Source organism: Janthinobacterium darwini, assembly GCF_051380905.1.
In the GTDB taxonomy this organism is placed as follows: Bacteria; Pseudomonadota; Gammaproteobacteria; order Burkholderiales; family Burkholderiaceae_D; genus Janthinobacterium.
Map to the genome: position 1 here is coordinate 166,258 of NZ_JBNYXX010000005.1, position 57,248 is coordinate 223,505.

The 57,248-nt window shown below is 63.4% G+C and carries 46 protein-coding genes (2 of these 46 only partly in view); 23 read left to right on the plus strand and 23 right to left on the minus strand.

Annotated features, from left to right (window positions below; genetic code table 11):
* The 3 genes in view from ACQ4WZ_RS24005 to ACQ4WZ_RS24015 are tightly spaced (at most 56 nt apart) and all read left to right on the plus strand, a layout consistent with a single transcriptional unit that may run on beyond the window.
* On the plus strand, positions 1-50 hold the final stretch of the coding sequence (locus ACQ4WZ_RS24005) for an alpha/beta hydrolase family protein (RefSeq protein WP_166674651.1). It extends 2,458 nt beyond the left edge of the window; 50 of the gene's 2,508 nt are visible here — the last part of the coding sequence; its start codon lies off the left edge, out of view; the stop codon is at positions 48-50.
* A gap of 56 nt (positions 51-106) precedes the next feature.
* Positions 107-259 carry a hypothetical protein gene (locus tag ACQ4WZ_RS24010; protein ID WP_166674650.1) on the plus strand — a complete coding sequence of 51 codons (153 nt, stop codon included), beginning with the start codon at positions 107-109 and terminating at the stop codon, positions 257-259.
* Between the two features lie 24 nt (positions 260-283).
* Entirely contained in the window at positions 284-523 is a 240-nt protein-coding gene (locus ACQ4WZ_RS24015) for a hypothetical protein (protein ID WP_034753464.1), read from the plus strand.
* Positions 524-693: 170 nt separating this feature from the next.
* Here ACQ4WZ_RS24015 and ACQ4WZ_RS24020 read toward each other — a convergent pair whose 3' ends face one another.
* Together ACQ4WZ_RS24020 and ACQ4WZ_RS24025 are read right to left on the minus strand one after the other, a co-directional pair.
* Positions 694-5,118: a translocation/assembly module TamB domain-containing protein gene (locus ACQ4WZ_RS24020; RefSeq protein WP_133988756.1), complete on the minus strand. Its 4,425-nt coding sequence runs from the start codon at positions 5,116-5,118 to the stop codon at positions 694-696.
* Positions 5,118-7,040 (minus strand): autotransporter assembly complex protein TamA, encoded by a 1,923-nt coding sequence (locus ACQ4WZ_RS24025; protein WP_133988755.1) that lies wholly within the window; start codon positions 7,038-7,040, stop codon positions 5,118-5,120. The genes ACQ4WZ_RS24020 and ACQ4WZ_RS24025 overlap by 1 nt, the downstream gene beginning before the upstream one ends.
* A gap of 223 nt (positions 7,041-7,263) precedes the next feature.
* Here ACQ4WZ_RS24025 and queC point away from each other — a divergent pair, with 223 nt between their 5' ends.
* Together queC and ACQ4WZ_RS24035 are read left to right on the plus strand one after the other, a co-directional pair.
* The gene (gene queC / locus ACQ4WZ_RS24030; protein WP_101483693.1) at positions 7,264-7,977 is read left to right on the plus strand and encodes a 7-cyano-7-deazaguanine synthase QueC; all 714 of its coding nucleotides are present in this window, start codon (positions 7,264-7,266) and stop codon (positions 7,975-7,977) included.
* An 89-nt stretch (positions 7,978-8,066) separates the two neighbouring features.
* Positions 8,067-8,972 carry a sterol desaturase family protein gene (locus ACQ4WZ_RS24035; protein ID WP_436574675.1) on the plus strand — a complete coding sequence of 302 codons (906 nt, stop codon included), beginning with the start codon at positions 8,067-8,069 and terminating at the stop codon, positions 8,970-8,972.
* Here ACQ4WZ_RS24035 and ACQ4WZ_RS24040 read toward each other — a convergent pair.
* Positions 8,969-9,742 (minus strand): AraC family transcriptional regulator, encoded by a 774-nt coding sequence (locus ACQ4WZ_RS24040; protein ID WP_436574676.1) that lies wholly within the window; start codon positions 9,740-9,742, stop codon positions 8,969-8,971. The genes ACQ4WZ_RS24035 and ACQ4WZ_RS24040 overlap by 4 nt on opposite strands.
* Before the next feature lie 169 nt (positions 9,743-9,911).
* Here ACQ4WZ_RS24040 and ACQ4WZ_RS24045 point away from each other — a divergent pair, with 169 nt between their 5' ends.
* Positions 9,912-12,956, plus strand: coding sequence for a sensor domain-containing diguanylate cyclase (locus ACQ4WZ_RS24045; RefSeq protein WP_436574677.1), 3,045 nt, complete (start codon positions 9,912-9,914; stop codon positions 12,954-12,956).
* Here ACQ4WZ_RS24045 and ACQ4WZ_RS24050 read toward each other — a convergent pair whose 3' ends face one another.
* Positions 12,957-13,331, minus strand: a complete 375-nt coding sequence (locus tag ACQ4WZ_RS24050; protein ID WP_436574678.1) for a hypothetical protein — start codon at positions 13,329-13,331, stop codon at positions 12,957-12,959.
* Positions 13,332-13,542: 211 nt separating this feature from the next.
* Here ACQ4WZ_RS24050 and ACQ4WZ_RS24055 point away from each other — a divergent pair, with 211 nt between their 5' ends.
* Both ACQ4WZ_RS24055 and ACQ4WZ_RS24060 read left to right on the plus strand, forming a co-directional pair.
* Complete coding sequence (locus ACQ4WZ_RS24055; protein ID WP_101483697.1) at positions 13,543-13,779, plus strand: hypothetical protein; 237 nt, start codon at positions 13,543-13,545, stop codon at positions 13,777-13,779.
* A 122-nt stretch (positions 13,780-13,901) separates the two neighbouring features.
* Entirely contained in the window at positions 13,902-14,411 is a 510-nt protein-coding gene (locus ACQ4WZ_RS24060; protein ID WP_071079648.1) for a hypothetical protein, read from the plus strand.
* Between the two features lie 35 nt (positions 14,412-14,446).
* Here the strand turns inward: ACQ4WZ_RS24060 and ACQ4WZ_RS24065 are convergent, their stop codons facing one another.
* From ACQ4WZ_RS24065 to ACQ4WZ_RS24085, 5 genes are all read right to left on the minus strand, one after another.
* A complete protein-coding gene (locus ACQ4WZ_RS24065) occupies positions 14,447-17,629 on the minus strand; it encodes an efflux RND transporter permease subunit (protein ID WP_436574679.1) in 3,183 nt (1,060 codons plus the stop codon).
* Positions 17,630-17,654: 25 nt separating this feature from the next.
* Positions 17,655-18,857, minus strand: coding sequence for an efflux RND transporter periplasmic adaptor subunit (locus tag ACQ4WZ_RS24070; RefSeq protein WP_436574680.1), 1,203 nt, complete (start codon positions 18,855-18,857; stop codon positions 17,655-17,657).
* Between the two features lie 12 nt (positions 18,858-18,869).
* Positions 18,870-20,108 (minus strand): TolC family protein, encoded by a 1,239-nt coding sequence (locus tag ACQ4WZ_RS24075; RefSeq protein ID WP_436574681.1) that lies wholly within the window; start codon positions 20,106-20,108, stop codon positions 18,870-18,872.
* Positions 20,109-20,214: 106 nt separating this feature from the next.
* Positions 20,215-20,577 carry a cation efflux protein, CzcI family gene (gene czcI / locus ACQ4WZ_RS24080; RefSeq protein ID WP_101483701.1) on the minus strand — a complete coding sequence of 121 codons (363 nt, stop codon included), beginning with the start codon at positions 20,575-20,577 and terminating at the stop codon, positions 20,215-20,217.
* Between the two features lie 42 nt (positions 20,578-20,619).
* Positions 20,620-22,167, minus strand: coding sequence for a C13 family peptidase (locus ACQ4WZ_RS24085; RefSeq protein WP_436574682.1), 1,548 nt, complete (start codon positions 22,165-22,167; stop codon positions 20,620-20,622).
* 186 nt (positions 22,168-22,353) lie between these two features.
* On the opposite strand from ACQ4WZ_RS24085, the gene ACQ4WZ_RS24090 reads away from it, so the two are divergent.
* Entirely contained in the window at positions 22,354-24,300 is a 1,947-nt protein-coding gene (locus tag ACQ4WZ_RS24090; protein WP_436574683.1) for a GAF domain-containing sensor histidine kinase, read from the plus strand.
* Positions 24,301-24,584: 284 nt separating this feature from the next.
* Here the strand turns inward: ACQ4WZ_RS24090 and ACQ4WZ_RS24095 are convergent, their stop codons facing one another.
* Positions 24,585-26,096, minus strand: a complete 1,512-nt coding sequence (locus ACQ4WZ_RS24095) for a response regulator (RefSeq protein ID WP_101483704.1) — start codon at positions 26,094-26,096, stop codon at positions 24,585-24,587.
* Positions 26,097-26,530: 434 nt separating this feature from the next.
* Between ACQ4WZ_RS24095 and ACQ4WZ_RS24100 the strand changes: the two genes are divergently transcribed.
* Positions 26,531-27,034 (plus strand): DUF3016 domain-containing protein, encoded by a 504-nt coding sequence (locus ACQ4WZ_RS24100; RefSeq protein ID WP_101483705.1) that lies wholly within the window; start codon positions 26,531-26,533, stop codon positions 27,032-27,034.
* A 19-nt stretch (positions 27,035-27,053) separates the two neighbouring features.
* Here ACQ4WZ_RS24100 and ACQ4WZ_RS24105 read toward each other — a convergent pair whose 3' ends face one another.
* The 3 genes from ACQ4WZ_RS24105 to ACQ4WZ_RS24115 form a co-directional block, all read right to left on the minus strand.
* Positions 27,054-27,842: a substrate-binding periplasmic protein gene (locus tag ACQ4WZ_RS24105; RefSeq protein ID WP_133988746.1), complete on the minus strand. Its 789-nt coding sequence runs from the start codon at positions 27,840-27,842 to the stop codon at positions 27,054-27,056.
* 71 nt (positions 27,843-27,913) lie between these two features.
* Complete coding sequence (locus tag ACQ4WZ_RS24110; protein ID WP_071079638.1) at positions 27,914-28,357, minus strand: thioesterase family protein; 444 nt, start codon at positions 28,355-28,357, stop codon at positions 27,914-27,916.
* A 130-nt stretch (positions 28,358-28,487) separates the two neighbouring features.
* Positions 28,488-29,939, minus strand: coding sequence for a PQQ-dependent sugar dehydrogenase (locus tag ACQ4WZ_RS24115; protein WP_436574684.1), 1,452 nt, complete (start codon positions 29,937-29,939; stop codon positions 28,488-28,490).
* A 268-nt stretch (positions 29,940-30,207) separates the two neighbouring features.
* Between ACQ4WZ_RS24115 and ACQ4WZ_RS24120 the strand changes: the two genes are divergently transcribed.
* Complete coding sequence (locus ACQ4WZ_RS24120) at positions 30,208-31,314, plus strand: S-(hydroxymethyl)glutathione dehydrogenase/class III alcohol dehydrogenase (protein WP_035824324.1); 1,107 nt, start codon at positions 30,208-30,210, stop codon at positions 31,312-31,314.
* A gap of 144 nt (positions 31,315-31,458) precedes the next feature.
* Complete coding sequence (locus tag ACQ4WZ_RS24125; RefSeq protein ID WP_101483709.1) at positions 31,459-31,692, plus strand: hypothetical protein; 234 nt, start codon at positions 31,459-31,461, stop codon at positions 31,690-31,692.
* A 12-nt stretch (positions 31,693-31,704) separates the two neighbouring features.
* Here ACQ4WZ_RS24125 and ACQ4WZ_RS24130 read toward each other — a convergent pair whose 3' ends face one another.
* On the minus strand, positions 31,705-32,709 hold the full coding sequence (locus ACQ4WZ_RS24130; RefSeq protein WP_133988742.1) for a GlxA family transcriptional regulator: 1,005 nt from the start codon (positions 32,707-32,709) through the stop codon (positions 31,705-31,707).
* A gap of 354 nt (positions 32,710-33,063) precedes the next feature.
* Here ACQ4WZ_RS24130 and ACQ4WZ_RS24135 point away from each other — a divergent pair, with 354 nt between their 5' ends.
* The 3 genes from ACQ4WZ_RS24135 (at position 33,064) to ACQ4WZ_RS24145 (ending at position 37,207) form a co-directional block, all read left to right on the plus strand.
* Complete coding sequence (locus ACQ4WZ_RS24135) at positions 33,064-35,850, plus strand: DUF6701 domain-containing protein (protein ID WP_436574685.1); 2,787 nt, start codon at positions 33,064-33,066, stop codon at positions 35,848-35,850.
* Between the two features lie 88 nt (positions 35,851-35,938).
* Positions 35,939-36,637 carry a dienelactone hydrolase family protein gene (locus ACQ4WZ_RS24140; RefSeq protein ID WP_101483712.1) on the plus strand — a complete coding sequence of 233 codons (699 nt, stop codon included), beginning with the start codon at positions 35,939-35,941 and terminating at the stop codon, positions 36,635-36,637.
* 153 nt (positions 36,638-36,790) lie between these two features.
* A complete protein-coding gene (locus tag ACQ4WZ_RS24145) occupies positions 36,791-37,207 on the plus strand; it encodes an SRPBCC family protein (RefSeq protein WP_101483713.1) in 417 nt (138 codons plus the stop codon).
* A gap of 132 nt (positions 37,208-37,339) precedes the next feature.
* Here the strand turns inward: ACQ4WZ_RS24145 and ACQ4WZ_RS24150 are convergent, their stop codons facing one another.
* Positions 37,340-38,956: a M28 family peptidase gene (locus ACQ4WZ_RS24150; protein WP_436574686.1), complete on the minus strand. Its 1,617-nt coding sequence runs from the start codon at positions 38,954-38,956 to the stop codon at positions 37,340-37,342.
* Between the two features lie 133 nt (positions 38,957-39,089).
* Between ACQ4WZ_RS24150 and ACQ4WZ_RS24155 the strand changes: the two genes are divergently transcribed.
* The 3 genes from ACQ4WZ_RS24155 (at position 39,090) to ACQ4WZ_RS24165 (ending at position 44,473) form a co-directional block, all read left to right on the plus strand.
* Complete coding sequence (locus ACQ4WZ_RS24155) at positions 39,090-39,935, plus strand: alpha/beta fold hydrolase (RefSeq protein WP_101483714.1); 846 nt, start codon at positions 39,090-39,092, stop codon at positions 39,933-39,935.
* A 281-nt stretch (positions 39,936-40,216) separates the two neighbouring features.
* A complete protein-coding gene (locus ACQ4WZ_RS24160) occupies positions 40,217-42,379 on the plus strand; it encodes a DEAD/DEAH box helicase (protein WP_101484840.1) in 2,163 nt (720 codons plus the stop codon).
* A gap of 438 nt (positions 42,380-42,817) precedes the next feature.
* Positions 42,818-44,473, plus strand: coding sequence for a methyl-accepting chemotaxis protein (locus tag ACQ4WZ_RS24165; RefSeq protein ID WP_133988739.1), 1,656 nt, complete (start codon positions 42,818-42,820; stop codon positions 44,471-44,473).
* Between the two features lie 109 nt (positions 44,474-44,582).
* Here the strand turns inward: ACQ4WZ_RS24165 and ACQ4WZ_RS24170 are convergent, their stop codons facing one another.
* The 5 genes from ACQ4WZ_RS24170 to ACQ4WZ_RS24190 are packed head-to-tail and all read right to left on the minus strand — an operon-like array spanning position 44,583 to position 48,031.
* Positions 44,583-44,891, minus strand: a complete 309-nt coding sequence (locus ACQ4WZ_RS24170) for a hypothetical protein (RefSeq protein WP_436574687.1) — start codon at positions 44,889-44,891, stop codon at positions 44,583-44,585.
* Positions 44,888-45,688, minus strand: a complete 801-nt coding sequence (locus ACQ4WZ_RS24175; protein WP_436574688.1) for a hypothetical protein — start codon at positions 45,686-45,688, stop codon at positions 44,888-44,890. The genes ACQ4WZ_RS24170 and ACQ4WZ_RS24175 overlap by 4 nt, the downstream gene beginning before the upstream one ends.
* Positions 45,689-45,735: 47 nt before the next feature.
* Positions 45,736-46,095 carry a nucleotide pyrophosphohydrolase gene (locus tag ACQ4WZ_RS24180; protein WP_436574689.1) on the minus strand — a complete coding sequence of 120 codons (360 nt, stop codon included), beginning with the start codon at positions 46,093-46,095 and terminating at the stop codon, positions 45,736-45,738.
* Positions 46,092-46,553, minus strand: a complete 462-nt coding sequence (locus ACQ4WZ_RS24185; protein ID WP_436574690.1) for a GNAT family N-acetyltransferase — start codon at positions 46,551-46,553, stop codon at positions 46,092-46,094. The genes ACQ4WZ_RS24180 and ACQ4WZ_RS24185 overlap by 4 nt, the downstream gene beginning before the upstream one ends.
* 35 nt (positions 46,554-46,588) lie before the next feature.
* Positions 46,589-48,031 (minus strand): cytochrome P450, encoded by a 1,443-nt coding sequence (locus ACQ4WZ_RS24190; RefSeq protein ID WP_436574691.1) that lies wholly within the window; start codon positions 48,029-48,031, stop codon positions 46,589-46,591.
* A 114-nt stretch (positions 48,032-48,145) separates the two neighbouring features.
* Here ACQ4WZ_RS24190 and ACQ4WZ_RS24195 point away from each other — a divergent pair, with 114 nt between their 5' ends.
* A complete protein-coding gene (locus ACQ4WZ_RS24195) occupies positions 48,146-49,012 on the plus strand; it encodes a helix-turn-helix domain-containing protein (RefSeq protein ID WP_243857867.1) in 867 nt (288 codons plus the stop codon).
* 91 nt (positions 49,013-49,103) lie between these two features.
* Here the strand turns inward: ACQ4WZ_RS24195 and ilvB are convergent, their stop codons facing one another.
* On the minus strand, positions 49,104-50,852 hold the full coding sequence (gene ilvB, locus ACQ4WZ_RS24200; protein WP_436574692.1) for a biosynthetic-type acetolactate synthase large subunit: 1,749 nt from the start codon (positions 50,850-50,852) through the stop codon (positions 49,104-49,106).
* A gap of 99 nt (positions 50,853-50,951) precedes the next feature.
* On the opposite strand from ilvB, the gene ACQ4WZ_RS24205 reads away from it, so the two are divergent.
* Together ACQ4WZ_RS24205 and ACQ4WZ_RS24210 are read left to right on the plus strand one after the other, a co-directional pair.
* Positions 50,952-51,413 (plus strand): Lrp/AsnC family transcriptional regulator, encoded by a 462-nt coding sequence (locus ACQ4WZ_RS24205; protein ID WP_101483722.1) that lies wholly within the window; start codon positions 50,952-50,954, stop codon positions 51,411-51,413.
* 92 nt (positions 51,414-51,505) lie between these two features.
* Positions 51,506-53,998 (plus strand): TonB-dependent receptor, encoded by a 2,493-nt coding sequence (locus ACQ4WZ_RS24210; protein WP_436574693.1) that lies wholly within the window; start codon positions 51,506-51,508, stop codon positions 53,996-53,998.
* Between the two features lie 128 nt (positions 53,999-54,126).
* Here ACQ4WZ_RS24210 and ACQ4WZ_RS24215 read toward each other — a convergent pair whose 3' ends face one another.
* Positions 54,127-54,801: a response regulator gene (locus ACQ4WZ_RS24215; protein ID WP_436574694.1), complete on the minus strand. Its 675-nt coding sequence runs from the start codon at positions 54,799-54,801 to the stop codon at positions 54,127-54,129.
* Positions 54,798-55,706: a histidine kinase gene (locus ACQ4WZ_RS24220; RefSeq protein ID WP_436574695.1), complete on the minus strand. Its 909-nt coding sequence runs from the start codon at positions 55,704-55,706 to the stop codon at positions 54,798-54,800. The genes ACQ4WZ_RS24215 and ACQ4WZ_RS24220 overlap by 4 nt, the downstream gene beginning before the upstream one ends.
* A 285-nt stretch (positions 55,707-55,991) precedes the next feature.
* On the opposite strand from ACQ4WZ_RS24220, the gene ACQ4WZ_RS24225 reads away from it, so the two are divergent.
* Positions 55,992-56,645 (plus strand): AIM24 family protein, encoded by a 654-nt coding sequence (locus tag ACQ4WZ_RS24225; protein WP_101483725.1) that lies wholly within the window; start codon positions 55,992-55,994, stop codon positions 56,643-56,645.
* Positions 56,646-56,653: 8 nt separating this feature from the next.
* Positions 56,654-57,248 carry the 5' portion of an AIM24 family protein gene (locus ACQ4WZ_RS24230; protein WP_436574696.1) on the plus strand. 47 nt of this gene lie beyond the right edge of the window, so 595 of the gene's 642 nt are visible here — the first part of the coding sequence; it begins with the start codon at positions 56,654-56,656; its stop codon lies off the right edge, out of view.

A 57,248-nucleotide genomic window follows, 5' to 3' on the forward strand; every position in this document is an offset into this window, starting at 1 on the left:
TGAAGAACGCGGCGCCGCCGGCCGCCGACGTCAAGCCGGCAGGCAAATAAGGGCAGCGGCACGCATCTCGTGGTATGGTCTTCCTTTGTCTGCAGGGAGGCCAGCCATGTCAGTCATCAACGCCCACCGCGCGCCTGACCCGGCGCCAGTCGATGAACCCATGCCGGCGCCGGAGCCGCAAGAAGCACCCGGGCGCCAGCCGGGGCCCGTGCATCCGGTGCCGCAGGACGATCCTGTGCCGCACCCGCATCCCAGTTAATCTCGTCAAGAAAGGCTGTTTTAGATGGCAATTGTCAAGGAAGTCTACACACGCAAAGTCAGCGGAGAATCGTTCGACTATGAACTCGATTACACCCAGGGCGCGGACGTGGCCTGGATTGCGCGCGTGTACCACGACGGCGTGCTGAAAGGCTCGCCGCACGGCGCGCTGACGGCCAACGTGCTGTCCGGCCCCGCGCTGGAACAATATCTGCGCGCCTACGTCGAAGGCATGATCGAGCGGGGGCTTGACGTGGCCGAATAAACTGTTTGTGGTAGAGCAAAGAAAAGGGCGCCGAGGCGCCCTTTGTTGTTTCTGGTGGTGTCGGATTACGCGGCTGCGCCGCTAATCCGACCTACGCACTTTGTTGTTTCGTGGCGTCGGATTAGCGCGGCAACGCCACGCGTAATCCGACAACATTGTTGGCCGCCACTCTAGTCAAACGCCCACGTGTACAACACGTCCAGTGCATTGTTCGTGCCCGTCTGGAATTGCAGGGTAATGCGGCGGTTCAGCTTGTAGCGCAGCTTGACCAGGCTCGTCGCCGTGCTCGTGCCTTGTTCGAACGTCAGGTAGGCGCGCGACGACAGGCGCTTGCCGACGGTGACGACCGTGCTTTCCAGCCCTTGCGCCTGCGACAGGCCCACTTCGTCGAGGCCCAGCGAATTGGCCAGCTTGCCCTGCAAGCCGCCGCCGGAGCCGCCGAAGAGGGCGCCTGCGGCCGTCGTCAGCAGGGCCATTTCATCGCCGGCCGCCGTTTCCGCGCCGTGGCCGAGGATCAGCCAGGCCAGCTTGTCGCTGTCCGACACGCTCGGCGTGGAGACCAGCTTGGCCGTCGGCGACTGCGCCGTGCCGCGTACTTCCACGCCCGCTTCCACATTCGTTTCCGACAGCGCTTCGCCCTCGGGCCGCTTGCGCACGGCCAGGATGTTCAGGGACGGGTTGTCGTAGGCGCCCGTGAAGGCGATCAAGCCCCGTTCGATCGACAACTTTTGCCCATAGGCCGCGTACTGGCCGTTGCTGACTTTGATGCTGCCCGTCACGCGCGGCGCGGCGCGGTTGATGACGCGGGCGCGTATATTGCCCGCCAGGTCGGCGTCGAGGCCCATGCCGCGCAAGTGGAAGGCATTGCCCAGGTCGAACTCGAGGTCGATATTCAGGGGCAGCGAAGGCGCTTCCTTGCTGCCCTTGACTTCCTTGCCCAGCACCACCACGTCGCTGCTTTGCGTGGGGGTATCTTGCGGCGCCAGTTCGATCAGCGCACGGTTGGCCTTGAACTTGCCCTCGAAGCTGAAGCGCTTGTCGTTGCGCACCAGGGTGCTGTTGCCCGACAGGATCAAGGTGCGGTCGGGACGCGACAGTGCCTGCAGGCGGTCGGCCATCAGTTTCAATTCCAGGCTCGCTTCGCCATTCGCAAAGCGCACCCAGCCATCAGCCTGCACCTTGCCATCGCCGCCGTCAAAGCTCAGGCGCTGCAATTGCAACTGATCGCCGGCCAGCTTGGCTTGCAGCACGCCATTGCGCAACTTCAAGCCCTGGTCGGCCCAGTTCACCAGCAGCTTGCTGCCATTGATGTCGCCATTCAATTGCGGCGCGCCGATGCTGCCGCTGCCGGCCAGCGCGATTTTCAGGGCGCCGCCCAGCTCCAGGCCTGGCTGGCCCGTCAGCGGCGCCAGCCAGGCCAGTGTATCGACGTTGGTGGTGGCCGTCAGCGAGAGGGCACTGTCGTTGCTGATGCGTCCACCCAGCATTTGCACGGTGGCATTGATATCGCTCTGGCCCGCGCGCGCGCCATCGAGTTTCACGGCCAGGCGCAGTTGCTGGTTCGCTACATCCACGCGGGCATCGAAGGTGCGCAAGCCCAGCGCCAGCGGCTGTTCCACGCCCACCGTCACGTCGCCTTTTTCGCGATAGATGTGCAGCATGCCGGCCAAAGACGGATCTTTCTGCTTGGCCGTCGGTACTTGCATGTCGAGCGACCATTGCGCGCCCAGGGTCAGGTCGCTGCGCGCATTGGCTTGCAGCGAAGGAATCACTTGCGCCAGATAGGTCAGCGCCACGCCGGCCGCCTGGCCGGAACTGGTCCAGCGGGGGCCGTTCTTGACCAGGCTTTGCATGGTGATGCTGCCTGCCGGTAATTTGATGACGGTGTTGCCCACGCTGATCTGTTCAGGCTGGCCCAGGCCCGCCACGCCGCTGCCGGCGGGACCGGCCACTTTCACGGGCACGGGCGCTTGCAGCACCAGCGCATAACGGCCCTTGTTTTGCAGGCTGTCGATCGTGCCTGTCCAGTTGGCACCGCTCTGGCTGCCCCGGATTTGCACGGTGGCATCGAAATCGTCATTGCGCGCCGTCAAACTGACCGTATGGCTGCCGCGCGTGCCCGTCGTGCCCAGGCGGGCGCTGGCCAGCTTGAAGGTGGGCGTGCTGTAGCCCGTGATGTCCAGGCTGCTGACCATGGGGTCGAGCGCGCCCTGGCCGGCGCCCACGCTGGCGCTGCCTTTGATGGCTTTCAATTGCTGGTCGCCAAAGAAGGTCAGGTCACGGCCATCGAGCGTCAGTTGCGCGGCCGGCGCATCCATCTTGCCGCTCACGGAACCGGCTGCCTGCAGCACGCCGGCAAAGCGGGGACCCAGGGTCGACAGTTGCGGCGCGTCGAGTTTCCACGCCAGCTTGTCCGTGGCGCCGCCCAGCGCGCCCTTGGCCTGCAGGCTGTTCGGCCCCAGGCGCAGTTCCGCATCCACGCTGTCGACGCGTTTCGCGTTGGCCGACAGCCTGGCATAGCCGGCCAGCGGCGCGTTTTGCAGCGTCGATTCGCGCAAACCGAGGTTCAGGGCCACTTGCCAGTCGCCGCTCAGGCGGCCGCTGCCGTTGAAATCCGCATTGACGTTGCCGTTGGGCAGTGATGCGCCAAACGCGGCCGGGTTGATCTTTTGCAAGGAACCCGTCATCTTCAATTCCGCTTCCTTCTTCGGTCCCGTCAAGCCCACGTCGCCGCTGGCGTGGATGGCGCTGTCTGGCGCGGGGCGCTTGCCGCTGGTGAGGCCCAGTCCTTTTGCATCGGCAACAAAGCTCGTGCGCGGTTGCTGCAGGGTGCCCTGCACCACGCCGCTGGCCAGCACGCTGCCCAGCAAGTCGCCCTGCAGGGCGGAAAGTTGCCGTGCATCGACGTTCCAGTTGAGCTTTTCGCCGGCGCCGCCAAAGTTGCCCTTGGCCGTGAGATTATTCTTGCCCAGTGCCAATTGCACGTCGATGCCGCTGAAATGAGCCGCATCGGCCGTCAGCTTGCCCTTGCCGGACAGGGGTTGGTCGAGCAGCTTGCTGGGGCGCACGGTGAAGTCCGCATTGGCCAGCCATTGTGGCGCCACGTGGCCGCTGGCGCGCACGTCGAGGTTCAGGTCGGCCACGGGGAAGGCGCCGAAGTCTGCGGGATTGAGGCGGCTGGTATTGGCCACGGCCTTGAATGGCTGTTCATCCTTCAGGCTGATCTGGCCCGTCGCGTTGACGCTGCTTTTGCCTGCTTGCAAGGTTGCCTTGCGTAGTTGCACCAGGGAATCTGCCAGGGTGGCTTCCACGTCCAGGCGCAACTTGGCTTCACCGAGCCTGGCGCGCAGGGTTTGCGTCTTGCCGTCGCTGTCGAGCACGATATCGCCGACGATCTTCGTGCTATTGATGCTGCTGTAAATATGCTGCAAGTCGATCTTGTCCGTGTGCAAGGTCAGCTGCGCAGTGCCGATGGGAGCATCGGCCGCATCGCGGTTGAGTTTGCCACTGCCCGTGAATTTGCCCGCGTTGCCGAAATCGATGATGGCCGACTCCAGGGTGGTGGCTGTCAGGGTGCCGCCCAGGCGCGCTTCGAACTGGCGCAGCGGCAGCTTTTGCTGGTCGATGGGGCCGGGCGGGGCGTGGTTGAGGATGGCCAGCTTGCCCGACACGGTTTGCGCATTGGGCCGCGTGTCGATGGCGGCATCGAGCTCCAGGCTCAGGTCCGCCTGCGGCAGGGTCGCGTCGAACTTGCCCGGATTGATGTTGCGGCCTTTGATGCTGGCCGAGCGCAGGATGATGACGGGGTCGAACGGTACCAGCGCCAACTGGGCGTCGGCCGTAGCAGCACCCGCGCTGCCCTTGGCTGTCACGTTCAGCACGTTCAAGTCGCCGCCCAGCTGCAGGGTCAGGGCGGCTGGTTTTTCACCGGCAGCGGCATTGAGCTGCGTCAAGCCCGCCTTGCCGCTGAGCTTGAACGGCTGCGTGGCGGCAATCGTCGCGCTGGCCGTGGCCTGGCCGAACGGCGTCAAGGCCGAGGCGTCTTCCAGCTGCCATTGGGTCTTGTCGCCCGACAAGGTGAAATGAATTTTTTCAAATACCGTGTTGCCGCCCGCGCTGATGAGGGTGACCTTGTCCAGGCGCGCGTCGGAAATGCCGATCTTGAACGGCGACGCCAGGCTGGCGGGCATGGTCGACGGTTCATCGGAGGGCGCCGTACTCTCCACGGACAGGCTGGCCACATGCAGTTCGCTGATGGCGATGCCTTCCGAAAAGAATTGGAAGGGTGACCAGTTGATATCGATATTGTCGGCCGTGATGTGCTGCGTCTTGCTGCGGTAGCTGACGTGGCCCAGGTGCATGCGATTGTAGAGCGAGCCGGACACGCCCGACACTTCGATTTCGCCGCCGCTGGCACTGGCCACTTTTTGCACCAGCATCTGCAAGGTCGATTCGCGGCCCAGGAACCAGAAGGCACCACCCAGCAGCACGGCCAGGCTGGCAACGGCGATCAGGAGGTAGCGCAGCGCCCGGCGCGGTTTTTTCGCCGGCGGTGGCGGCGCGGTGTCGTGGGACTCGGTAGTAATATCAGACATCAGAAAGTGAATCCCAGAGAGAAGTGCAAACGGTATTTTTGGACGGCATGGCCATATGCCACGTCGACATTGATGGGGCCGACGGGGCTCTTGTAGCGCCCGCCCAGGCCGTAGCCCGATTTCGGCGTCATGGCCGCTTTCACGGTATCGGCCGCGTTACCGGCGTCATAGAAGGCGGCAATCGCCCATTTCGGCTTGAACCAGTATTGGTATTCGGCGCTGCCGGTCAGCATGTAGCGTCCGCCGACGGTGGCGTCGCCTTCCTTGACGCCCAGTTCCTGGTAGCCATAGCCGCGCACCGACTGGTCGCCGCCCGCGCGGAACAGGTAGACGGCCGGCACGCCGCGCTTTTCCTTCGAACCCAGCGCGCCCATTTCGCCACGCACGATCAGCTCGCCTTTTTCGCCCAGCGGACGGTAATACACGGCCTTGCCGGCCACACGCACGAAGCGCTCGTCCGTCAGCACGGGCAGCAGGGCGCCGCCCACCTGGGCATTGATGACATAGCCCTTGGTGGGGAACAGCAGGCTGTCGAGGCTGCGCTTGGTGATGGCATAGGTCAGGGGCAAGCTCTTGCTGCGCGTCTGTTCCAGGCCCACGACGGTCTTGTCTTCGCTGAGGAACTCGAACGTCAGGCTGCGTTCGAGGTTGGTGCCGCCCCAGTTACGCTTGGCCGAGATGGTGGTGACGGCCGTGATTTCATTGGAAATGTCGCTGCGTTCGAACGAAGCGCCCGCGCTGTCGTTGTAGCCGCGTTCGGTCGTCGGAAAGTAAAAATTGGCGTGCGCCGCCTGTTTCTTCGTTTCCATGGTGAGGGCGCTCTTGAAGCGCGTGCCCCACACGTTCAGGTTGTCATAGTTGAGCTGGGCGCGATTGCCCGTATTCGTACTGAAACCAAGGCCGGCGCTGACGTTCTGCTGCTTGTTTTCCGTCACGCGCACCACCAGCGGCAGCTGCGGCGCGGGGCCGCGGTTGACGGGCCTGGCTTCGGGGACGGCGCCGGAGGCCTCGGCTTGCTGGCTTTCCTGGCCCGCCTCAATCTGCTCGCCCAGGATGCTGCTCATGTCGGCGCTCACCTCCACGCTGGCAAAGTAGCCCGTGTCCTGCAGGCGAGCCTGCAACGATTGCAACGCCGATTCGCTGTAATAGTCACCCGGGCGTATCTTGTCGAGGTTGCGGATGATGGCTTCCGGGTAGCGTTTCAGGCCTTCGATGCGCAGTTCGCCAAAGCGTAGTTCAGGGCCGCTGTCGAGCACCACCAGCAAGGATACCTTGTGCGTTTCCGGGTCGACCACGGCTTGCGTATCGACCAGTTGGGCGCGCGGATAACGCGTCTGCACCACTTCGCGCAGCAGCGCGCGCTTGGCCGATTCCCAGTCGGCCTGGCGAAACACGCTGCCTGCCTTCAGCGGCCAGCTGCGCTTGAGCGCTTCCGTATCATATGGTTCGGATGCGGCCAGCGGCGGCGTGGGATCGAAGCCGCGCAATTCCAGCTCGACCTTGTCAATGGTCACCGGTGCACCCGGCTCGACGTCGACGATGACGACAGGTTTGGCGCCCGTCGTATCGACGCGCACCGTGACGACGGGCGTATAGTAGCCAGCCGTGGCGACGAGGTTCCTGGCTTGCTCAGGCGTATCACGCACGAGGCGCTGCAATTGCACACGGTCCATGCGCGGGTTGCCGCGGAAGCGTTCCAGGTCCAGGTTTTTTTCCAGCAAGTCATCGAGGTCACCGGGCGCGTTGACCTTGACCTCGTACTGCAGCGGGGCGGGAGCCGCTTCCGTGCTGACGGGGCCGTCTGCAACGGCGTCTTGCGGACGCTCTTGCGTGCGCTCCTGTGTTCCGTCCTGCGCGCGGGCCTGGGCGATCGGGCATATCAAGATGACACTACCAGCGGCCGCCAGTGTCAGTTGACCCATTACTTTTGTCACTACTTGTGCCAAAATTCGTGGTCGTATCGCCTTGCCGGCAGCCGTATGCCGTATGGGTCGTGCAGAAAACATGGTGCTCCAGATGAGTAAATGCTGACTGCATGTTACCGGAATCGGTAAACTGATGGCGGACGAATAAGTATTTTTTGCGCAGGGAATCATGTTTCCCCGCGCACGATTGCAACAGAGTAAAACTGAAAAGAAAGAAATTATGCTAGCAACTGATTCCGCACTGGTGCTCTTTAGCGGTGGGCAAGATTCCACCACCTGCCTGGCCTGGGCCCTCAAGCACTATAGCCGCGTGGAAACCATCGGCTTTGACTATGGACAGCGCCATGCGATCGAGCTGACCGTGCGTCCGGGCGTGCTCGAGCAGATGCGCCAGCAATCGCCCGAGTGGGACAGCCGCCTGGGCCAGGATCACATGATAGACCTGTCCCTGATTTCCGCCATTTCCGATACGGCCATGACGCAGAACGTCGAGATCGTCATGCAGGAAAACGGCTTGCCGAACACCTTCGTTCCTGGGCGCAACTTGCTGTTCATGACGGTGGCCGCCACCGTGGCGTACCGCCGCGGCTTGACGGTCCTGGTAGGCGGCATGTGCGAGACGGATTTTTCCGGCTATCCGGATTGCCGCGACGACACGATGAAGGCCCTGCAAGTGGCGCTGAACCTGGGCATGAACACGCGTTTGAAACTGGAAACGCCGCTGATGTGGCTGGACAAGGCGCAAAGCTGGGACCTAGCGGAAGACCTGGGCGGCCAGCCGCTGGTCGACCTGATCCGCAGCGGCACCCACACCTGCTATCTGGGTGAGCGGGGCGAGCTGCACGACTGGGGCTATGGTTGCGGCACTTGCCCCGCCTGCGCCCTGCGCGCCAACGGCTACCAGCAGTACGCTGCGCGCAAAGCCCTGAAGTAAGCAAGTTGTAACTAAGTTGCGTCGTTTCTTCAAGCGGCGCGGCAGGGTTGACGGTCATGCTGTGGTTTTTGCCACAGGAGCGTCTTGCCATGAAATCTCTCTTCGCCGCGCTGTACGGCCCCGTCTTCTGGGCCGGCTTCATCGGCGCCGCCGCCTGCCTGGTGGCGGCTTGCCATTTTTCGCTCTGGGTCTTGCCGCCCTTGTTGCTGCTGGCCCTGCTCACTTCCTTGTTTGCCGAACGCTATCTGCCGTATGACGGCGCGTGGAACCGCGATCATGGCGACGGCTGGCGCGACAGCCTGCATGCGCTCGTCAACGAAGCGCTGTACCTGCTGGGCCTGGCGGCTTTCCCCTTGCTGGCTGGCCATCTGGCGCTGGGTCCACTCTGGCCCGGCCAGTTGCCATTCTGGCTGCAACTGCTGCTGGCCATCCTGATCGCCGATTGCGGCATTACCTTGGTGCATTACCTGAGCCACCGTTATTACTTTCTGTGGAAATTGCATGCAGTACACCACAGCGTGCAGCGCCTGTATGGTTTTAATGGCTGGATGAAACACCCGCTGCATTTGCTGCTGGAAGCGGCGGGCGGCATGCTGCCGCTGTTGCTGTTGGGCATACCGGAAGCTGTCATGGCCGTGCTGGCGTTTGCCGTGGCGGTGCAATTGTTGTTGCAGCACGCGAATGTCGACATGCGCATGGGGCCGCTGCGCCACGTGTTTGCCTGGGCGCCATTACACCGTTTCCACCACATGAAATACGGCACGGCGGGCGACGTGAATTTCGGCCTGTTCTTTACCTGCTGGGATCGCCTGCTGGGCACAGCCTTCGACGCGCCCGGCTACCGCATGCGGGGCGAGGACCTGGGCATCGGCAGCCGTCCCGACTATCCCGTGGCCTACCTGCGGCAATTGATCGAACCGTTCCGCGCGGAAGAGGGCGTGCGCGCACCCGAGCTGCCGGCCGGCTTGCGCCACGGGCCTCAATCGACAAGTTAATCAAGCAGCTTGACGTTGAGCTGGCGCAAGCTGCGGTCGGCGCGCACGCCGAACAGGGTGCGCATGGTGCGCGAAAAATGCGCTGCATCGGCAAAGCCGGCGCCGTGGGCTGCCTCCGTCAGGGTGCTGCCGAGCAAGATGAAACGGATGGCCAGGCGCAAGCGGCGCCACAGCACGAGACGCCGCACGGGCAAGCCCAGCTGGGCGCTGAACAGGCGTTCCAGCTGGCTCAGCGACAAATGCGCCGCCTCGGCCACGGCCGCCGCGCTGACCTTGCCGGACAACAAGACATCGACCTGGTCCAGCGCGCGCTGAACGCGTGCGTCGGCCAGGATTTCGCGCGGCTGTGCCTGCAGCGCGGCTGCCAGGCTGTCCAGGCTGGGCGCGCCTGCGCTGCCGGCGGCCGCCAGCAAGGCCGCGCCGCCCAGGCGCTGCGGTTCCGCATAGATGGTCAGCACGGGTGACGGTGCAGCAACGATGGCGTGCGGGTGCAGGCTCTCGACCAGTAAGTGCTGCGCCGTATGGACGATGCCGTCGAGCTCGGCCGTGAAGGGCGCCCCGGTGCTCAGCATCAGCTGGTGCGCGTAATGGGCGTGGCTATCCGTGGCGCCCGCTGCGCCATGCAAGATGGCAAAGTCCGGCGCCAGCCATAATGTTCCCTGCCAGCTATCGTGCTGCAAACGCGGCTCCTTGGTGATGATTGCGGGGCGATCATACCAGCCGCTGGGGATGGTTTTCACGGCATCGAATTTTCCTGGAGTACGCATCATTGCATTGACGAAATATGTGATCTTTTTAATACAATATTCAGTATTGCAAGGGCGCCCGCTGTAACGTACTATCATTCTCATCGACTACCGATGGTAATCGTGCAGCCCGCTGCCAGCCATGCTGCTGAGCGTGTAGCGGTTTGAGGTCCGTTCTGCTTGTCCGCCTGTCATGCCTACACGCGCGCCTACGTCGTGGTTTGCTCGCTCAGTGTCGCACTGGGTGGGGCCGCGCGTGCTGGCTGCGCTGGTACTGGCACTGTGCCTGGGACTGACGTACGGCGCCTGGCGCAATGCCCGCGACGCCAGCGAACAGCAGGTACTGGCCGATTTTGACTTCCGCGTGCGCGAACTGGTGGGCAACATCGTTGTCCGCATGCAGACCTATATCCAGGTGCTGCACGGGGTGCAGGGACTGTATGCCAGTTCGCAGGACGTCGCGCGCCGCGAATTCCAGGCCTATCTGGCGGTGCAGCAGGTGGACCGCCACTTTCCCGGCATTCACGGCATCGGCTACCTGCCCCTGTTGCCGGTTGCCGGGCTGGCGCGGCACGAAGCCGGCGTGCGCGCGGAAGGCTATCCCGGCTATGCCGTGCGTCCGCCCGGCCAGCGCGCCTGGTACGCGCCCATTACCTATCTGGAACCTTCAAGCGAGAGCAACCTGCTGGCCATCGGCTACGACATCGGGTCCGAAGCCGTGCGCCGCGCCGCGCTCGAGCAGGCACGCGACACGGGCCAGGCCGCCATGACGGGCAAGATCCACCTGGTGCAGGATGGCGGCAGCACGCAGGCGCATGGCTTCCTGGTCGTGTTGCCCGTCTATGACAATGGCTTGCCGCATGCCAGCCTGGCGCAGCGGCGTGCCGCCTTGCGCGCCTGGGTGTTTGCGCCGTTCCGCATGGGCGACCTGATGGCGGGCGTGGGTGGCGAGGGGGCGCGCCAGCTGGACCTGGAAATCTATGATGGCGCGCAACTGACCGAGGCGGCCCTGATGTATGACAGCTTGCCGGGCGCGCAGTCGTCTGCCGCGTCGGACAGCCTGGTGTCGCAGCAGGCGATCAGCATCGCCGGCCATGCCTGGACCTTGCGCATGCGCGCCATGCCGGGCTTCGATGGCGAGCTGCTTGCGCGGCCCCGCCTGGTGGCCTGGGCCGGCTTGCTGGCCAGCGTCGTGCTGGCGCTGGCGGCCTGGCTGCTGGCGGCGGGCCGTGCCCGCGCCCAGGCGGCGCTGGCGCGCTCGAGCGAGCTGACTGGCCAGCTGGAGCAGGGGCAGGCGAGCGTGCTGGCGATGGCCGAGGCAGCGCAGCGTAGCCAGGCCATGCTGCGCAGCATCCTCGATTCGACCATCGACGGCATCCTGGTCGATAACGTCGATGGTCGCATCTTCACCTCGAACCGGCGCTTTCGCGACCTGTGGCAAGTGCCCGATGCACTCGACTGGCAGGCCGATGGCGCGGCGCTGGTGCGCCATGTGGAATGCCAGCTGGAGCAGGCGGCGCCTTTCCTGGGAGCACGCGCCCACGCGCCGCATGGCCACCGCGAGCGGCGCGACGTGCTGCATCTGCGCGATGGCCGGGTGGTCGAGCAGTACGTGCGCAGCATGCAGCTGGGCAATGAACAGGCGCGCTTGTGGACCTTCCGCGATATCAGCGAGCGCAGCCAGATGGAGCGGCGCGAGCACACGCGGCGGCAGGTGCTGGAAATGCTGGCCACGGGCGCACCGCTGGAACGGGTGCTGGAAAGCGTGGTGCTGAGCGTGCAAGCCGACCATCCTGCCATGCTGTGCAGCATCTTGCTGCTCGATGAAAGTCGCCACCGCCTGGTGCTGGGCGCGGCGCCGAGCTTGCCCGCGTTTTTCAACCTGGCCAGCCATGGCCATGACCTCGACACCCTGCAGGGCGTGCATGGCATCGCGGTGCAGGCCTTGCGCGACGGCCAGCGCGTGATCGTGGGCGACCTGCATGCCGCTGCCGATGCGCAAGAGACGATGGAACTTGCGTGGCGAGCCCAACTGCAATCGTGCTGGGCCGAGCCCGTACGGGGCGGCTCGGGCAAGCTGCTGGGCGTGATGATGGCGTATCACCGCCAGCCCACGCTACCGGGCGCGGCACATCTGGCGCGGCTCAGCGAGGCCGCGCATCTGGCCGGCATGGCCATCGAACAGGCGCAGGTGGCGCTGGCCCTGCGCGCCGGCGAAGCGCGTTTCCGCAGCCTGTACGACCATGCACCCGTGGCCCTGTGGGAACAGGACTGGTCGGCCGTGCGCGCTGCGCTCGATGCGCTCGAGCAAGCGGGCGTGCGCGACCTGGGTGCCTACTTCCACGCCAATCCGGACGCGCTGCAGCGGCTGGCGGGGCTGGTGCGCATTATCGATGCGAATGGCGCCGCGCTGGCGCAGGTGCGCGCCAACGAGGATGACCAGCGGCGCGGCGCACTGGGCCTGGCGCAGAATTTCGATGATAGTGCCTTGCCCTGTTTTGGCGATGCGCTGCTGGCGCTGGCTGGCGGCGCCCACCTGTACGAGTGCGAGAGCAGTTTTGTGCGTCTCGATGGTGCGGCGCGGCAAAATGAATTGAGCTTGCTGGTGATGCCCGGCCATGCGGACAGCCTGGACTTTGTCATGGTGTCTACACTCGATATCACCGAGCGCAAGCGCATGAACGCGGAATTGCTGCAACTGGCCACCACCGATTTCCTGACTGGATTGCCGAACCGACGCCACTTCATGGCGGCGTTGGAAAACGAGCATGCACGGCTGCAGCGCGAACTGGCCAGGTGCGCCAGCGTGCTGATGCTTGACATCGATCATTTCAAGCGTGTCAACGACGAGTATGGCCATGCGGTGGGCGATGCCGTGCTGCGCCACTTGGGCGCGCTGATGTGCCAGGCGCTGCGCAAGGTCGATGTGCCGGGCCGCGTGGGCGGCGAAGAATTCGCCATCTTGCTGCCGGGCACGGACCTGGCGGCGGCAGCCGTGTTTGCCGAACGGCTGCGCCGGCGGGTGGCGGAAAGTTCGCTGACCACCGATGGCGGCATCCTGATCACCATTACGGTGAGCATCGGCATGGCCGCCATGGCCGGCACCGATGCCGATTGCGACGCCGTGCTGGCGCGCGCCGACGAGGCGCTGTACCGGGCCAAGCGGGGCGGGCGCAACCGCATCGAACAGAATGATGGCGGCAGCGACGGCGTGCTCAGCAAGTTCATGGCGCAGTGATTACAGGCTGTGCTGACGCGCTTGCGCTTGCTTGTGCTTGCGGCTGAGGATCAGCCAGATGATGGCGACGGGTATCAGCAGCGGCAGCAGCACGGGCGTGCTCAGCGCCAGTACCAGCACCACGCACAAGGCCACCACGGCGATCAGCACCACGCCCACGCCAGCCAGGACGACCCCTGTCACGACGGCGGCACACACCAGCGCAATGGCGGCGATCAGCAAGCCGCCACCGGCAAACACCAGGCCGAACAGCCATTCCAGAGGACCGTCGACATCGTCGCCGTTGAACTGCATGTGCATGTCGCTGCCGCTTATCTTGTCGAGGAACAGGCAGGCGAGCATGACGATGAGGACGAAGGTGAGCAATTTTTTCATGGTAAGCCTCAGTGGGTGGGTGATGGGGTGTTGCATGGTCACACTGTAGGGGGGCGCCGGGCTGGCCGCCAGCAGTGTGCGACAGGCGGTTGTTTTCACGGTATGGGAGGTCTGTACGGGCAGAAAACGCTGATCTGGAACAAGATTTCTTTTCTTGTAAAACGCGCAAGCCGTCCTATACTGAACACCTCAGTCTCGCAAGGAGGGCAACATGCTTTTGTTTGCAGATACCGGGGATCAATCGCTATCCCTTTCCCACCATCGAACCACGCGCCAGCCTGGCGCCACGCAGTCCTGCGCCGAGCCCGTCGGCGCGCCATCGGCGATACCGCCGATCATCATCAACCCCTTTAATTACCACGCGCCGCTGCCAGCCATCGACCCGCGCTGGGTGCCGCCCGGTCCGCCGCTGACCTGGCCCAACCGGCCTGCCATGTCCATGTGTTGATCGCCGCCGTGGCGGCAGGCTGGGCCGTGCTGTGTGACGTTCCGTCGCCATTGCGGCAAGGCGGCACGGGAGGGCGTTTTCGACTATCATGCTAGCCCCGACCCTCCATCACGAGCACCGCCATGAGTACCGATTTTCCCGACTTTTCCGACGAAGCAGCCGAGCAAGACAATGACGCCCCGATCCAGGAGCCGCGCCTGTGGGTAGGCAATGGCTGGACGGCGCGTGTGATCAAGAACGAGGAAGATGAAGGTTGGGCCGTGGCCATGATCAAGGATGGCGAACCGGAGCCGGCGCTGGTGGGCCCGTGGACCATGGGCCGCGACAAGAAAAACCCGAAGCCGCTCGACGTCAACGCGTTTAATACGCTGGTCAAGACAGCTTCGGAAGTGCTGCGCCGTCACGAGCAGCAGCTGCATGCACAATTGCACAAGAACCTGTTTGTCGCCACCGACGAGGGTCAAATCAAGGTGATGTTCGACATCGTGCCTGATGAAGACCACCCGTACGCGGAACTGAGCGCCTACGACGCGGACGGCGAACAGATCGCCAAGGTACGCACCTCGGCGGCCTTCAAGTTCAATGCCACTGCAGCAGCGAACTGGATCGAAGGCGGCTACCGCCGCCCATAATCGGACGCCACCACCGGCGCCAACAATGTGTCGGATTACGCATGCCCTTCGGCCACGCTAATCCGACCTACTTCTTCCTCCTCCACCTCCTCTTCCTTGCGGTACGCCAGCCGGTACAACAGCGGCAGCACCAGCAGGGTCAAGGCTGTCGAAGACAGGATGCCACCGATCACCACGGTGGCCAGCGGGCGCTGCACTTCGGCGCCCGTGCCCGTGGCAATGGCCATCGGCACGAAGCCCAGCGATGCCACCAGCGCCGTCATCAGCACGGGCCGCAGGCGGGTAATGGCGCCTGCACGTATCGCTTCCTGCAGCGGCATGCCCTGTTCGCGCAGCTGGCGGATGTAGGCGATCATCACCAGACCATTGAGTACGGCTACGCCGGACAGGGCGATGAAGCCCACTGCTGCCGAGATCGACATGGGAATGTCGCGCAGCCACAGGGCGACGATGCCGCCCGTCAAGGCGAACGGGATGCCGCTGAACACCAGTAGCCCATCCTTCACGTTGCCGAACATGGCGAACAGCAGCACGAAGACGAGCGCCAGCGCCACGGGCACCACCAGTTCCAGGCGTTTCGTGGCCGACTGCAATTGCTCGAACTGGCCGCCCCAGCTGGTCCAGTAGCCGGGAGGGATGGCCACCTGCGATTGCAGCTGCTGCGTGGCGTCGGCCACGAAGGAACCGATATCGCGTCCGCGCACGTTGGCGCTGACGACGATGCGGCGCTTGCCGTCTTCGCGGCTGATCTGGTTCGGCCCCGGCGCCACTTGCAGGCTGGCGACTTCACCGAGCGGGATGAAGCGCGCGCGGCCTTCCGCCGCCGCCCCCACAGGCAGGGCGATGGGCAGGCGCTTCAATTGCTCCAGGTCGCTGCGCAGACTGTCGGGCAGGCGCACGACGATGTCGAAGCGGCGGTCGCCCTGGAACAGAGTGCCTGCCTCTTGCCCTCCGATGGCCGTGGCTATTGCCGATTGCACGTCAGCAATGTTGAGGCCGTAGCGGGCCGTCTGCTCGCGGTCTATCTGCACCGTCAGCATGGGCAAGCCCGTCGTTTGTTCCACTTTCACTTCGGTGGCACCCGGAATCTTGCCCAGTACGCCCGCGATCTTCGCCGCCGTGCTGTCGAGCACGGCCATATCGTCGCCGAACAGTTTCACGGCCACGTCGCTGCGCACGCCGGAAATGAGTTCATTGAAGCGCAGCTGGATCGGTTGCGAAAACTCATAGTTATTGCCCGGCAAGCTCGTGGCCGTCGCTTCGATTTCCGCCAGCAGTTGCTCGCGCGATTTTGTCGGCTGCGGCCATGCGTCGCGGGGCTTGAGCATGATGTAGCCGTCGGAAATGTTCGGCGGCATGGGGTCCGACGCGATCTCGGCCGTTCCCGTGCGGGCGAACACGCGCGCGATTTCCTTGTGGTTTGCCATCAGCTTGCTTTCCAGTTGCTGCTGCATGGCCAGCGATTGCGTCAAGCTGGTGCCGGGGATGCGCAAGGCCTGGATGGCGATGTCGCCCTCGTTCAGGCTGGGCACGAATTCGCTGCCCATGCGCGTGGCCAGCAAGCCTGACAGCAGTACGGCCACCGCCGCGCCCGTCAGCACCACGGGCGTATTGCGCATCACCTTGCCCAGCAGCGGCGCATACCAGCGCTTGGCGGCGCGCATGATGGCGTTTTCCTTCTCCGCCACCTTGTCGCCAATAAACAGCGCCACGGCGGCAGGGATGAAGGTGATCGACAGCAGCATGGCGCCCAGCAGGGCGATCACCACCGTCAGGGCCATCGGCGTAAACATGCGGCCTTCCACGCCCGTCAGCGCGAAGATGGGCAGGTACACGACCATGATGATCAGCTGGCCATACAGCAAGGGCCGGCGCGCTTCTTGCGATGCCGCAAACACTTCATGAAAACGCTCCTGCAAGGTCAGCGGCCGTCCCAGTTTTTGCTGCGCATGGGCCAGGCGGCGCACGCAGTTTTCCACGATCACCACGGCGCCATCGATGATGATGCCGAAGTCCAGCGCCCCCAAACTCATCAGGTTGGCGCTCACATGGTATTGCACCATGCCCGTAAACGTGAACAGCATGGCCAGCGGAATCACCATGGCCGTGATGAGGGCCGCGCGGATATTGCCGAGGAACAGGAACAGGATGGCGATCACCAGCACGGCGCCTTCCAGCAGGTTTTTCTTTACCGTATTGATGGCCTTGTCGACGAGGACCGTGCGGTCATACACGGTGACGGCGTGCACGCCTTTCGGCAGGCTGCGGTTGATTTCCACCATCTTCTTGTCGACGGCTTGCGAGACGGCGCGGCTGTTTTGCCCGATCAGCATGAACACCGTGCCCAGCACCACTTCGCGGCCGTTTTCCGTGGCCGCGCCCGTGCGCAGCTCGCGCCCCAGCACCACATCGGCCACGTCGCGGATGCGGATGGCCACGCCCTGCACATTGGCGACGACGATGTTGCCGATGTCGCTTTTTGAGGCCACCTGACCCGGCGCGCGTATCAGCAGCTGCTCGCCCTGTCTTTCGATATAGCCGGCGCCCACGTTGCTGTTGTTGCGCTCGAGCGCAGTCACCACGTCTTGCAGGCTGATGCCGTAGGCGGCCAGTTTTTCCGGGTAGGGCGCTACCTGGTATTGCTTGGCGTAGCCGCCGATGGCATTGATCTCCGTGACGCCCGTGACGTTGCGCAATTGCGGTTTGATGATCCAGTCCTGGATTTCGCGCAAGTCCGTGGGCGTGTACGGCGTGCCATCGGGCTTCTTCGCGCCGTCTTGCGTCTCCACCGTCCACAGGTAGATTTCGCCGAGGCCCGTGGAGACGGGCCCCATCTTTGGCGTGATGCCAGCGGGCAAACTTTCCTTGGCTTCCTGCAAGCGCTCGTTGATCATCTGGCGCGCAAAATAGATGTCCGTGCCATCCTTGAAGATCACGGTCACCTGCGACAGGCCATAGCGCGACAGCGAGCGCGTCTGCTCCAGGTTCGGCAAGCCGGCCATGGCCGTCTCGATGGGGAAGGTGACCCTCTGCTCGGTTTCCAGCGGCGAATAGCCCGCGGACTGGGTATTGATTTGCACCTGCACATTGGTGATATCGGGCACGGCGTCGATGGGCAGCTTCTGGTAGCTGTAGATGCCCAGGCCGGCCATGGCGGCTACAGCCAGCATCACCAGCCAGCGCTGGTCGATGGCGAAGCGGATCAAGCGTTCAAACATGATGGTTTCCTTAGCTTTGACGTGATCAATGTTCGTGGCCGGCGGAATCTTTGCCCAGCTCGGACTTCAGCACAAAGCTGCCTTGCGCCGCGTACGGCGTGCCGGCGGCCAGGCCCTGCTTGATGTGCGTCAACTTGCCATCGCTACGCCCCAGCACCACGGGCGTGGCCTGGTAACCCTCCTTGACTTGCACGAAGACGACGGGCTTGTCTTCCACCGTCTGGATGGCCGTGCTGTGTACGGTGACGGGCGCGTCGGCTTCGCCGGACACCACTTCCACCGTGACGAACAGGCCCGGGCGCCAGGCCATGTCGGGGTTTTGCAAGCTGATACGTGCCTTGGCCGTGCGCGTCTGCTCGCCCAGCAGAGCGCCCACGTAGGTGATCGTGCCTTGCGCGCTGGCATCAAAAGCGCTGGCTTTCACTTCCGCCTTGCCCCCCATGCGCACGGTGGCCAGGTCTTTCGCTGGCACGGCGATTTCCGCCCACACGGTCGAGAGGTCGGAAATGACGAAGATGTTCGCGTCTTCCTTGACGGCCTCGCCCAGGGTGATGTGTTTTTCCAGCACCATGCCGTCGAACGGCGCGCGGATGTCGTAGCGGTTCAGCGGCCCTTTGCCGGAAGCACCGGCGCCCAGCGCGCTGAGCTTTTGCTGCGCATTATGAACGGCGATTTCCGCCTCGCGCCACGTTTGCTGCGCCTGCAGATAATCTTGCTCCGCCGAAATTTTCTCGCGCCACAGTTTTTCTTCGCGTTCATACGTGGAGCGGGCCAGGGATAAACGCCGCTGCGCCGACAGCAATGCGCTGCGCTGTTCCGACAGTTCCGTGCTGGCGATGACGGCCAGGATCTGCCCCTTTTTCACCAGCTGGCCCAAGTCAGCCTGTACGGCTTCCACCACGCCTGCCAGGCGCGGCACGACGTGGGCCGTGCGGTCTTCATTGAAACGGATTTCGCCGGGCAGGGCGATTGTCGTCTTGATGCGCCCTGGCGCGGCCGTGGCGATGACGACGCCGGCCGCGCGGCTTTGCGCAGCCGTCAATTCCAGCCTGCCTTCCACTTCCTCGTGGCCATGTTCGTCTTTCTTTTCCGCATGTGCTTCCGCCTTGACGGCAGGCGGCGGCGTCTTGGATGTGCCCGTGCCGAGGATGAGAATGGCCAGGACGATGCCGGCGGCCGCGATGGAAGCGATGGCAATCGCCTGCTTTTTGTTCAGTGTGATATCCATGGATGGTGTTCCTTACAGGGAGGCGGGGGCGCCCAGCAGGCGCTCGATCTCGGCAGCGGCGTGCTGCGCTTCGGTCAGCGCGCGCAGGTATTGGTTTTTGGCTTGCAGCAAGGTGCGCTGGGCATCGAGCACGTCGAGGAAGGCGAACTTGCCGAACTCAAAGCCCTTGCTGGCCGCGTCGTAGGCGCTTTGTGCGCCAGGCAAGATGTCCTGGCGCAAGCTTTCCACGTCGAGCCGGGCCGTGGCCAGACGTTCGCTGGCGGCGGCCACGTCGGTCTGCACGGCGATGCGGGCGGCGGCCAGCTCGTCGCTGGCCTTGTCGCTGCGGCGCAGGGCGTCGAGCCTGTTGCCGGCATTGCGGTCGAACAGGGGCAGCGGCAAGGCCAGGCCGATGATGGCCTGGTTGCGGCCCAGCTCTTCCGAGCGCTTCATGCCGATGCTGACCGTGACGTCGGGCGTGGCGCGCCGCTGTTCCACGTCCAGCATGGCTTGCCGCTGGGCCAGCGCGCTGTGCGCCTGGCGCACGGCCGGGGCCTGGTCCAGGCGTGCCGCCAGTTCGCTGGCGGATGGCAGCTCCGGCAAGGTTTCCAGGCGTCCTTCCGCGACGCTGAAGCGCGGCGTGGCATTGCCCCACAGGGCGGCCAGGCGCTTGCGGGCGCTGGCCAGGGTACTGCGGGCCAGGTTCAGCTCCAGCCGCACGCTCGCTTCGGCAACCTTGGCACGCGTTTCTTCGACAGGGGACGCCTTGCCGGCCGTGACCCGGCGCGCCGTGATGTCGCTGGCGCGCGCGGCCAGCGTCTGCGCGCTGTCGGCCAGGCGCAAGCCTTCCTGGGCGGCCAGCACGTCGACAAAGGCGGTGGTGACGGCGGCGCGCGTGTCGGCTTGCTGCAGGAACAGGCCCGCTTGCGCCAGGTCTTCGCCGCGCTGGGCGACGACCGTGCGGGCACCGCGCTTGCCGCCCAGTTCTATGAGCTGGTTGAGCTGCACGGTGGTGCTGCGCGTGGCGCGCCGCGTGTCTTCCAGCACGGTTTGCAGTTCCGGATTGGGCAGGGAGCGCGCCTGTTGCAGGGCGCCCCCTTGCGCCGCCAGTTCATGGCGGGCGGCCGACAGGGTGGCGTTGCCGCCTTCGGCGAGCAGCAGCGCGGCGGGCAAGGTCAGGGGTCCGGCGGGCTCCGCAGGTGTTTGCGCATGGGCAAGATTGCCGGCCAGCAGGCCGGCGGAGAGCAATAACAGATGAATGGATCGGTACATCGAATTCTCCAAAAGCATGGAAAAGAATTCGACGGGACGCGCAGGCTGGCGCCCAGGTCAATCAGGCGCGTGTATTGCGATCAGTGGAATGAAATGTCCCGTCGGCCTAAATGGCCGACGACCAGTCAGGGCGCTTGGGAGCGTCCGGGATGTGAGACGCGTAAAAGAAGGGGGAAGTGTCCGCGTTGACGGAGGCCATGTCGCCGACCGGCAGGCTGGAGCCGGCCGGTAGCCACGCATGGCCGATGCCATGGCAGACGTTGCAATCGCTGTGCGGCTGGCCTTTTTTCTGCTGGTCAGCTTTGTCAGCCACGGGTTTTTTGTCCGCATCGGCCTTGTGCTGGTGGCTGTGGTGGCCCAGGTGCTGCGCCGCCTTGCCTTCCTCGTGCAGGCAATACGCGCTCGCCGCAGCCCAGGACATCTGGAGCGGAAGCACGAACAGCAGCAAAATGAGGAAGAATCGTCGCATGGTGACGGCTATTGTACAGAAAGGCGGGCGGCCGTGCCCATGTTAGCGCGGCTGGGCACGCCACGCCTTCAAATGTGCGGCGATGGCCTTGCCCTGGAACATTTGCGGCTCGGAATGCTCTTCCGCCTCCATGCCGCCTTCGCGGAAGTCGGCCGCCTCGCGCGCCTGCACCAGCACCCTGGCCTGGTCGAACGCTTCCGTGAAGCTGGCGCTCTTCGGCAAGGCTTCCTTGAAATACGCTTCGCTGAAATACGTGAAATCGTTCTGGTCGTCACAGCCGAACGAGGTGCGGTCGCTGCGCGCGGCCGTGATGACCAGCGTCTGTTCATCCTTCAATGCATCGATGAAACCTCCTGCATAGCAGGCCGAGATCACGATGACTTTCCAGCGGATGCCGCTATGCTTGAGCATGGTGGCCAGCTCTTGCGCGGGCAGGCTGTGCAAGTCCATGCCGTTTTGCGCCAGCGCCAGTTCGTGCTCGGGCGAGCCGTGGCTGGTGAGGAACAGGAACAGGATGTCGTTCTGCTTGTCCATCTTTGTGCCCAGCGCATCGAGGCTGGCGGCTATGCTGGTACGCGTGGCCATCGGCTGCTGCGCCACCGTGTTGCGGCTATTGACCAGCATCAGGGAGCGCCCCACGGTGCCGAAATCGCGGTCGAACTGGCGCTGGACGAAGGCCGTTTCGCGGTGAAACACTTCCTGCGCGCCATCGCCCGCCACGCCCAGCAGGTACAGATTGATTTTTTTCGCCGCATCGCGCGGTGCGATGCGCGCCAGGGCGCCGTCGAGCAGGGTACGTTGGTTGTACAAGGCCAGTTCGATATTGTCGCGCGTGAGCTTATCTGCGGCCGGGTCGTCCAGCTGGCCTTCCGTCCAGTTGCCGCTGTCTTCGCGCCGGCCGTCCGCCTGCGCCACGGCGTAGCGCAGCACGCCCTTGCCGTCGAACTGGCCATTCTTGAAGCCGCCCCGGTATTCGTCGCCCTCGGCCGTGCGCAGCACGCCTGCACCCTCGAATTTCCAGTCTTTCAGTTCGCCTTCGTAGTGGATGCCGTCGCTGGTGCTGACCTTGGCCTTGCCCTGCAGCTGGCCCTGGACGAATTCGCCTTCGAAGACGGTGCCGTCCGTGTCGGTCAGCTTGCCGGCGCCGTGCGGGCGCCAGTGTTTGAAATGGCCTTCGAAGGTGGCGCCATCGGCGCCCTGGAAGCGGCCTTGTCCTTCGAAGCTGCCCTTGACGAAGTCGCCCGCATAGATCTCGCCCTTGGGCGAGGTGTAGCGGCCGATGCCATCGAAGGCACCCTGGCGGAAGGCGCCCGTGTATTCGACGCCGGACGCCTGGCGCAGCGTGCCCTGGCCGGAAAACACGCCGCGCGCGAAGCCCCCTTCGTAAAACGCACCGCTCGCGTACTCGAGCCGGCCCTGTCCGTGCATCTTGCCCGCGACGAGGGGGCCAAAATAGCGTCCGCCATCGGCCGTTTCCGCTGCCGGCGCCTTGGCTGGCGCGGCGCACAGCGGCGGCATGCCCAGCGCGGCAAAGGCCAGCAGGCCAGCGAGGGTATAGGGGCGAAGCGAGGCGCGTAGCGTGGCAGTCATGAGGACGGTCTGGTCTGTAGGAAGGGGCCTAGTCTGCCACTGTATCGCCAGCGTGGCAAATGCCGGCGTTGCGTGTGTTGCTCTGCCTTAAGGCAAGATTGTGCGTTTTATGCCGTGCCAAGGCTGGGCTGAACTGATAATATTAATTTTCAGAACATTATATGTACACAAGGCACACAGTTACCCATGGAAAGCCGTCTTAGCCGCCTGGAAGCCGTCCAGACCGTGTTGCTGGAAATCGGGCAGCGCTCGAGCACCTGCAGCGATATCAGCGAATTCCTGCAGGCGGTGCATGCGGCGCTGGGGCGCATCATGTATGCGGCCAATTTTTATGTGGCCCTGAGCGACCGTGACGACGGCCTGGTGCGCTTTCCCTATTTTGTCGATGAATTCGATGCGGCGCCCGACCCGGACATCGGCGTGCGCCTGGCCAGCGCCGCGCAATCGCCCACGGCGTGGGTCATCGTCAACCGCAAGCAACTGGTGATGACGGCCGACGACGACGCCATGCGCGCCATCGGTGGCGGCGCCTGGGGCGGCGGCACGGCGGCCGAGCACTGGATCGGCTGTCCGCTGCTGGACCAGCAGCACCAGGTACTGGGTGCCATCGTCATCCAGAGCTATGACGCGCAGCACCGCTTCAGCCTGGAAGACCAGGCCCTGTTCGCGCTGATCGCCACGCACGTGTCGAGCGCCCTGCAAGGCATGCAAAGCATGGACCGGCTGGAAAAGGCGGTGCAGGAGCGCACGGCCCTGCTGGCGCACGAGGTGGCCGAGCGGCGCCGCGCGGAAAACCTGCAGCATGCGCTATATGAAATCGCCAACCTGTCGGCGCAGGCGTCCGATGCGACGACCCTGTATGCGCGGCTGCACGCCATCATCAGCGAGCTGGTGACGGCGAAGAACTTCCTCATCGCCCTGTACCATCCGGACAACAAGGACATCACGATCCCGTATTTTGTCGATGAAAAGGATGCGCAGGCGCCCGTGAAGCGCTTTCATTACGGCATCGGCATGAGTTCGTACGTGCTGGCGCGCCGCCAGGCCTGCCTGCTCGATGCGGATAGCTATGCGGCGCTGGTGGACAGTGGCGAGATGGACGAGCCGCTGGGCAATGTGGGCATCGCCAGCTGGATGGGTGCGCCCATGCTGCTGGGCGAGCGGAAATATGGCGTGATCATCGTGCAAAGCTACGATACTTCCGTCGTGTATGGGCAGGCGGAACTGGACGTGCTGGCCTTCATGGCCAGCCATGTGGCCGTGGCGATGGCCCGCATCCAGGCCGACAGCGCCATGCGCCAGGCCAAGGAAGCGCTGGAAGAGCAGAACGCGGCCCTGAACAGCGCCCTGAGCGCCTTGCAGGAGGCGCAGTCGGAACTGGTACGCCAGGAAAAGCTCGCCTCGCTGGGCCGCCTGGTGGCGGGCGTGGCGCATGAAATCAATACGCCGCTGGGCATTTGCGTCACGGCCACCAGTCACCTGGTGCAGGAATTGAAGCTGACGCGCGAAGACCTGGACGGCGGCCAGCTCGATGAAGACGGTTTGCGGCAGTTTTTCGACATCATCGACCAGACCCTGCGCATCATGACGACGAATACGCAGCGTGCCGCGGCGCTGGTGCGCAGCTTCAAGCAGGTGGCCGTGGACCAGTCGTCGGACGAGTTGCGCAGCTTTAATTTGCGCAAATATCTCGATGAAATCCTGCTCTCTCTGCAGCCCAAGCTGAAGGGCAAGCCGATCAAGGTAGACATCGATTGCGCGCCCGAGGTGCAGCTGCGCAGCTATCCTGGCGCCGTCTCGCAGATCGTCACGAATATGGTGGTCAATTCACTGGTGCACGGCTTTGTCGAAGGCGAGCCGGGCAAGATCAGGATCAGCGTGCGGACAGCCGGCGAGATGCTGGAACTCGACTACAGCGATGACGGCATGGGCATGGATAACGCCACCCTGGGCCAGCTGTTTGATCCCTTCTTCACGACGAAGCGGGGCTCGGGCGGCAGCGGCCTCGGTGCGCACATCCTGTACAACCTGGTGACGGGGCCGCTGGGCGGCACGGTGAAGGTGGTCAGCGCGCCGGGCATGGGGCTGCATTACAAAATCCGTTTCCCGCTGGAGCCACGTAGCTCGGATTAGCGGCAAGGCCGCGTAATCCGACGCCGGCGGCGGTTTCAATGATGTGTCCTTGAAAACCTAAAACGGCGGGCCGGAGACGCGGGCCTGAGAAAATGCCGATGGCGGCGTTGCAGCTCCTTGCCGTACATGCGTACTGTCTGCGTCGCTGTGCCTTGCCCTCGACATTTTTCAGGCCCGCTTGGCCCGGAACGCCCGTATTGGGGGCTAGTGCTTAAGCGTGTTTTGCCGGCGTGCGTATCGCTCTGGGGCACTTGGCTTTTTGATGAACCGCGTAATCCGACCTACTAATCAGGGAAACGCTGGTTCAAGGCAAGGGCCTCATCCAGATTCGCAATCAGCAACTCCACATACTGCGGGTCGAGGTGGCTGCCGCTCACTTCGCGCAGGTAGCTGACCACGCGCTCCAGGGGCCAGGCGTCCTTGTAGCAGCGCTTGTGCATGAGGGCGTCGAAGACATCGGCGACGGCGGCGATGCGCGCGTATTTGTGGATGTTTTCGCCGACCAGGCCTTGCGGATAGCCGCTGCCGTCGTACTTTTCATGGTGCTGGTGGGCGATCACGGCCGCTGCTTTGAGCAGCGGGCGCTGCGAGCCGTCGAGGATGGACATGCCCACCGTCGGATGCTGCTTCATGATTTCCCATTCGGCCGCGTCGAGCTTGCCCGGTTTGAGCAGCACGGCGTCAGGCGTGGAAATCTTGCCGATATCATGCATGGGCGCCGCGTGGCGCAGCACCATGGTTTCCTCTTCCGACATGCCGGACGCCTGCGCCAGCAGCTGGCACACTTCGGCCATGCGGCGCACGTGGTTGCCGCCTTCGTGCGAGCGTGATTCGACCACGTCGCCCAGGCGCAGGATCAGTTCGGCCTGGGTATCGGTGATTTCCTGCGTCAGCAGGATGTTGTCGAAGGCGATCGCCACGCCGGAGCAGAATACTTCCAGCAATTGCGCATCGAGGTCGGAAATCTCTTCCACGCCTTTGAGTACCAGCAAGGATGCCTTGCCGCTGCTGTTCGGAAAATAGCCGACATAGGTGTCGCCGTGCAGGCGCGAGATTTTATTGCTCTTGGCATGGTCCAGCTGCGACAGCAGGGACGGGCTGAGGATGCCGCCATCGGCTTCATGGTCGCCGATCTGCGCAAGGATTTCATAATCCTGTTCGCCCGTGATGGCGCTGGCGCCGCGCAGGCGCAGCAGCATGCTCGTTTCCAGGCGCAGCAGGGCGACGACTTGCTGCAGCAGGCCGCTGGCGAAGTCGCGCAGGTTGCGCTGCTTGAAGATATGCGCCGACGCCGCGATGACTCTTTCCAGGCCTTCGCGATAGTGCAGCTGGGCCAGGCGCGCCTCTTCCACCTTCATGATGTCGCGGTAGGCGCGCAGGGCGGCAAAGGTGGTGGTGAACAGCTTGGTGCGGTCCAGTTCCGTCTTTTCCTTATAGTCGTTGATGTCGTAATTGACGATCACCCGTTCTTCCGGCGCCTGTCCCGGCTGTCCCGTGCGCAGCACGATGCGCGTAAACTGGTTGCCCAGGTCTTCGCGCATCCAGCGCGCCACCTCCAGGCCGCTGTCTTCGCGTTCCATCACCACGTCGAGGAAGACTAGCGCGATGCCTTCTTCGCGCGCCAGCACCTGCTTGGCTTCGGCGCCGCTATACGCATGCACGAAGCTCAGGGCGCGGCCCTCGAGGCGGAAACGGCTCAGTGTCAGTTTGGTGATGTCGTGGATGTCGGGTTCATCATCGACGAGCAAGACTTTCCAGGGGAGTAACTTGGGTGAGGCTGAAGACAAAAATGACATAAGGGCGAGTTCCGCTAAAAGGCATAACTGACGCAATGCTGAGACGCCCGCGCCAGGCTAGCCTGTGCGCCACGACTGGCGTTGCGCGTTTTTTGGGCGCATTTTATCGATTGTAGACTGACGGCCAAGTATTAACAATAAGCAAGAAAAATTGACCAACAACATGCAACACAGCTGCTAAAAAAACACTTTAAATGCCTGCTGCTGACACTATCTATACTTTATCGCTTAGGCAACTATATTTTCAAGACAATACTTTGTTTTAATTAATATTGCCAATGAATCTGCAAAAAAATACGCCGTTCCGCCTTTCTCACGGAAAATCAAAAAAGTAACAAGGTATGAATTTCGCGTCAGAATGGGGTGGAGCGCGCTATATTGAATAGGCATAAGAAGTGGCCCCATGCCACTCACTTTTCCTGAAAGGGTACATCATGCAAAAGCAAACGACGCGCGCCCTGATCGCCGGCCTGGCCTTGCTCGCCAGCAGTGCGGCCTGGGCAGGAACCGAGGTGCATTTCAGCAAACCGGATCAATTCACGGATGTCCCGTTCAATCCGCACGAACGGGAAGAGGCGTTAAAGGAACTGAGTCGGCATTTCGCGAAGCTGGGCGCATCGCTGCCACCCGGGCAGACCTTGAAAATCGACGTCACGGACGTGGATCTGGCGGGACGTGAAGATCCCGCGCTGCGTGCCGGCCAGGATATCCGCGTCATGAATGGCCGGGTCGACTGGCCGCGCATGCGCCTGCACTATGTGCTGGAACAGGATGGCAAGGTCATTCGCAGTGGCGATGCAGCCTTGTCCGACATGTCGTACCTGACCCGCATCAATCATTACTTCAGCAATGAAAAGCTGCGCTATGAGAAGCTGATGATCGATGACTGGTATGGTGACACCTTCGGCATCAAGGTGAAGCGCCAGGCGCGCAAGTAAGCGAGCATGCATCGCTATGTCAGCGCAGGTACGCCCCTTCGATGCGTGCCAGCTGGCCGTTCTGCCGCATGGCAAGCAGGGCCGCATTCATCTTGTTGATGAAGTCGGCCTTGTAGGCGGGCGTATTGCGCGCGCTGTAGGCAATGTAGGTGGCTTCGGATGACAGTTCCAGCACTTCGTGCAATTGAAAGGCGTATCTGTCCAGTTCGCCTTGCAGCTGGCGCGCCGTGTGGCGTGCCGCGCCGCGGTCGCTGGCGTAGCAATCGATGCGCCGCAGTGCCAGTTTCTTCAGATTGGCTTCATTGCCCTTGGCCGCTTCCAGGTGCAGCAATCCCTGGCGGGCCGGCGCCATCAATTTTTCCGACAGCAAAAAACCCGTGTTGACGCCTATGGTCAGGCCGGCGAAATCGGCAGGAAAATGCGTGCGCGGCGTGCGCATCACGGCATCATGGCAAAACAACACCACCGATTCGCGGTACAACATGGTCGAATACGGTTGCACGTACGGCCGTTCCGTCTTGTACCCGGGCGGGAACAGACCGAATACCTGGCCTTTTTCCAGCGCATCGAGACCCCGTTTCCAGGGACGCGGCTGCAGTTCCAGCCGGTAGTCGGGCATCGTGCTGGCTGCCAGGCGCAGGATATCGATGTACATGCCCTTGAAGACGCCGTTTTCCACATAGCTGTACGGGGCATAGTCGTCGTCGCCGTACAAAATGACGGTTTGCGGCGCGGCCAGGGCGGTCGTCGGCCACAGGCCCGGCAAGGCCAGGGCCAGGCATAGTCTTGCCGTTATCGCTGCTTGCATGCCGCTCCAGTGTTAATGTCTTCCTGGCAAGCATACAGCATGGCGGCAAGGCGACCCGCTTAATCCAGCCCTTAATCGATCCAGTTCACCTGCGGGAACTTGCTACCGAACTCTTCCGGCATCGGCACGACCTGGCTGCGCTTGTAGTTGAAAAACACAAAGCCGGACTTTGCCATCGCGATCAGGGTGTTGTCGCGAGGACGCGTGATGCGGAAGGTGATGTCGCCCCCATATTTATTAAAATCCATGACGCCCACTTCGAACAGCAGCTGGTCGCGCGCATGGGCTTCGGCACGGTAGGTAGTGGCCAGGTCGGTGACGATGATGCCGGTGCCGTCCGCTTCGATGTCGCGCACGCCGAACTCGAACAGGAAGCGGGCGCGGGCCTCGGAAATCATGGAAATCATGGAATCGTTGCCGAGATGGTTGCCGGCATTGATGTCCGTGGTGCGTACCGTCAGTTGCGAGGAATAGCAGTACTGGTCTTCGGGAAATTCAAGTTTCAAACGGGCCATGGTGTTCTCTTGGGCTGATGCGCAGGGCGCGGCGTAAAAAAACCATTTTAGCCGGTTCCCCGCGCCCCGTCGAAAAACGCCTTCAGCCGCGTGCGGTCCGTTTCACTGGCGCACGCTCATTTGCGTACGCTTATTTACGGACGATCTGGTAGACCTTGCCCGTGCCGCTCAGCATGTACAGCTCGTTTTGCGCATCCTGGCCAAACGACAGGATATTGCCCACGTTAGTGATGCCCCAATCTGTCACGGCGGAAGCCGTGCCATTGCCGTAGCTGAAGCTTTTTAGCCAGCCGCTGCAGTAGTCCGAATACAGGTACTGCCCCGCCAGTTCCGGCAGGGCCGAGCCCCGGTACACATAGCCGCCCGTGACCGAGCAACCGCCGGCAGCATCGTGGCTGTATTCGATGGCGGGCAGGACCAGAGCCGCCTGCGTGCAACTGCTGCTGTTGTAGCAGTGCGCGCCTTCCATGATGTTCCAGCCGTAATTGTTGCCCGCCTGGCCCATGGGGCGCACATCGACCTCCTCCCAATTGGCCTGGCCCACGTCGGCGATGTACAGCAGCTGGGCCGGCATGTCGAAGGCGTAGCGCCACGGGTTGCGCAAGCCATACGCCCAGATTTCACCGCGTGCGCCGGGCATGCCGGCAAACGGATTGCCAGGTGGAATGGCGTACGGCTGGGCCACCGTGCTGGCGTTGACGTCCAGGCGCAGCAGTTTTCCCAGCAGGACGTTCGTATTTTGCGCATTGCCGGACGGATCGCCCGCGCTGCCGCCGTCACCCGTGCCCGCATACAGGTAGCCATCCGGGCCAAAGCTGAGCAAGCCGCCATAGTGGTTGCTGAATGTGGGGTGGGGAATGGTGAGGATGGTCAGGGCGGCCAGGGGATCGGCCACGTTGGCGTTGCCCGCGGACACTTGTCGGCGCTCGATGACGATATCGCCGGCCAGGTTGGTGTAGTACAGGAAGAAATAGCCGTTGCTGGCATATTGCGGATGGAAGGCCATGGATAACAAGCCCCGTTCGCCGCTGGTGCTGGTCAGGCTGCTGATGTCGAGGAAGGGCGTGGCCAGCAGGCCGCCGTTCTGTACTACGCGGATGCGGCCGGGGCGTTCGAGAATGAAGAGGCGGCTGTCGCCGGGCGGCGCCGTCAGGAAGATGGGCGCGCTCAAGCCGCTGGCCACTTCTTGCAGGGCCAGGGCCAGCGGTGCCGTGGCTGCATAGGTGACGCCGGCGCTGACCGTGGCGTCCGCATTGATTTGCACCTGCTGCGTGACGGGCGTGGGGGCCAGCGTTACCGTGCCTTGCGCAACGCTGGCGGCGCTGAGCATGTAGGCGCCGGGCGCCAGCTTGGTGAGCGTGGTGCTCGCCGTCAGCAGCTTGCTGTAGGACGCGGGCCCCGTGACCGTGACGGCGCCCGCCACGCCGGCCGGCAAGCCGCCGATGGTGACTGCCAGGCTGCCGGTGGTGGCGCCGGGTGTGGGGTGGTCTTGGCCGCCGCCACAGGCGGCCAGCAGGGCCAGGCAGCATGCCAGCAGCAGCGCTGGCCAGGTGATAGGCAGTCGGAATAGCGAGTTGCGCATGTCAGTCTCCTGCGGGAACGATGAAATGGCGAGTCAGTGAGATGCATCAAGGGAATGCTGTTACGTCAAGAATGCACGTTTTTGTGCCCGCAAGATTGAGCTTGCGCAAGCGTACGCCTGTCATACACCGCGCTTCCGTGCGCTGCTGCACGGTACGGCGGCATCGGACAAATGCGCCGCGTTTTCAGACAAGCACGGGGCCAGCTGCCCCATCGCGTCCGCCGGCGCCCGATAATGGCGAATCTGAAACCGAGCAGGAAGAATCCCCATGAAAACCAAAGCCGCGATTGCCTGGAAGGCGGGTGCCCCGCTGACCATTGAAGAAGTCGACCTGGCCGGCCCGCGCGCCGGCGAAGTGCTGGTCGAGCTGAAAGCCACTGGCATTTGCCATACCGATTACTACACCCTGTCGGGCGCCGACCCGGAAGGTATCTTCCCGGCCATCCTGGGCCACGAAGGCGCCGGCGTCGTCGTCGACGTGGGTCCGGGCGTGACGACCCTGAAAAAGGATGACCACGTTATCCCCCTGTACACGCCGGAATGTCGCCAGTGCAAGTTCTGCCTGTCGCAAAAGACGAATTTGTGCCAGGCCATCCGCTCCACGCAGGGCCGCGGCCTGATGCCCGATGCCACCAGCCGCTTTTCGCTGAATGGCCAGCCGCTGTTCCACTACATGGGCACCTCGACCTTTTCCAATTACATCGTCGTGCCGGAAATCGCTCTCGCCAAGATCCGCGAAGATGCGCCGTTCGACAAGGTCTGCTACATCGGCTGCGGCGTGACGACGGGCGTGGGCGCGGTATTGTTCTCGGCCAAGGTGGAAGCGGGCGCGAATGTGGCCGTATTTGGCCTGGGCGGCATCGGCCTGAACGTGATCCAGGCGGCGAAAATGGTCGGCGCCGATAAAATCATCGGCATCGATATCAACCCGGCGCGCCAGGCCATCGCGCGCAAGTTTGGCATGACGCATTTCATCAATCCTAACGAGGTGGAAAACGTCGTCGATGCCATCGTGCAATTGACCGATGGCGGTGCCGATTATTCATTTGAATGCGTCGGCAACACGACGCTGATGCGCCAGGCGCTCGAGTGCACGCACAAGGGCTGGGGCAAGTCCTTCATCATCGGCGTGGCGGCAGCGGGCCAGGAAATTTCCACGCGGCCATTCCAGCTGGTGACGGGGCGTGAATGGCGCGGTTCGGCCTTCGGCGGCGCACGGGGCCGCACGGACGTGCCGAAGATCGTCGACTGGTACATGGAAGGCAAGCTCAATATTGACGACCTGATCACGCACCGCTTGCCGCTCGAACGCATCAATGAGGGTTTCGACCTGATGAAGAGCGGAGAATCGATCCGTTCCGTGGTGCTGTATTAATCTTCTTGTATTAATCTTCCTGTATTGATCGCATCGTAATGTACTCAATGCGCAACACTTGACGGACGGGGCAGGGCGGCAGGCTGTACTTCGCTGCCTGCGCCTGCTAGTGTGAAGGCATCCGCCTTGCTTTGGGAGCCGTTCATGTTTGCCACTGCCTACCTCGCCACGTTGCGCCGCATGCTGCCCATCTTCCTCGGCGCGGCCCTATCCTCCCTGCTGGCCTTGTGGTGGAGCAATGCCGCCATCCTCGCCTCGCCCGCCATCTGGCTGGCGCTGCTGGCCACCTATCTGCTGTGCGCGCTGATGTTTACGCCGCTGGCCTGGCACCGCCAGCAGTTGGCCACGCGCCACGTGCGTACCAAGAAGTCGCGCTGATTCTCGCTGCGCCTAACGCGCCGTGCTGGAAAAGCGTTCGCGGTAGTCGCGTGGCGTGATGGCGAGTTTCTTTTGAAACAGGCGGCGCAGCCTTTCCTCGCTGTGCAAGCCTGCCTGCACTGCCACCTGTTTTAAGGAGGACACATTGTCTTCCAGCAAGCGGCGCGCCACTTCAAAGCGGGCCGTTTCGATGAATTCCGTGGGGCTGCTACCCGTTTCGCGCTGGAACACGCGCGTAAAATTGCGCTCGCTCATGGCCAGCCTGGCCGCCAGCAGCGGTATGCCGAGTTCTTCGTCCAGGTGTTCCATGATCCAGCCCTGCAACTGGCGGATGGTTGGGTGCGTGGTCATCTGGCTCGACAGGTGCACGGAAAACTGCGACTGGCCGCCGGGCCGTTTCAGGTACACCACCAGGTCGCGCGCCACTTCCAGCGCGATATCGCGGCCGAAATCGTCTTCCACCAGGGCCAGGGCCAGGTCGATACCTGCCGTCACGCCGGCCGACGTCCAGAATTTCCCCTCTCGCACGAAAATCGCATCGGCATTGACCTGTATCAAGGGATAGCGCTGACGCAGGCTGTCCACGGCGCTCCAGTGCGTGGCGGCGCTCTTGCCGTCGAGCACGCCCGCTTCGGCCAGGAAGAAGCAGCCCGTGCACAGGGCCGCCAGGGTCGTGATGCGCGGCGCCGCCTCGGCCACCCAGGCGGCGAGGGCGGGGAGGTCCTGCAAGACTTGCTCGACATGGTGGCAGCCGACGATGACGGCCAGGTCGGGAAGGCGGCTGGCATCGAGCGCCTTGCTGGCGTGCAGCGACATCAGGGTGTCGGACTCGACGGGGCCGATGGCCGTCGACGCGATGCGCACGTCGTAGCCACCGGGCAGATTGCGCAGGCGCAAATGGGTGTTGGCGTAGTCAAACACTTTCATGGCGCCGATGGCTTCGAGCGCCTTGAAGCCTGGATAGACGATGATGTCGACGGTGCGCAGGGGGAATTCTTTGGGGCTTTGCTTGATCATGCGAAGTACGTGTGGGTGGAAAACACTGCCATAATGCAACACCTGCGATGGTACAGCTTAGCATGAGATAGTTAATGTGCCGCCCGCCACCTCCCATTTATCCGATTTCTGAACATCGTGCGCATACACATTTTTTCCCTTGGTTTGTTCTTCTTGTTATCGACCGGCATGGCCCAGGCGGCCACCCTTAATTTCGATGGCGGCGCTGTCGCTGGCTGCAACGTGAACGAAGCCAGGACAGAGTATACCTGCGCGTCCCTGGCGATGGATTGGAACGACGCCGTCGTTATTGCCACTGGCATCAGCGTTGTAGTCAACAGCCCTGTGACCATAACGTATAACCAAGGCTTGACGATGAGAGGCACAGCTACCCTGACGGCCAAGGGAGATATCAATGTCAGCGACAACCCGCCATCGAGTTTGAAAATAAGTGGCGGTACCATTATCGCCAATGGCGGCACTTTCATCGCAGGCGGGCAGAACGGGCAAAACATAGTCGCCAATATCATAGCGTCGTCGATCAAGCTGGGTGGTAGTCCGATCAGCGTGACAGGCAATCTTAATACAACGGGTGCCGTCACTATCTCTGCCCGTTCGACCGTGAATGGCGCTATCCAGGGCGGCTCCGTAGCCATCGAGGCTGATTCCAAGGTCACAAACGGTATTAGCTCGACAGGGCCAATAAATCTCGCATCGAGAGTGAATGTCACGGGGGCTATTACCGGTACCACCATCGTTACCGCTTCCGCTGTCGTTATTGATGGCAGCATCACCGCCAGCACCTCGCTCTTGATCGAGTCTGCAAGCAAGGTGACGGGCAACCTGACTGCCCCTTCCATCCAACTCAAGTCGACGGACCTGGTTGTGACGGGCGATGTCAAGGCATCCCAGACGCTGGTCGTTGAGAACAAAGCTACCATCAAGGGCAATGTAGAAGGTGGAAACGTGACCCTTGGGAATTCCGATGCGACCATCACCGGCAACGCCTTGGTCGATCACATTACATTGGGATATCACGGCCGGGTGCAGCAGACCATCACCTGCAAGGCCTACACGCCGTCCAATCCGTGCAGCTGCGTGACGAACAACAGCGGCTGGGCCTTCAATGAACCGATGGGGCCGAAGTGCGGCCCTGGCACCCAGGCGGGGCCCCACCATTTTCAGATCGACCATTCAGGCACGGCCCTGACGTGCACGCCGCAGACGGTAACAGTGACGGCGTGCGCGGATGCCGCCTGCAGCGCGAAGTACACGAACGGCGCGAATGTCACCGTCAGCCCTGGCGGCACGGCGACGCAGATAGGCAGCAGCGGCGTGGCAACGGCCAGCGTGCGCCAGTACACGGCCGGCACGGCCACCTTGAGCCTGACGAGCGTGACCGGCACCACGGGTGCGCTCGTGTGCAAGCGCAGCTCGGACAATAGCAATAGCTGCGACATGGCGTTCGCGGCAACAGGTTTGATTGTCACTCCCGTCAACCACGTCTCTGCCAAACAACAGGCGTTTGGCATCAGCGCCGTGCAGGCCAGCGGAGACCAGCAAGCCTGCGTGCCCCTGTTTGCGAATAAAAACAAGGACTTGACGCTCACTTGCGGCTACAGCAATCCCGCCAGCGGCAGCTTGCCCGTCTTCGTCAAAGGCACGGGTGGCTTCATCGCCCTGGCGGCGGATAACAGCAGTGCTTGCAGTGCCTTGGGGAAGACCGTCAACCTGGCGTTCAATGGCCAGGGCGTCGCCACGGCCACTATGTCCTACGCGGATGTGGGGCAGCTGAATTTGAAGGCCACCTATGCGGGGTCGGCCACTACGGGCGACGCCGGCTTGAGCATGACGGGCAGCGGTAGCGTCATCGTCGTGCCGGCCAAGTTCGGCCCCGTTACCATCGCTACTCTCCAACGCGCGGGCGCGCCCGTGACGGTCAGCATGAGCGCGCTCAATAACGTGGACCAGTTGACGCCGAATTTCGGCAATGAAAAGATAGCAGAGACGGCGCTGCCTACGCTGGCCAGCCTGGTCAGGCCGACGGCGATCGAAATGAGCAAACCAGCCAAGCCGGACATTCAGGGTGGCTTGGTTTTCCAGAATGGTAACGTTGCCAGCAGCGACATGAGCTGGCCGGAAGTGGGAACGATCACCATCGCCTTCAAATTGGCCAATCGCAACGGCTACCTGGATGCCAACGCTACGGTGCCGGACTTGCCCTTGGCATCGAGCGTGAGCAAGGCGGTGCAGTTCATCCCGCACCACTTCATCACCGAACTGATCAGGACCGGCGCTGCCGACAGCATCGCCACGCCATGCGCCGCGCCGCTCACCTGTGCCGACGATGGGGAAAAAGGCCGCTACGCCTACTCGGGGCAGGCCATAGGCGTGCGCGTGACGGCGCGCGCCCTTGGGGAGACGACGACCCAAAATTATGATGAGCTCAATCCGAGCGCCCTGGCGCCCGTGTTGCTCGAAGGCTGGGATGCGGCCACGGGCACGATTTCCTTTCCGCCGAGCACTCCTGATGGCAGCAGCCGCCTCACCGACGGCAAGAAGGAGCAAAATACCGTCACCGGCGTGGCGCCCGCGAAATTCACCCTCGGCGTCGCCTCGCCCATGGTCGCCTACCGATTTCCGGGCAAGGCAGGCGTGCCGGTGAAGGTGGCGCCTACCGACGTGCGCTGGCGCGCCAGCAGCACGTATCCCGGCGGTACCGTCGTCAGTTCAAAGTCGGCATTGATACAGAACGAGGCACGGATGACTGTGCTGTCGGGGCAATGGCAGGTAGCTCATGGCTATGGCTCGGAGTTGCTGCCAGTCCGGCTGGCCGTGCAAGTCCAGTACTGGAATGGCAAGAAATGGACGACGAATCTGCTTGACAGCATCAGTGCGTTCTACAAGTCGCACGTGGTGCTGGCCAATTGCAAGAAAACCCTGGATTGCGCTGCGCTGGTCGCAGATGACCGGACCTATGCCGTCGTGCAAGGTGCACTGCCGCAGTTCAATCGCCTGACCTTGCTGGCGCCTGGTGCTGGCAAGGCCGGCAGCGTGGACGTTTCCGTGGGCAACCATCCCTACCAGGGTAGCACGGTGGGCGTCGTCGTCTTTGGCATCCTCAGATCGGGCCCCGTGATTTACCTGCGCGAGATGTATTGAGCCTGGACAATGGGCGGGCGCAGACAGGGGAAAAAACCAGTAACATGCCTGGCTGTGGCATTCCCCTCAACCTCAGACTGGAGTTTCTATGAGCACAACTTCGCAGTGGATCGATATCGCCGGCCCGGACGGCAGCTTCCAGGCTTATCTGGCCGTGCCGCATGTGGGCAAGGGCCCCGCCATCATCCTGTTGCAGGAAATTTTCGGCGTCAACGAGCACATCCGCGCCGTGGCCGATCAGTACGCGGCCGATGGCTACGTGGTGCTGGTACCCGACCTGTTCTGGCGCGCTGGCGCGCACATCGAGCTGGGCTATGACGCGGACGGCTGGAAGCGCGCTGTGGAATTGATGCAGGCCACCGACAATCCGCATGCCGACGCCGATATCGCCGCCACCGTTGCCGTCTTGCGCGCGCGCCCGGAAGTGACGGGCAAGCTGGCCTCGGTCGGCTACTGCTTCGGCGGCCGTTTGTCGTTTCAAACGGCTGCGGCCGGCCTGGTCGACGCGGCCATCGCTTATTACGGCGGCGGCATCCAGAACAAGCTGGACCTGGCCGACCGGATCAAGGTGCCGCTGCTCATGCATTTCGGCGACCAGGACAGCCACATCCCGCTTGACGCCGTGCAAAAGATCGCCGAACGCTTCGACGACCGGCAAGACGTGGAAATCCATATCTACCCGGGCGCCGAGCACGGTTTCAATTGCACCCACCGCGACAGCTACCAGCAGCGCGCCGCCGCCCACGCGCACGGCAATTCCTTGATTTTCCTGGCGGAAAACTTGTAAGACTTCCTCGCCAGGCTGGCCAGCCGCTATTGTCTAGCCCAACGCGCGCTCAGCAGCAAAGCCGCATGGGCGCTAAAATAGCGGCTGTGCCGGGCAACTCCGGCCGGCCGGGCGGAGTTGCCCGGCAAACCTGGATGAGGAACCGAATTAAAGATGGCCCAAGTAATTGTTTCTGTAACATTGGCGGCAAGCGCCGAACGCGTGTGGGATTTTATCGGCGGCTTCCAGTCGCTGGCTGAATGGTCGAGCTCGATCAAAACCAGCCTGTCCGAGCATGGCGGCCGCGTGCGCCGCCTGAAAACCACGGACGGCGCCATCATCGCCGAACGCCTGCAAAGCTACAGCGAGGCGGACAAGAGCTACAGCTACACCATCGTCTCGGGCCCGATTCCCGTCAAGAACTACCGTTCCACCCTGCGCGTCACGGGCGAGCCGGGCGCGAATGAGTGCGTGGCGGAATGGTCGAGCGAGTTCGACGCGGCCGAGGGTGTGGAAGAGGTCATGGTGGGCGCGTTTCAACATTTGTATGAAACGGCGTTCATCGACTTGAAACGCATCATGGCGATTTGAATCAACCAGTGTAGGTCGGATTAGCGGCTACGCCGCGTAATCCGACACCACCACCGGCGCTAACAATGTTGTCGGATTACGCGGGGCGATGCCCCACCTCGGCGGCCCCGCTAATCCGACCTACGCTAGACGTTACCGCTTCACCTTTCCAAACGCCTCGCCCTTGTTCCAAGTAGGCAAATTCTTGTCGTTTGCCACTTCATAGCCGAGGTTCAGGGTGAATTGCGCCTGCTGCACCATGCCCGACAAGTCCCACGACGGGTGGTATTCATCCGTTACCTGATGGTAATCCTTTTTAAACGCGACCAGGCGCTCGCCGGAGGCTTTCGGCTCCTGCACGAAGTCGAACGAGCCGTCGCCGGAAAACACGGCCGAGCCCACGTTGAAGGCGGGCACGCCAGCCTTGGCGAAGGCAAAATGGTCGGCCCGGTAAAAGGCGCCGGACAGGTCGGGTATCGTCGGTGCCAGGTGCAGGCCCATGCGCTTGGCTACCTTGGCGGCGCTCGCGTACAGGCTGCTGCGCTCGGCGCCGGCCACGCCGATGTCGTGCGTCTTGCCGACGAAATTCATGCTGTCGAGGTTCAGGTCGGCGGCCGTCTTGGCCAGCGGCCACAGGGGCGCGCGCGTGTAGGCCGTGCTGCCCAGCATGCCCGTTTCCTCGCCGGCCGGCCACAGGAAGATCTGCGTGCGGCGCGCCGGCTGTTTCACGGCCACCTGCGCCATGGCCAGCAGGGCCGCCGCGCCCGAGGCGTTGTCGATGGCGCCGTTGTAGATATGGTCACTCTGGCCGCTGCGGCCGTTGCCTTCGTCATCCTTGCCCAGGTGGTCCCAGTGGGCCGAGTAAATGACGGCTTCGTCCTTCAGTTTCGGGTCCGTGCCTGGCACGATGCCGGCCACGTTGAATTGCTCGATGCTGCGGATCTGGCTGTCGACTTGCACTTTGACCGTGGCATTCAAGGCCACGGGGCGGAACTCGCGCGTTTCCGCCTGTGCGCGCAAGGCGTCCAGATCCTGTCCGCCCGCCTGGAACAGGGCGCGCGCCGTGTCTTCCTGCAGCCAGCCTTCCATGGCATTGCCCGCGCCAGCCAGGCTGAAGCGCTCGTGGCCGAAGCCATTGGCGGGCACCGACCACGGATACGAAGCGGACTCGGTCGTATGGATCAGCAAGACGCCGGCGGCGCCCTGGCGCAGCGCTTCCTCGTACTTGTAGACCCAGCGGCCGTAATATGTGAGGGACTTGCCGGCAAAGCGCTTCGGCTCGGCAGCGGTCGGCTGCGGATCGTTGACCATCATGATGAGCAACTTTCCTTTTAAATCTACACCCTTGAAATCGTCCCAGCGCTCTTCGGGAGCACGGATACCGTAGCCGGCAAACACGACGGGCGCGTCGAATGCCACCTTGTCCTTGCCATTGGCGGCACCAAAGACGATGTCCTTGCCGAATGCGGGAGCGAGGGTCTTGCCGCCGGCGCTGAACGTCACCTTGCTCGATGGCAAGGCCTTGCTGCCGACGATGCTCAGCGCCTGGCGGTACGTGCCATCCTTCAATGGCTGCAAGCCGGCCACGGCCGCCTGGGTTTCCAGGTAGCGCACGGCCAGGTCGCCGCCGCGCTGGCCCGTGCCGCGTCCTTCGAGCAAATCGTCGGCCAGGAAGGACAGATGGGCGCGCAGGGGCGCTTCGGCAACGAGCGGTTGGGCGAGGGCGGCCGTGCTGAACAGGCTGGCGGCGAGGACGTAGGGAAAACGCATGACAACTCCAAAAGTGAATACGGGAAAGCAAAGCAGCGGCAATCTTACTCTACCGCAATGCCCAGCGTAGCGCGCGGCGTGTGCGCGACATTGCGGCCACAATGGCAGTTGGCCCACCGACAAGGAGCGTTTCATGACTGCCACTGACTTGCAATCGAGCAATACCCTGCGTACCGCCGACGGCACCCTGATCTACTACAAGGACTGGGGCAGCGGTCCGCCCGTCGTCTTCAGCCACGGCTGGCCGCTGTCGTCCGACGCCTGGGAAGACCAGATGTTTTATCTGGCCTCGCATGGCTACCGCGTCATCGCGCACGACCGGCGCGGCCATGGCCGCTCCAGCCAGCCCTTCGACGGCAACGATATGGATACTTATGCCGATGACCTGGCCGCCCTGATCGAGGCGCTGGACTTGACGGGCGCCACCCTGGTCGGTCACTCGACGGGTGGCGGCGAGGTGGCGCGCTACATCGGCCGCCATGGTACGGACCGCCTGGCGGGCGCGGTGCTGGTAGGCGCCGTGCCGCCCCTGATGCTGCAGACACCGGACAACCCGACAGGCTTGCCGCTGTCCACCTTTGACGCCATTCGCGCGGGCGTGCAGGCCGACCGCAGCCAATTCTTCCGCGACTTGAGCGAGGCCTTCTATGGCTACAACCGGCCCGATGCAAAGCCGTCGCAGGGCGTGCGCGACAGTTTCTGGCGTCAAGGCATGCAGGCCGGCATGCCGGCATCCTATCTGTGCATCAAGCAATTTTCAGAAACGGATTTCACCGGCGACCTGGCCAGGTTCGACGTGCCGACTTTGGTGATCCATGGCGACGACGATCAGATCGTGCCCATCGCCGCCTCCGCGCGGCGCACGGCTGAGCTCGTCATCGGCAGCAAATTGCTCGTGTATGCGGGCGCGCCGCACGGCCTGGCGACAACGCACAAGGACCGCCTGAATGAAGACTTGCTGGAGTTCCTGCGCACCTGAAAAGGGGCGGGCGCCTTAGTCGCGAGGCGCCCGCCGTTGCCGTTGCTGCGCAGAACAGGCGCAGGCGGCACATTGTTGTGTATCGTTTAATGTTGGCAAAAGTTAGCTAAATCACGCGCCAATTGCGTGCGGATCACCGATTTTTCTGCCTTTTTTCGGTCCATATGCCGCAAAAAACGGCGTTCTGCGGCATGCAGCCACCCGGTAAGGTCCAGTAAAGAGTAAACTAGCAGATACACTCTTTCGCATTGGGCGATTCGAGCGAACTTGTGAGTGATTTCATGTCTGATACACCAATTTCCTTATTTTCCGACCTCAACCTGAGCGAGCCGCTGATTCGCGCGCTCAAGGATGTCGGTTACGAAACACCGTCGCCTATCCAGGCGGCCACGATTCCATTGTTGCTCGCTAACCGCGACGTGCTGGGCCAGGCGCAAACAGGCACGGGTAAGACCGCCGCCTTCGCCTTGCCTATCCTGTCGCGCATTGATCTGAAACAAAGCTCACCCCAAGCCCTGGTCCTGGCACCGACGCGCGAACTGGCCATCCAGGTCGCCGAAGCGTTCCAGGTGTACGCTGCCCACATCCCCGGCTTCCATGTGCTGCCGATCTACGGCGGCCAAAGCTACGGTCCGCAACTGTCGGCCTTGCGCCGCGGTGTGCACGTCATCGTTGGCACCCCTGGCCGCGTCATCGATCACCTGGACAAGGGTTCGCTCGACCTGTCCAAGCTGAAAACGCTGGTGCTCGACGAAGCCGATGAAATGCTGCGCATGGGCTTTATCGACGATGTCGAACGTATCTTGAAAGAAACGCCGGATGGCCATCAAACGGCCCTGTTCTCGGCCACCATGCCTTCCGTCATCAAACGCATTGCCACGACGTACCTGGTGAACCCGGCCGAAGTGACGGTCGCCGCCAAGACGGGCACGGCCGACAACATCCGCCAGCGCTACTGGCTGGTGTCGGGCATGCACAAGCTCGACGCGTTGACCCGCATCCTGGAAGCGGAAGCGTTTGACGGCATGATCATCTTCGCCCGCACCAAGCTGGGCACGGAAGAGCTGGCTGGCAAACTGCAAGCCCGCGGCTTCTCGGCTGCCGCCATCAATGGCGACATCCAGCAAGCGCAGCGCGAGCGCACGATCCAGCAGTTGAAAGACGGCAAGATCGACATCCTCGTGGCAACCGACGTGGCCGCCCGCGGCCTGGACGTCGAGCGCATCAGCCACGTCGTCAACTACGACGTGCCGCACGATCCGGAAAGCTATACCCACCGCATCGGCCGCACTGGCCGCGCTGGCCGCAGCGGCGAAGCGATTCTGTTCATCACCCCGCGTGAAAAGAACTTGCTGAAAGCCATCGAACGCTCGACTCGCCAGCCGATCAGCATGCTGGAACTGCCAACGATCCAGGCCGTCAACGACGTGCGTATCGCCAAGTTCAAGGAACAGATCAGCGAAACCCTGGCCCTGGGCGAACTGGAGCAGTTCCAGTCGCTGATCGAAGATCTTGAACGCGAAAAGAACATTCCCGCCATCGAAATCGCCGCCGCCCTGGCGAAGATGGCGCGTGGCAATGTGCCTTTGTTGCTGGACAAGAACAAGGCGCGCGAGCAAGCCACGTGGCAAGACGACCGTCCTGTGCGCCAGGACCGTTTCGAGCGCAACGATCGTCCGGAACGGGGCGACCGCTTCGAGCGTAACGAGCGCAGCGAGCGTGGCGAACGCCCGGCCTTCCCGAAAAAGGAACGCATTCAACGTCCAGCCGACGCCGGCATGCAAACTTTCCGTATTGAGGTAGGTCATCAGCATGGCGTGAAACCGGGCAATATCGTGGGCGCCATCGCCAACGAAGCGGGCATCGATTCTAAAAATATCGGCCGCATCGAAATCTATGACGATTACAGCGTCCTGGACTTGCCAGACAGCATGCCGAAAGAATTGCTGGACCAGCTGAAAACCGTGTGGGTAGCGGGCCAGCAGCTGCGCATCAGCCGCGACGGCGATGCACCTGACCTGGCGCCGCCAGCCGCGCCGCGCAAGCCGTTTGCCGCCAAGTCCGCGCCAGCGTTCAAGGATGCCCCGGCCGACGCGGGCGACGCAGCACCAGCGCCGCGCGCGCCGAAGAAGGAACGTCCACGCCCGGGCGTGACGGCTTACCGTATCGAAGTGGGCCGTGAGCACGCCGTGACGCCAAGCAACATCGTCGGCGCCATCGCCAACGAAGCGAACCTGGAAGCCAAGCATATCGGCCGCATCGATATCTTTGACAACTACAGCGTGCTGGACCTGCCGGAAGGCATGCCGCCGGAAATCCTCGACCACCTGAAATCGGTCGTGGTCTCGGGCCAGAAATTGCGCATCAGCCTCGATGACGGCACGACGGAACGCAAGCCTGCGGCTCCGCGTCCGAAGTCGCCACCGCGTAAGACATTCAAGTAAGCCATCCCCACGGGCGCTCCGGCGCCTGTGTCGCGGATTGGAGACATATCCCCCACTGGCGCGTTCGCGCCAGTTTTTTATTTTCCCTCAGTAAATGTTCATGATGGCTAAGTCATGCCTGCCGGCAGGCGTCGCCAAGTGCCGCCAGTGATTGCAATGCTTCCACGTCTTTTTATCGGCATACACACCATATTTATTGTCTGCCGCATCGTTACATAAATTTTTATTAATTATTGTGTGTGCACGCAATTTGAATATCGCATTTCAATAAAATCAATTAAGTTGAATCAAAGTAAATTGTAAAACATAAATAAATTAACTTTTATTAAATTGTTTGACCAGCATCACTGTCGCCTTGGCGATATCTTGCCGGTGCTTGATGTGGTATATTGTTTTTATGTTTTTGTTATGCTAGTTGAAAAAAATAGAGGAGCGACGATGCGGGTCAATACGCCAATCACGCAAAATGAATACGTATTAAATGAAGGCATGACGATTGTTTCCACCACGGATTTAAAGGGAAACATCAATTACGCCAATCAGTATTTCATTGAAGTCAGCGGTTTTTCAGAAATGGAACTGCTGGGTGCGCCACAGAATATCCTGCGTCATCCCGATATGCCGGCCGAAGCCTTTGCCGACCTGTGGGATACCATCAAGACGGGCATGCCATGGACTGGCATGGTCAAGAACCGCTGCAAGAATGGCGATTTTTATTGGGTCTTCGCCAATATCACCCCCGTCATTGAAAACGGCCGTCCGATCGGCTATATGTCCGTGCGTACCAAGCCCACGCGCGAGCAGATCAATGAAGCGGCAGCCCTGTATAAAAGTTTTAAAGATGGCAATACCGCCAGGCTGGCGATTCGCAAGGGCCGCGTCGTGCGCCAGGGCTGGGCCGCCAAGCTGGCCGAATGGCGCAAGCTGAGCCTGTCGCAAGACCTGGCCCTGCATTGCATCGTCTTTGGCGTGGTGCTGGCCATCCTCGGCTGCGCCGTGTGGAATATCGATGGCGATACGAGCACGGCCACGCGCAGCTGGCTCAGTGGCGCGGCCGCCGCGGCTGTCGCGCTGATGCTGTATTTCTGGGCCCATCTGCACAATTCGCTGGTCGCGCCGCTGGGCGACGCCATCACGGTGGCGCGCAAGATGGCAGGTGGCGACCTGACGGGCGTGATCGACAAGGTGCGTGATGATGATATGGGTCAATTGATGGCGGCCTTGCGCCAGACCAACATCAACTTGCACAGCATCATCGGCGACGTGCGTGCCAACTTCGAGGATATCCGCGTCACTACGGCGGAAATTGCCACCGGCAATATGGACTTGTCCAGCCGCACGGAATCGCAGGCTTCCAGCCTGGAGCAGACGGCGGCCAGCATGGAGGAATTGACGTCCACGGTGCAAAACAGCGCCGACCACGTTGCCACGGCCAACGACCTGGCGGTGCAGGCATCGACCGTCGCGGCCAAGGGCGGCACCATCGTCAGTGAAGTGGTCACCACGATGAATGAAATCAGCACTTCGTCGCGCAAGATTCTCGACATCATCGGCCTGATCGACGGCATCGCTTTCCAGACGAATATCCTGGCCTTGAACGCGGCCGTGGAAGCGGCGCGCGCGGGAGAGCATGGCCGCGGCTTCGCCGTCGTGGCCGGTGAAGTGCGCAGCCTGGCGCAGCGCTCGGCGACGGCGGCCAAGGAAGTCAAGAATCTGATCGACCATTCGATCGCCACCGTGAATGCGGGCAGCGTGCTGACCAGCAATGCGGGCGCCACCATGGCGGAAGTGATTGCCTCGGTGGCCCGCGTGACGGAAGTGATGGACGAGATTTCTTCCACCACGCGCGAGCAGAACCAGGGCATCGGTCAAGTCAACCAGGCCGTTATCCACATGGACGGCATCACGCAGCAGAATGCGGCGCTGGTGGAGCAGGCCGCTGCGGCTGCCACCAACCTGGCGCGGCGCACCGACAGCGTGGCCCAGTCGATCGGTATCTTTAAATTGAAGGCATCGCCCAAGCGCAAGGCTGCCGGCGTGGGCCGCAGCGTGGGTGCGGGCGTGACGGCAAGGGCACTGTTAAAGGCGAGGTAGCAAAATGCCGGGGTCAGTCACTGCGTGATCGGTATGCTCCCCATTGGGGCGCATACCCCCCGTCGGGTCTGCCCCCAATTTACCCGCCTTCAGCTACGCGCTACAGTCATTACCTCTTTACCCGATACACTTCCCCGCTGCGCACCTTCTGCACCACCCCATCCCCGCCAAACAAAATCACATATTCTCCCTGCGCGCCCGCAGCGGCGGGGTAGTTGTACATCCACACTTCATTGCCGCTGTCGAAACGGATGGACGTGCTGACGCCTAGCGCCGTGCGCACCTGTTCGCGCGTGCTGCTGCCCGGCTGCACCGTCTGCTCCAGGGTGGCGTAAGGCACAGTCTTGCTTGCCTGTAATGCGCGCGTGCCGGAGCAGGCGGCCAGCGTTGTCAAGATGATCAGTGACAGCCATTTCATGGCGCCACCTCGTCCATGTAAGTAAATTCCAGCAAGGTATCGTCGGGCCAGCTGGCGTCCCACAGGGGTGCGTAATACGTGCGGTCGAGCAAGACCTGGCAATCGCAATAGGGCAGCGAGGCGGGCGTTTGCTCGCCGCCCGCGTACAGCATGCTGAACGGCAGAGCAAGGCGGCGCTCGCCATGCACGAGGGTTACGCCAAACAGGGGACGGTCCGTGAAAAACAAATAATTGCCGTCCGCTTCGGAACACACCTTGTCGGTGCTGTAGAGCATGCTGGACAGCCAGGCGATGATTTGCGGGTCGTTTGAAATCAGGCCCGAATCCATGCCGGCGCGGCATTCCAGGCGCAAGTCGCCCAGGCGCCGCGTGCCGGGCGGCAAGCCGGGCGTGATGACCTGCGCGCGCCAGCTCATGGTGGAAGCCCTGCGGTTGGCGATCAGGATAGCATCCTCGCGCGCGGCTTGCGCGTTGCGCACGGGGGCAAAGCTGTTGTCCTCCGCCAAGGGCAGAGGAATGCTGATGGTGTCGCCGGCGATGCGCAGCTGCACGCCTCTCATGTCCACGCCAGGCTGGCGCGGCAGCAAACGGAAGCGCAGTGTCGCCTGCGGCGCCAGCGCATGGTCGCGCTCGAAGCGGTCCACGCCCTGCAGCATCTTGCGGTAGGATTTGTCGACGGGGTCGCGCGTGGCGTCCACTTTCACTTGCGGCACGGACGCGGTTTGTGCCAGCGCAGCAGCGCTGGACAGTGAACCAGCGAGCAAGCCAGCAAGCAGCAGGGAGAGAGGGATGCGCATGGCTTGATGCTACGCCTTTTTGCGCGGCAGCCACGCACGCATGGTTGTCAGTATTGCGTCGATTTGCGCGCGTCGCCGCGGACCTGCTGCGCCGGGTACTTCTGTGCGTTGAGCAGCATCTTTTCCAGCACGGCCGCATGCAGGTCGACGCCGCTCTTGTCGGCCAGGCGCACCAGGTACATCAGCACGTCGGCCAGTTCGTGGCGGATGCCCGTACGCGTCGCTTCGTCCAGCTCGCTGTCCGCACCCGTGGGCAGCCACTGGTAGTGCTCTGCCAGTTCCGCCACTTCCACGGACAGGGCCATGGCCAGGTTTTTTGGCGTGTGGAACTTGTCCCAGTCGCGCTCGGCGGCAAAGGCGCGCAGGCGCGCGCGGATGTCGAGCAGGCTGTCGGATGGCGCATTCATGCGGCCACCTGCAGCGGTTTTTCCATGAAGACACTGAACGGATCGTCGGGGTAGTCGCCGTACGGTCCGCGCTGTTGATAGCCGTGGCGCGCGTACAGGGCGATGGCTGCAGGCTGGTGGATGCCCGTCTCCAAGGTCAACAAACGGCAGCCGCGCGCCAGCGCCTGTTCTTCCAGCAGGGCCAGCAGACGCCTGCCCAGGCCCAGGCCGCGGCTGTCCGGGTGCACATACATGCGCTTGACTTCGCCGAAATCGGGCGTGACGACGATGGCGCCGCAGGCGCGCGCCGTGCCTTCTGCATCGCGGGCAACGGCAAACAGCAGGCTGTCCGGCGGCACGGACGCCAGGTCCAGCGAGTACACGCATTCGGCCGGATACAGGGTTTGTTGATAGGCATCAAGCTCGGCGATCAGGAGCTGCACATCGGCTTGCTGCGGCGATTCCAGGCGGATTGTCATGGGGAATTCAAGTAGATGAGATGTTCCCCATGGTATCACTGTGGTCGCGCCAGGCGCATGGACAGGCCGATGGGCGACATCACAAAGCCCATCAGTTCCTGTGCCTCGCCGCCATCGGGCGTATCGACGCCGGCGATGTCGAAGCTGCCCAGCAGCATGGCCATGGCGATCTTGATTTCCAGCAAGGCCAGATAGCGGCCGGGGCAGGTGCGTAGCCCGGCGCCGAACGGCATGGCGGCGCGCTTGTCGTTGGCTTCTTCATTGCCGGCCAGCCAGCGCTCGGGCCGGAAAGCCTGGGCGTCGGGAAAGTGCGCATCGGACACGCTGTCATGGCGCATCACGCACCACAGCATGCTGCCGGCGGGGACGGCCACGTCCCCCACCACCGTGTCGCGCAGCGCTTCGAGCGGGATGTAGGGCGCCACCGGCTTCAGACGCATGGCCTCGCTGGCGCAGGCGCCAAGATAGTCGAGGCTGTCCATTTGCGCCAGGCTGAAGTGCGCCACGTCGGGCGCCAGACGCCGCACTTCCTCGCGCGCCTTGGCCAGGGTGTGCGGATGGCGTTGCAGCAGGTAAATCATCCAGGACAGCGTGTTGGCCGTCGTGTCTTCGCCCGCCAGCAGCATGGTCAGCACATTGCCGGCCACGGCGCGGTCGTCCACGCCACTGTCGGCTTCGTCGGCGGCGGCGATCATGGCTTCGAGCAGGTTGGGCGGGCGCACGCGCCGCGCGGGATCGTGCTCCAGGCGGGCCCGCGCTTGCCGCACCAGGTCGGCCACGGCCACGTCCAGCGCCGCCACGTCGCGGTCCAGGCGCCGGTCGACGGGTAGTTTGACATAGCGCCAGTACGGCAGCATCGACAGGCTGCGCCGCGCCACGGCAGGCAGGATCGAATCGAGGTGGCGCTGGATCACGTCCTCGCCCGATTCGAGCGTATTGACTGCCGTGCCGAAGGCCAGGCCGGCGATGATGTCGACCGTGTAGCGTTTCAGGTCGCCATCGAGGCTGATCGTCTGGCCTTGCGTGGCGGCAATGTGCCAGCGTCGCTGCAGGCGCTGCGCCACCGTCACCAGCGCCGGGAAGTAGGCCTTGATGGCGCCCGGCGCCAGGCCGGCCATGACCATGCGGCGCTGGTTGCGCCATTGCGTGCCCTCGGCCAGGAACAGGCCCGGGTTGCCGCCCATTTCCACCGAAACCGTATAGCTCGACAAGGGGCGCCGGAAGCCATCCGGGCGGTCGCGCAGCACGGCAGCCACGACTTCGCTGTCGGCCACCACCAGCACCAGGGTGCGGCCGAACCAGGCGCGCACGTAGGGGCCATAGCGCCGGACCCAGCCTTCCACGTCGCGGTGGATACGCGGCAGTTTCACTTGCAGCGCGTTGCCGATGATGGGCAGGGCAAACGGCCCCGGCAATTGGCGGATCTGCCGCAGGGGCGGAGTGGTGGCGGGCGCGGCGGCGTGGTCGAGTGGTGGCATGACAAGCTCCTGTTTCAGTGGGAACGATGACATGACTGTAGCGCGCTTGCGTTCGCGCGTCTTGAACGAATACGACATCGCGCGGCGCCCGCAATTGCCGGTACAATCGTCGCCATGCCTGCCGCCCAGACGCCCCCACCGCCCCTGACCCGCCTGATCGCGCCGCGCACCGCGCTCGCTTCCTGCGTGCGCGCCTTCCTCGTGCGCGACACCACCGGCTGTGCGCTCTTGCCGCCGGCGCAGCGCCTGAACCGTTTCCCCGCCACGCCCATGTGCTGCCTGCTGTGGACCGTCGCGGGCGAGGTCGAGGCGGCGGCACCTGGCCCCGACCTGCTGCATGTGCGCATGCCGCCAGCCCTGTTCAGTGGCCCGCGCGGCTATCCGCTGGTCAGCTACAACCCCGGCCCCGTGCACTCGTTCATGGTGATGCTGTATCCGGCCGCCCTGCACGCGCTGACGGGCATCGACATGGCAGTTATGTTCGACCAGGTGCGCCCGCTCGAACCGCTGTTCGATGCCGACTGGCTGGCGCTGTCCGATGCCGTGCTGGCCGCACCCGACGACGCGGCACGCATCGCGCTGGTGGAGGCCTTCCTGGCGCCGCGCTGGGCGGTGGCGCGCGGAAATGGCGACCATCCGGCCGGCGCCATGCAGGACTGGGTGCGCCGCCTGGGTGTGCAAGCGGCATCGACGGGCCTGGCCAGCGGCGTGCGCAATATCGAGCGCCGCATCAAGGCCTGGGCCGGCCAGCCCATGCGCACCTTGCGCCGCATGCGCCGCGCGGAGCAGTCGTTTCTCGACGCGCGCGAGGCCATGCTGCAAGGCAATGCTTCATGGAGCGATATCGCCGCCGAGGGCGGCTACGCCGACCAAGCCCATCTGTGCCGCGAGGTGCGCGCCATCACGGGCTTGAGCCCCACCGAACTGGCGCGCGCCAGCCGCGATGATGAAAGTTACTGGGTCTACCGAGTGTGGGCGTAGGTCGGATGAGGTCCGAAGGACCGTCATCCGACAACGTCGTTGGCGAGGCCGGTGGTGGTGTCGGATTACGCGGCGTTGCCGCTAATCCGACCTACCGTTCGCTGTACACTTTTCCCTTGGATAGGGTGACTTCATGGTGGCCCGCGCCGGGCGCCATCATGGGGAAGCAGTTTTCTGCGCCATGCACGCGCACGTCGAGGAAGCAGGGGCCTTCGGATGCCAGGCAGGCGGCCAACGCTGCATCGAGTTCCTCGCGCCGGCTCACCGTGTGCGCTTGCCAGCCAAACGCACGCGCCAGGGCGACGAAATCGGGCAGCGCTTCCGTGTAGCTGTGGCTGTAGCGCTCGCCGTGGTGCAGCTCCTGCCACTGGCGCACCATGCCCATATAGCCATTGTTCGACAATACCACTTTGACGGGCAGGCGGTGCTGCACTGCCGTCGCCAGTTCCTGGATATTCATCAAAATCGAGGCGTCGCCGCTGACACACACGACGCGCTTGCCGGGATGGGCGACCTGCGCGCCGATGGCGGCCGGCAAGCCATAACCCATGGTGCCGGCGCCGCCCGAGGTGAGCCAGCGGCGCGGCTGCTCGAAACGCAAGTGCTGCGCCGCCCACATCTGGTGCTGGCCCACGTCGGTGGATACGATGGCGTCCTGTCCGTCCAGGGCCGCCTGCAGCCGCTGCATCAGCGCCTGCGGCGCGATCACTTCCGGCATGTCGTCGAAGGCCAGCGAATCCTGCGCGCGCCAGCCATCGATGCGCCGCCACCACGGCTGGCGGTCCGCGAGCAAGCGTCCGCGCAGCTGCACCAGCAGGGCGGTGAGCACGGGCGCGCAGTCGCCGCGCAGGGCCACGTCGGCGCGCACCACCTTGTCTATCGACGCCGGGTCGATATCGACGTGGATGATCTTTGCGCCAGGACAAAAGGCATCCAGGCGGCCCGTGACCCTGTCGTCGAAGCGGGCGCCGACGCAGACGATCAGGTCCGCATGGTGCATGGCCAGGTTCGCTTCCAGCGTGCCATGCATGCCCAGCATGCCCAGGAAGGCGGGGTGCGAGGCGGGAAAGGCGCCCAGGCCCAGCAGGGTCAGGGTACAGGGCGCGGCAGCCAGTTTCACCAACTGCCCGAAGGCGGCGCAGGCATCCAGGCCGGAATTGATGAGACCCCCGCCGCCATAGAACACGGGCTGGCGCGCGCCCGCGATCAGGCTGGCGGCCCGTTCCAGGTCGGCGCTGGCGGGCAGGGGAACCCGGGCGGCGGCGGGTGGCAGCGGCGTGCTTGCCGCGACCTGCGCCAACTGCATATCCTTGGGAAAATCGATCAGCACGGGGCCGGGACGGCCTTGCGTGGCTTGCGCGTACGCTTGCTGCACCACGGCCGCCGTTTCTTCTGCCGTGCGGATTTGCCGGTTCCACTTGGTGACGGGGCGCGAAATGCCCAGCGCATCGCATTCCTGGAAGGCGTTTGTACCGATGCTGGTGGTGGCCACCTGGCCGCTGATGCAGATGACGGGAATCGAATCGCACAGGGCGTCGAGCAAGCCCGTGGTGGTGTTGCTCATGCCGGGGCCGGAGGTGACGAAGACGACGCCGGGCCGGCCCGTGCTGCGCGCATAACCTTCGGCCGCGTGCATGGCTGCCTGTTCGTGGCGCACCAGCACGTGGCGCAAACGGGGCTGGGCGTGCAGCGCGTCGTACAGGGGCAGCACGGCGCCGCCCGGGTAGCCGAAGACGGTGTCGACGCCCAGGGCGAGCAGGGTGTCGATCAGGGTGCTGGCGCCGTTGCGCGGCGCAAGATCGTGGGCGGGAGCGAGGAGGGGGGCGGGATCGGGTTTCATGGGTCTATTTTCTGCTTGCCCTGGCAGAAAAGGCTGCTGGTTTTCTCGTATAGAATGCGATACTCAGTAAAATTTGCTGTGAAATAAGGGTATGACAGAATGAAACTGGACAAATTCGACCTCGCCATCCTGACGGCCTTGCAGCAGGATGCCCGCATCAGCCTGCACGAGCTGAGCGCCAGGGTGGGCCTGACCTCGTCACCATGCTGGGCGCGCATCAAGCGCATGGAAGACGATGGCGTCATCGAGGGCTATACGGTGAACGTCAACGCTGCCAAGGTGGGGCTGGCCGACACCGTCATCGTGCAAGTCACGCTGGACGACCATTCGGACCAGGCCCTGTTCGAATTCGGCCACGCCCTGGCCATGATCCCGGAAGTGCTGGAAGCGTTTCTCGTCTCCGGCGACTACGATTACTACCTGCGCATCGCCGTCAGCGACACGCGCGACTACGAACGCCTGCTGCGCGAGCGTTTATATAAAATCCCTGGCATCCGCCACAGCAAATCGAGCTTTGTCTTGCGCCAGCTCAAACAGAGTTATTTACCCTTGCAGCGTTAGCTTCCCGCACGGCGGGAGTTTTTCCCTAGCTCATCCCTGGTGGCTGTCCGATACTGGACAGTAATAAAACCACTATAAAAACGGGGATACGCATGAAACTGACTTTATTCGCTGCCGCCGCCATGGCGCTGTGCCAGGCGCAGGCCGCCGACCTTGCCGTTGACGCCAGCACGATCATCGCCGTCGACTTGCCCACCGTCATCATCACGGGCAGCATGCCGCTGCCTACCGTGGATCAGCCGCGCGATACCTTGGCCGCACCCGTGCAGACGGCCAGCGCGCAGCAGATCGCCCGCAGCGATGCGCTCGACATTTCAGCCTTCTTGCGCCGCAACCTGGGCAGCGTGGTGGTGAACGAGGTGCAAAACAACCCGTTCCAGCCCGACGTCAGCTACCGCGGCTACACGGCTTCGCCCTTGCTGGGCACGCCGCAAGGCCTGTCCGTGTATCTGGACGGCATGCGGCTGAACCAGCCCTTTGGCGATGTCGTCAGCTGGGACTTGATCCCGCGCATGGCGATAGCCTCGCTGACCCTGATGCCCGGCTCGAATCCCCTGTTCGGCCTCAACACCCTGGGCGGCGCGCTGGCCCTGCAAACCAAGGATGGCAAGAGCAGTCCCGGCACCGCCATCGAAGCGCGCCTGGGCTCGAACCAGCGGCGCGCCGTCGAGTTCGAGCATGGCGGCAGCAATGCGCAGGGCTGGCACTGGTATGTGACGGGCAACCGTTTCAAGGAAGATGGCTGGCGCGACGATTCACCGTCCGACGTGCGCCAGGTGTTCGGCAAGCTGGGCTGGAGCGATGCACGCACGGACATTGCCGCCACCGTGGCGCACGCGGACAATGCGCTGACGGGCAATGGCTTGCAGGAACAGCGCCTGCTGGCGCGCGACTACCGCAGCGTGTACACCAAGCCCGATTTGACGCAGAACAAGTCGACCCTGCTGAACCTGACGGGCAAGCACCAGGCCAGCGATGCCTTGCTATTGTCCGGCAATGTGTACTACCGCAAGATCGATACGCACACCTTCAATGGCGACTTGAACGACGAGTCGCTCGACCAGTCCGTCTACCAGACTGGTGCGGCCGAGCGGGCGGCGCTGGCGGCGGCCGGCTACACGGGTTTTCCCGCCAGCGGGGCGAATGCAAGCAATACGCCTTTCCCCAAGTGGCGCTGCATCGGCAATGTGCTGCTGAACGATGAGCCAGCCGAAAAATGCAACGGCATGATCAACCGCAGCCACACGCAGCAGGAAAACTATGGTTTTTCGGGCCAGTTCACCGTGCTGGCCGACGTGGCCGGCGCGCGCCATGCCGTCACGGCCGGCGCCGCCTTTGATGCGAGCCACGCTACGTTCCGCCAGAGCAGCCAGTTCGGCTATCTGAATCCGGACCGCAGCATCACGCCCGTCGCGTTCTTTGCCGACGGCACGGAAATCGATGACGACGGCACGCCCGTGGACAACCGGGTCGACTTGAGCGGGCGCATGCGCACCTGGAGCGTGTATGCGAGCGATAGCATTACGCTCAATCAAGATTTAACGTTGACCGTTTCCGGCCGCTACAACCGCAGCACGGTGCGCAACCGCGATGCCATCACGCCCGGCGGCGGCAGCGGTTCGCTCGATGGCGACCACCGTTTCAGCCGCTTCAATCCCGCCATCGGCCTGGCTTATGCGCCGGCCGCCGGCATCGGCGCCTACTTCGGTTACAACGAAGGCAGCCGCACGCCGACGGCCATCGAACTCGGTTGCGCCGATCCGGAAAACCCATGCCGTTTGCCCAACGCCATGGCCGGCGACCCGCCATTAAAACAGGTGGTGACGAAGACGTGGGAAGCGGGTGTGCGCGGCAAGCTCTCCAGCGTGGCCCGCTGGAGCGCGGGCGTGTTCCGCGCGGAAAACCACGACGATATCCTGTTCGTGGCCGATAACCAGGCCGGCTTTGGCTACTTCAAGAATTTCGGCAAGACGCGCCACCAGGGCGTCGAGCTGGCGGTCGATGGCAAGGCGGGCGCGCTGGATTTCGGCGTCAATTACACGTGGTTGCAGGCGACGTATCAAAGCCGCGAGCTTGTCAACGGCAGCGCCAACAGCAGCAGCGACGCGCAAGCGCCCGGCCTCGAAGGCAATATTGTCATCACGCCGGGCAACCGGATTCCCCTGACGCCCAGCCATATCTTCAAGGCGCACGTGGATGTCCAGGGCGGACGCGACTGGACGGTGGGCCTGGCCATGACGACCGTCTCCAGCGCCTATGCGCGCGGCAATGAAAACAACCAGCACCAGGCAGGCGGACCAGCGTATCTGGGATCGGGCAAGAGCGGCGGCTATGCCGTGGTCGAGCTGAATGGCAAATACCAGCTGACGCCGCGGCTCAGCATATTTGCCCAGGTGAATAACCTGCTCGACCGGAAATATGCGACGGCGGCCCAACTGGGCGCGACGGGTTTCGATGCCAGCGGCAATTTCAGTGCCCGGCCGCTGCCCGCCGTGAACGGCGCGTATCCGATGGTCAACGCGACCTTCTATGCGGCCGGGGCGCCGCGCAGCGTGAATGCGGGCTTGCGCTATGTATTTAATTAGGTTTTCTTGACACTCAAGATGCCTGACAAAACCGTAGCGAGCGGATGGGATTTGTGGCTAAGAAGCGCAACCGTACTCTAGTATGGTGAGCATCGCAGGCCGCAAAGCGTGCCGCGCAGTAGGTTTGGTCAGGCATTCGGCAGAACGTGTTCGATGACCCCGTTGCGTAAGGCCAGGTGGACCAAGGCGGCGGGGCCGGGCACGTCGAGCTTTTCCTTGATGCAGGTCTGGTGGTTGGCCACCGTCTTGCTGCTCACGTGCAGCAGGCGGGCGCAGTCGGCGGCGCTGCGGCCTTCGGCCAGCAGGCGGAAGATTTCGAATTCGCGCTGGCTCAGACTGCTCAAACGCTGCGCTTCCATGCGGGCCGTACCCTGTAGCATGGCGGGGGCGCTACGCGGGTCGAGGTAGCGCCGGCCTGCGTGGGCGGCGCGCACGGCATCTACCAGGTGCTCCGGGTCGGCTTGCTTGCTGACGAAGCCGCAGGCACCACCATCGAGTGCGCGCGCGATCAGCTGCGGCGTGTCGTGCATGCTGAATACCAGCACGCGCGCGTCGGCATCGCGGGCCAGCAGCTTGCGCAGCAATTCCAGGCCGCCGATGCCGGGCATGGACAAATCCGTCACGCACACATCGGGGGCCTGCTCCAGATACAGGGCATACGCCGTTTCGCCATTTCCCGCCTCGGCCACGACGGCGATGTCGCCGCCCTGTTCCAGCAGGCGCCGGTAGCCCGTGCGCACCACCGGGTGGTCGTCCACCAGCATCACGCGGATCGCTTGCAGGGCGCTGTTCATGGCGTTCATGCCGCGCACCGTGCCGCCAGGGCCACTTCGATGCGCAAGCCGTTGCCCAGCGCGCTGATCCAGCGGATATGGCCGCGCAGGCCCGCCACTCTTTCACGCATGCCCAGCATGCCGAAGCCATCTGCTGGCGTTTTTTCCTGGGGCAAACCCTGGCCATTGTCTTCGATGGCCAGGTGCAGCAAGCCGTGCGCATCGGCGCGCAATTCCACCGTGGCCTGGTCGGCGCCCGCGTGGCGCGCCACATTCGTCAATCCTTCCTGCACCAGGCGGTAGATGGCCGTGGCGATGCTGTCGTCTAGGCTGGCGGGAATGGCGTGCGGCGCAAAACGGCAGGCGATGCCGTGCTGCTGTGCCCAGCTGTCGCACAGCGTCTGCAGGGCCGCTTCCAGGCCCAGGCTGTCGAGTACGGGCGGGCGCAATCGGCGCAGCATGGTGCGCACCATCGCATGCAGCGTTTCCGCCGAGCGGGCGATACTGGCGGCGCAGGCTTGCACGTTCGCCTGGTCGCCATCGCGCGCGCGCAGGATGTAGCTGGCGGCGGCGCGGATGGCCGTGCAGTCTTGTCCCACTTCATCGTGCAGCTCGCGCGCCAGCGCGCAGCGCTCCTCCTCCTGCGCGCGCAGCAGGCGCTGCGTGAGGGCACGGTTTTGCGCCAGCAGCAGGGTCACCTGCCGCCCGCGCCGCACGGCAAAGGCAGCCATCGCCAGCACCAGCAGCAGCAGGCTCAGGGCCAATTCGTCGAGTTGCCAGTGTTCCTGGCGCCAGAGGGCGTGCGTCAGCCGTTCGGCCAGGTCCAGCCTGGCGGCCAGCAGGAAAAAAGCCAGTGCCAGCGCGCAGCACACGATGCTGCGCCGGACCGGCCGCGTGCCTGAGCGGCCGCTGCCGGCCAGTTGGTAGTGTTCCATGATGCGGCTCCCTGAGCACGGTCTATCCCCTTGTTGTGCAAGCTTCATGCCATCGGCACAGGAGGGGGCTGGGGCGCAAGTGGTGCGTCTGGCGGAGCGCCGGCGGACCAATACCTGTTCCAGGATGGAACAGGTGTACCGCGATGTGACGGTGCGGCAAGCGCGGCATTTCAGGCGCGAGCGCAAGGCACGCCCCCGGGCACGCTTTTTTCTATTCAAACACCCCCGTCCGGGAGGAATAGCACTTGCATGGCGCTAAGGCCCCCGGTATCTTGTCGGATAGCCATGGCTTTGTGCCCTGGCATTCTTGGGGAGTCGCGCGTGACCAGTTTCCGCACTAATACCGACCGCCTGCTGGAAGTGCGCCTGCAGGATGAAAAAGTGCTGGCGATTGCCGGCGCCATGGTCGCCTATACGGGCAGCATCAAATTTGAAAAATCCTTGCTCGGTGGCGAGGGCATCTTCGGCGCGCTCAAGCGCAAGGTGACGAACGAAGGCATGCAGGTGATGCAGGCCGCCGGCACGGGCACCGTGTTTTTTGCGCAGAATGCGGCCGAGATCACCGTCATGGCGCTGGCCGGCGAAAAGCTGACCATCGAAAGCAGCAGCCTTCTGGCCTACGACACGAGCCTGAAGACGGGCACCAGCTTTGCCGGCCTGCGCGGCGCCAGTTCGGGCCAGGGCCTGTTTTCCACCACCGTCGAAGGTCACGGCAACCTGGCCGTCATTTCGCGCGGCAACCTGATCATGCTGGAAGTGACCCCCGCGCACCCGCTGCGCGTGGACCCGGACGCCTTCGTCGGCTTCAAGGGCGATATTCGCCAGGAATTCGTCTTCGACGTCAACTGGCGCACCATGATCGGCCAGAGCTCGGGCGAATCGTACCAGCATAAATTCACAGGCCAGGGCGTGGTGTTCATCCAGCCCGCCGAACGCTAGGAGCCGCCATGCCTGTCTATCAGCAAATCAATGAAAAGATGCTTGAGGTCAAACTCGGCAATGAGGAAGTGTTCGCGCGCAAGGGCGCCATGGTGTCTTACCAGGGCGACGTGGCGTTTAGCCGCTCCTTCCTGGCGGGCCAGGGCGTGCAAAGCCTGGCCATGCGCGCCGTCACGAATGAGGGTTATGCCCTGATGTCGGCGCGTGGCACGGGCAGCGTGTTTTATGCGCAGGGAGGCCTGTTCGTCAGCATCGTGCCCGTGCGCGGTGAAACGTTTTATGTGGAAAGCGATTCCCTGCTGGCCTTCGATGCGCGCCTGACGGCCGGCACCATGTTTCTGGGCAACCAGGGCGGCGTGCAGGGCGTGGTGCGCGGCATGGCCTCCGGCCAGGGCTTGTTTACCACCACCTTGCAAGGCACGGGCGAAGTGGCGATTTTGTCGGATGGCAATGCCATCGGCTTGCCCGTCACGCCGGACGTGCCCGTGTTTGTCGATCCGCAAGCGTATATCGGCCACACGGGGCAGCTGAGTTCAAGCATCGTCACGGACCTTAACTGGAAAACCTTTGTCGGCCAGGCGTCGGGCGAGTCGTACCAGGTGA

Coding starts and splice junctions, on each gene's coding strand:
- ACQ4WZ_RS24155 (WP_101483714.1), top strand. CDS start 39,090: ATGACTGCCACTGACTTGCAATCGAGCAATACCCTGCGTACCGCCGAC.
- ACQ4WZ_RS24185 (WP_436574690.1), bottom strand. CDS start 46,553: ATGACAATCCGCCTGGAATCGCCGCAGCAAGCCGATGTGCAGCTCCTG.
- ACQ4WZ_RS24220 (WP_436574695.1), bottom strand. CDS start 55,706: ATGGAACACTACCAACTGGCCGGCAGCGGCCGCTCAGGCACGCGGCCG.
- ACQ4WZ_RS24050 (WP_436574678.1), bottom strand. CDS start 13,331: ATGAAAAAATTGCTCACCTTCGTCCTCATCGTCATGCTCGCCTGCCTG.
- queC (WP_101483693.1), top strand. CDS start 7,264: ATGCTAGCAACTGATTCCGCACTGGTGCTCTTTAGCGGTGGGCAAGAT.
- ACQ4WZ_RS24150 (WP_436574686.1), bottom strand. CDS start 38,956: ATGCGTTTTCCCTACGTCCTCGCCGCCAGCCTGTTCAGCACGGCCGCC.
- ACQ4WZ_RS24190 (WP_436574691.1), bottom strand. CDS start 48,031: ATGCCACCACTCGACCACGCCGCCGCGCCCGCCACCACTCCGCCCCTG.
- ACQ4WZ_RS24075 (WP_436574681.1), bottom strand. CDS start 20,108: ATGTACCGATCCATTCATCTGTTATTGCTCTCCGCCGGCCTGCTGGCC.
- ACQ4WZ_RS24120 (WP_035824324.1), top strand. CDS start 30,208: ATGAAAACCAAAGCCGCGATTGCCTGGAAGGCGGGTGCCCCGCTGACC.
- ACQ4WZ_RS24045 (WP_436574677.1), top strand. CDS start 9,912: ATGCCTACACGCGCGCCTACGTCGTGGTTTGCTCGCTCAGTGTCGCAC.
- ACQ4WZ_RS24065 (WP_436574679.1), bottom strand. CDS start 17,629: ATGTTTGAACGCTTGATCCGCTTCGCCATCGACCAGCGCTGGCTGGTG.
- ACQ4WZ_RS24205 (WP_101483722.1), top strand. CDS start 50,952: ATGAAACTGGACAAATTCGACCTCGCCATCCTGACGGCCTTGCAGCAG.
- ACQ4WZ_RS24100 (WP_101483705.1), top strand. CDS start 26,531: ATGCAAAAGCAAACGACGCGCGCCCTGATCGCCGGCCTGGCCTTGCTC.
- ACQ4WZ_RS24160 (WP_101484840.1), top strand. CDS start 40,217: ATGTCTGATACACCAATTTCCTTATTTTCCGACCTCAACCTGAGCGAG.
- ACQ4WZ_RS24145 (WP_101483713.1), top strand. CDS start 36,791: ATGGCCCAAGTAATTGTTTCTGTAACATTGGCGGCAAGCGCCGAACGC.
- ACQ4WZ_RS24055 (WP_101483697.1), top strand. CDS start 13,543: ATGCTTTTGTTTGCAGATACCGGGGATCAATCGCTATCCCTTTCCCAC.
- ilvB (WP_436574692.1), bottom strand. CDS start 50,852: ATGAAACCCGATCCCGCCCCCCTCCTCGCTCCCGCCCACGATCTTGCG.
- ACQ4WZ_RS24060 (WP_071079648.1), top strand. CDS start 13,902: ATGAGTACCGATTTTCCCGACTTTTCCGACGAAGCAGCCGAGCAAGAC.
- ACQ4WZ_RS24025 (WP_133988755.1), bottom strand. CDS start 7,040: ATGGGTCAACTGACACTGGCGGCCGCTGGTAGTGTCATCTTGATATGC.
- ACQ4WZ_RS24085 (WP_436574682.1), bottom strand. CDS start 22,167: ATGACTGCCACGCTACGCGCCTCGCTTCGCCCCTATACCCTCGCTGGC.
- ACQ4WZ_RS24015 (WP_034753464.1), top strand. CDS start 284: ATGGCAATTGTCAAGGAAGTCTACACACGCAAAGTCAGCGGAGAATCG.
- czcI (WP_101483701.1), bottom strand. CDS start 20,577: ATGCGACGATTCTTCCTCATTTTGCTGCTGTTCGTGCTTCCGCTCCAG.
- ACQ4WZ_RS24140 (WP_101483712.1), top strand. CDS start 35,939: ATGAGCACAACTTCGCAGTGGATCGATATCGCCGGCCCGGACGGCAGC.
- ACQ4WZ_RS24175 (WP_436574688.1), bottom strand. CDS start 45,688: ATGCGCATCCCTCTCTCCCTGCTGCTTGCTGGCTTGCTCGCTGGTTCA.
- ACQ4WZ_RS24125 (WP_101483709.1), top strand. CDS start 31,459: ATGTTTGCCACTGCCTACCTCGCCACGTTGCGCCGCATGCTGCCCATC.
- ACQ4WZ_RS24070 (WP_436574680.1), bottom strand. CDS start 18,857: ATGGATATCACACTGAACAAAAAGCAGGCGATTGCCATCGCTTCCATC.
- ACQ4WZ_RS24095 (WP_101483704.1), bottom strand. CDS start 26,096: ATGTCATTTTTGTCTTCAGCCTCACCCAAGTTACTCCCCTGGAAAGTC.
- ACQ4WZ_RS24165 (WP_133988739.1), top strand. CDS start 42,818: ATGCGGGTCAATACGCCAATCACGCAAAATGAATACGTATTAAATGAA.
- ACQ4WZ_RS24225 (WP_101483725.1), top strand. CDS start 55,992: ATGGCTTTGTGCCCTGGCATTCTTGGGGAGTCGCGCGTGACCAGTTTC.
- ACQ4WZ_RS24210 (WP_436574693.1), top strand. CDS start 51,506: ATGAAACTGACTTTATTCGCTGCCGCCGCCATGGCGCTGTGCCAGGCG.
- ACQ4WZ_RS24195 (WP_243857867.1), top strand. CDS start 48,146: ATGCCTGCCGCCCAGACGCCCCCACCGCCCCTGACCCGCCTGATCGCG.
- ACQ4WZ_RS24180 (WP_436574689.1), bottom strand. CDS start 46,095: ATGAATGCGCCATCCGACAGCCTGCTCGACATCCGCGCGCGCCTGCGC.
- ACQ4WZ_RS24115 (WP_436574684.1), bottom strand. CDS start 29,939: ATGCGCAACTCGCTATTCCGACTGCCTATCACCTGGCCAGCGCTGCTG.
- ACQ4WZ_RS24215 (WP_436574694.1), bottom strand. CDS start 54,801: ATGAACGCCATGAACAGCGCCCTGCAAGCGATCCGCGTGATGCTGGTG.
- ACQ4WZ_RS24135 (WP_436574685.1), top strand. CDS start 33,064: ATGAGAGGCACAGCTACCCTGACGGCCAAGGGAGATATCAATGTCAGC.
- ACQ4WZ_RS24090 (WP_436574683.1), top strand. CDS start 22,354: ATGGAAAGCCGTCTTAGCCGCCTGGAAGCCGTCCAGACCGTGTTGCTG.
- ACQ4WZ_RS24105 (WP_133988746.1), bottom strand. CDS start 27,842: ATGCAAGCAGCGATAACGGCAAGACTATGCCTGGCCCTGGCCTTGCCG.
- ACQ4WZ_RS24170 (WP_436574687.1), bottom strand. CDS start 44,891: ATGAAATGGCTGTCACTGATCATCTTGACAACGCTGGCCGCCTGCTCC.
- ACQ4WZ_RS24110 (WP_071079638.1), bottom strand. CDS start 28,357: ATGGCCCGTTTGAAACTTGAATTTCCCGAAGACCAGTACTGCTATTCC.
- ACQ4WZ_RS24040 (WP_436574676.1), bottom strand. CDS start 9,742: ATGATGCGTACTCCAGGAAAATTCGATGCCGTGAAAACCATCCCCAGC.
- ACQ4WZ_RS24020 (WP_133988756.1), bottom strand. CDS start 5,118: ATGTCTGATATTACTACCGAGTCCCACGACACCGCGCCGCCACCGCCG.
- ACQ4WZ_RS24035 (WP_436574675.1), top strand. CDS start 8,067: ATGAAATCTCTCTTCGCCGCGCTGTACGGCCCCGTCTTCTGGGCCGGC.
- ACQ4WZ_RS24010 (WP_166674650.1), top strand. CDS start 107: ATGTCAGTCATCAACGCCCACCGCGCGCCTGACCCGGCGCCAGTCGAT.
- ACQ4WZ_RS24130 (WP_133988742.1), bottom strand. CDS start 32,709: ATGATCAAGCAAAGCCCCAAAGAATTCCCCCTGCGCACCGTCGACATC.